At 37.6% G+C, this 46,347-nt stretch carries 39 protein-coding genes and 1 tRNA gene; 19 read left to right on the top strand and 21 right to left on the bottom strand.

Annotated features, from left to right (window positions below; translation table 11 throughout):
* Window positions 1-53: 53 nt before the first annotated feature.
* The 4 genes from A0J48_RS13500 to A0J48_RS13515 all read right to left on the bottom strand — a co-directional run bounded on the left by A0J48_RS13500 (window position 54) and on the right by A0J48_RS13515 (window position 8,637).
* Entirely contained in the window at window positions 54-3,251 is a 3,198-nt protein-coding gene (locus A0J48_RS13500; RefSeq protein WP_200323813.1) for a PAS domain S-box protein, read from the bottom strand.
* Window positions 3,252-3,273: 22 nt separating this feature from the next.
* Window positions 3,274-3,720, bottom strand: coding sequence for a response regulator (locus tag A0J48_RS13505; protein ID WP_200323815.1), 447 nt, complete (start codon window positions 3,718-3,720; stop codon window positions 3,274-3,276).
* Entirely contained in the window at window positions 3,710-6,013 is a 2,304-nt protein-coding gene (locus A0J48_RS13510) for an ATP-binding protein (RefSeq protein WP_200323817.1), read from the bottom strand. Before A0J48_RS13510 ends, A0J48_RS13505 begins: the two co-directional genes overlap by 11 nt.
* Before the next feature lie 224 nt (window positions 6,014-6,237).
* Window positions 6,238-8,637 carry a response regulator gene (locus tag A0J48_RS13515; RefSeq protein ID WP_200323819.1) on the bottom strand — a complete coding sequence of 800 codons (2,400 nt, stop codon included), beginning with the start codon at window positions 8,635-8,637 and terminating at the stop codon, window positions 6,238-6,240.
* Between the two features lie 854 nt (window positions 8,638-9,491).
* Here A0J48_RS13515 and A0J48_RS13520 point away from each other — a divergent pair.
* Entirely contained in the window at window positions 9,492-9,935 is a 444-nt protein-coding gene (locus tag A0J48_RS13520; protein WP_200323821.1) for a Tudor-knot domain-containing protein, read from the top strand.
* A 270-nt stretch (window positions 9,936-10,205) separates the two neighbouring features.
* On the opposite strand, the gene A0J48_RS13525 is transcribed toward A0J48_RS13520, so the two are convergent.
* From A0J48_RS13525 to A0J48_RS13540, 4 genes are all read right to left on the bottom strand, one after another.
* Complete coding sequence (locus A0J48_RS13525) at window positions 10,206-11,120, bottom strand: DUF4344 domain-containing metallopeptidase (protein WP_200323823.1); 915 nt, start codon at window positions 11,118-11,120, stop codon at window positions 10,206-10,208.
* A 465-nt stretch (window positions 11,121-11,585) separates the two neighbouring features.
* On the bottom strand, window positions 11,586-12,536 hold the full coding sequence (locus A0J48_RS13530; protein ID WP_200323824.1) for an AAA family ATPase: 951 nt from the start codon (window positions 12,534-12,536) through the stop codon (window positions 11,586-11,588).
* Window positions 12,537-12,570: 34 nt separating this feature from the next.
* On the bottom strand, window positions 12,571-13,656 hold the full coding sequence (locus tag A0J48_RS13535; protein ID WP_200323826.1) for a DUF4350 domain-containing protein: 1,086 nt from the start codon (window positions 13,654-13,656) through the stop codon (window positions 12,571-12,573).
* Between the two features lie 104 nt (window positions 13,657-13,760).
* The gene (locus A0J48_RS13540; protein ID WP_200323828.1) at window positions 13,761-14,369 is read right to left on the bottom strand and encodes a DUF4129 domain-containing protein; all 609 of its coding nucleotides are present in this window, start codon (window positions 14,367-14,369) and stop codon (window positions 13,761-13,763) included.
* A 254-nt stretch (window positions 14,370-14,623) separates the two neighbouring features.
* Between A0J48_RS13540 and A0J48_RS13545 the strand changes: the two genes are divergently transcribed.
* The 5 genes from A0J48_RS13545 (at window position 14,624) to mltA (ending at window position 21,486) form a co-directional block, all read left to right on the top strand.
* Complete coding sequence (locus tag A0J48_RS13545) at window positions 14,624-15,088, top strand: NADAR family protein (RefSeq protein ID WP_200323830.1); 465 nt, start codon at window positions 14,624-14,626, stop codon at window positions 15,086-15,088.
* Window positions 15,089-15,543: 455 nt separating this feature from the next.
* Window positions 15,544-18,267: a GAF domain-containing sensor histidine kinase gene (locus A0J48_RS13550; RefSeq protein WP_200323832.1), complete on the top strand. Its 2,724-nt coding sequence runs from the start codon at window positions 15,544-15,546 to the stop codon at window positions 18,265-18,267.
* 683 nt (window positions 18,268-18,950) lie between these two features.
* The gene (locus A0J48_RS13555; protein WP_200323834.1) at window positions 18,951-19,721 is read left to right on the top strand and encodes a hypothetical protein; all 771 of its coding nucleotides are present in this window, start codon (window positions 18,951-18,953) and stop codon (window positions 19,719-19,721) included.
* A 275-nt stretch (window positions 19,722-19,996) separates the two neighbouring features.
* On the top strand, window positions 19,997-20,245 hold the full coding sequence (locus A0J48_RS13560; protein WP_200323836.1) for a hypothetical protein: 249 nt from the start codon (window positions 19,997-19,999) through the stop codon (window positions 20,243-20,245).
* On the top strand, window positions 20,245-21,486 hold the full coding sequence (gene mltA / locus A0J48_RS13565; protein WP_200323872.1) for a murein transglycosylase A: 1,242 nt from the start codon (window positions 20,245-20,247) through the stop codon (window positions 21,484-21,486). Before A0J48_RS13560 ends, mltA begins: the two co-directional genes overlap by 1 nt.
* 113 nt (window positions 21,487-21,599) lie before the next feature.
* Here mltA and A0J48_RS13570 read toward each other — a convergent pair whose 3' ends face one another.
* The gene (locus tag A0J48_RS13570; protein ID WP_200323838.1) at window positions 21,600-22,475 is read right to left on the bottom strand and encodes a DUF5895 domain-containing protein; all 876 of its coding nucleotides are present in this window, start codon (window positions 22,473-22,475) and stop codon (window positions 21,600-21,602) included.
* 509 nt (window positions 22,476-22,984) lie between these two features.
* Between A0J48_RS13570 and A0J48_RS13575 the strand changes: the two genes are divergently transcribed.
* Together A0J48_RS13575 and A0J48_RS13580 are read left to right on the top strand one after the other, a co-directional pair.
* Window positions 22,985-24,343 carry an AAA family ATPase gene (locus tag A0J48_RS13575; protein ID WP_200323840.1) on the top strand — a complete coding sequence of 453 codons (1,359 nt, stop codon included), beginning with the start codon at window positions 22,985-22,987 and terminating at the stop codon, window positions 24,341-24,343.
* 2 nt (window positions 24,344-24,345) lie between these two features.
* Complete coding sequence (locus A0J48_RS13580; RefSeq protein WP_200323842.1) at window positions 24,346-24,849, top strand: hypothetical protein; 504 nt, start codon at window positions 24,346-24,348, stop codon at window positions 24,847-24,849.
* A gap of 345 nt (window positions 24,850-25,194) precedes the next feature.
* Here the strand turns inward: A0J48_RS13580 and A0J48_RS13585 are convergent, their stop codons facing one another.
* The 6 genes from A0J48_RS13585 to A0J48_RS13610 all read right to left on the bottom strand — a co-directional run bounded on the left by A0J48_RS13585 (window position 25,195) and on the right by A0J48_RS13610 (window position 30,209).
* Window positions 25,195-25,884, bottom strand: coding sequence for a PHP domain-containing protein (locus A0J48_RS13585; protein ID WP_200323844.1), 690 nt, complete (start codon window positions 25,882-25,884; stop codon window positions 25,195-25,197).
* Between the two features lie 140 nt (window positions 25,885-26,024).
* Window positions 26,025-26,216 carry a hypothetical protein gene (locus A0J48_RS13590; protein ID WP_200323846.1) on the bottom strand — a complete coding sequence of 64 codons (192 nt, stop codon included), beginning with the start codon at window positions 26,214-26,216 and terminating at the stop codon, window positions 26,025-26,027.
* 18 nt (window positions 26,217-26,234) lie between these two features.
* Window positions 26,235-27,263, bottom strand: coding sequence for a phosphoribosylformylglycinamidine cyclo-ligase (gene purM, locus A0J48_RS13595; protein ID WP_200323848.1), 1,029 nt, complete (start codon window positions 27,261-27,263; stop codon window positions 26,235-26,237).
* 143 nt (window positions 27,264-27,406) lie between these two features.
* Window positions 27,407-27,613 (bottom strand): hypothetical protein, encoded by a 207-nt coding sequence (locus A0J48_RS13600; RefSeq protein WP_200323850.1) that lies wholly within the window; start codon window positions 27,611-27,613, stop codon window positions 27,407-27,409.
* A gap of 86 nt (window positions 27,614-27,699) precedes the next feature.
* Window positions 27,700-29,187: an adenylate/guanylate cyclase domain-containing protein gene (locus A0J48_RS13605; RefSeq protein WP_200323874.1), complete on the bottom strand. Its 1,488-nt coding sequence runs from the start codon at window positions 29,185-29,187 to the stop codon at window positions 27,700-27,702.
* The gene (locus A0J48_RS13610; RefSeq protein WP_200323876.1) at window positions 29,184-30,209 is read right to left on the bottom strand and encodes a molybdopterin-dependent oxidoreductase; all 1,026 of its coding nucleotides are present in this window, start codon (window positions 30,207-30,209) and stop codon (window positions 29,184-29,186) included. Before A0J48_RS13610 ends, A0J48_RS13605 begins: the two co-directional genes overlap by 4 nt.
* A 234-nt stretch (window positions 30,210-30,443) precedes the next feature.
* On the opposite strand from A0J48_RS13610, the gene pruA reads away from it, so the two are divergent.
* The 5 genes from pruA (at window position 30,444) to A0J48_RS13635 (ending at window position 37,799) form a co-directional block, all read left to right on the top strand.
* A complete protein-coding gene (gene pruA, locus A0J48_RS13615; RefSeq protein WP_200323852.1) occupies window positions 30,444-33,428 on the top strand; it encodes an L-glutamate gamma-semialdehyde dehydrogenase in 2,985 nt (994 codons plus the stop codon).
* Between the two features lie 148 nt (window positions 33,429-33,576).
* Window positions 33,577-35,628 (top strand): sensor histidine kinase, encoded by a 2,052-nt coding sequence (locus A0J48_RS13620; protein WP_200323855.1) that lies wholly within the window; start codon window positions 33,577-33,579, stop codon window positions 35,626-35,628.
* Window positions 35,629-35,642: 14 nt separating this feature from the next.
* Window positions 35,643-36,350 (top strand): hypothetical protein, encoded by a 708-nt coding sequence (locus tag A0J48_RS13625; protein WP_200323857.1) that lies wholly within the window; start codon window positions 35,643-35,645, stop codon window positions 36,348-36,350.
* Window positions 36,334-37,335 (top strand): ComEC/Rec2 family competence protein, encoded by a 1,002-nt coding sequence (locus A0J48_RS13630; RefSeq protein ID WP_200323859.1) that lies wholly within the window; start codon window positions 36,334-36,336, stop codon window positions 37,333-37,335. Before A0J48_RS13625 ends, A0J48_RS13630 begins: the two co-directional genes overlap by 17 nt.
* On the top strand, window positions 37,302-37,799 hold the full coding sequence (locus A0J48_RS13635) for a hypothetical protein (RefSeq protein WP_200323861.1): 498 nt from the start codon (window positions 37,302-37,304) through the stop codon (window positions 37,797-37,799). The genes A0J48_RS13630 and A0J48_RS13635 overlap by 34 nt, the downstream gene beginning before the upstream one ends.
* A gap of 394 nt (window positions 37,800-38,193) precedes the next feature.
* Here the strand turns inward: A0J48_RS13635 and A0J48_RS27605 are convergent, their stop codons facing one another.
* From A0J48_RS27605 to A0J48_RS27450, 3 genes are all read right to left on the bottom strand, one after another.
* Window positions 38,194-38,568, bottom strand: coding sequence for a hypothetical protein (locus A0J48_RS27605; RefSeq protein WP_325078829.1), 375 nt, complete (start codon window positions 38,566-38,568; stop codon window positions 38,194-38,196).
* A 111-nt stretch (window positions 38,569-38,679) separates the two neighbouring features.
* Window positions 38,680-38,988: a hypothetical protein gene (locus A0J48_RS13645; protein ID WP_200323863.1), complete on the bottom strand. Its 309-nt coding sequence runs from the start codon at window positions 38,986-38,988 to the stop codon at window positions 38,680-38,682.
* Window positions 38,989-39,298: 310 nt separating this feature from the next.
* On the bottom strand, window positions 39,299-39,430 hold the full coding sequence (locus tag A0J48_RS27450) for a hypothetical protein (protein WP_267910305.1): 132 nt from the start codon (window positions 39,428-39,430) through the stop codon (window positions 39,299-39,301).
* Window positions 39,431-39,474: 44 nt separating this feature from the next.
* Between A0J48_RS27450 and A0J48_RS13650 the strand changes: the two genes are divergently transcribed.
* Window positions 39,475-40,422, top strand: a complete 948-nt coding sequence (locus A0J48_RS13650) for a cobalamin-binding protein (protein WP_200323864.1) — start codon at window positions 39,475-39,477, stop codon at window positions 40,420-40,422.
* A gap of 100 nt (window positions 40,423-40,522) precedes the next feature.
* Complete coding sequence (locus A0J48_RS13655; protein ID WP_200323865.1) at window positions 40,523-41,071, top strand: peptidoglycan-binding domain-containing protein; 549 nt, start codon at window positions 40,523-40,525, stop codon at window positions 41,069-41,071.
* A gap of 189 nt (window positions 41,072-41,260) precedes the next feature.
* Here A0J48_RS13655 and A0J48_RS13660 read toward each other — a convergent pair.
* Window positions 41,261-41,333 (bottom strand) — tRNA-His (locus A0J48_RS13660).
* A gap of 118 nt (window positions 41,334-41,451) precedes the next feature.
* Here A0J48_RS13660 and A0J48_RS13665 point away from each other — a divergent pair.
* Window positions 41,452-41,832, top strand: coding sequence for a DUF4359 domain-containing protein (locus A0J48_RS13665; RefSeq protein WP_200323866.1), 381 nt, complete (start codon window positions 41,452-41,454; stop codon window positions 41,830-41,832).
* A 42-nt stretch (window positions 41,833-41,874) separates the two neighbouring features.
* A complete protein-coding gene (locus tag A0J48_RS13670; protein WP_200323867.1) occupies window positions 41,875-43,398 on the top strand; it encodes a serine/threonine-protein kinase in 1,524 nt (507 codons plus the stop codon).
* A gap of 21 nt (window positions 43,399-43,419) precedes the next feature.
* Here the strand turns inward: A0J48_RS13670 and A0J48_RS13675 are convergent, their stop codons facing one another.
* Window positions 43,420-43,608 carry a hypothetical protein gene (locus A0J48_RS13675; protein WP_200323868.1) on the bottom strand — a complete coding sequence of 63 codons (189 nt, stop codon included), beginning with the start codon at window positions 43,606-43,608 and terminating at the stop codon, window positions 43,420-43,422.
* A 39-nt stretch (window positions 43,609-43,647) separates the two neighbouring features.
* Here A0J48_RS13675 and A0J48_RS13680 point away from each other — a divergent pair, with 39 nt between their 5' ends.
* Both A0J48_RS13680 and cobA read left to right on the top strand, forming a co-directional pair.
* Window positions 43,648-44,379, top strand: coding sequence for a sirohydrochlorin chelatase (locus A0J48_RS13680; protein ID WP_200323869.1), 732 nt, complete (start codon window positions 43,648-43,650; stop codon window positions 44,377-44,379).
* The gene (gene cobA, locus A0J48_RS13685; protein WP_200323870.1) at window positions 44,372-45,118 is read left to right on the top strand and encodes a uroporphyrinogen-III C-methyltransferase; all 747 of its coding nucleotides are present in this window, start codon (window positions 44,372-44,374) and stop codon (window positions 45,116-45,118) included. The genes A0J48_RS13680 and cobA overlap by 8 nt, the downstream gene beginning before the upstream one ends.
* 17 nt (window positions 45,119-45,135) lie before the next feature.
* On the opposite strand, the gene A0J48_RS13690 is transcribed toward cobA, so the two are convergent.
* Window positions 45,136-46,173, bottom strand: a complete 1,038-nt coding sequence (locus A0J48_RS13690) for a response regulator (RefSeq protein WP_200323877.1) — start codon at window positions 46,171-46,173, stop codon at window positions 45,136-45,138.
* Between the last annotated feature and the right edge of the window lie 174 nt (window positions 46,174-46,347).

Consider the following 46,347-nt stretch of genomic DNA (forward strand, 5'->3'; position numbering starts at 1 on the left):
AATGGACATCTGCTTTGTGAAGCATAACGTGAGCTAAAAGCCCATTTTTTCGTTCAAGTCACACTGTTCCCCGTTCCCTGTTCCCTGTTCCCTTCTTCTACAGTTAACCAGACATTTGAGCCGGGAAAGGAAAATTTAATGGCGTTGCTGAGGAGGTTGATGAGGACTTGTAACAGACGATCTGGGTCGGTAAGAATTTGTAAAGATAAGGATGTAGAATTCAAGGTGATGTTACCTTGGCTTGCCATTTCTTGCATTTGGGCAATGGCGCTATTAATCAAGTCGTTAGTGTTGCCAGGGCGTTTTTTAAGATTGATTTTGCCTGATTCCAGACGTTCTAGATCAAGAATATCGTTAACTAGGCGGACTAGACGATCTACACCTTCTGTAGCAATTTCGATAGTAGTTTCACCTTCTGGGGAGTTGGCATCTATGATTTTGTCATGGAGCAAACTGAGCGCCGCTTGCATGGAAGTGAGAGGAGTCCGCAATTCATGGCTGACGACTGAGATAAATTCAGCTTTCATTCGGTCTAGTTTATAACGCTCAGTGATGTCTTCACCAATGCTAATAGTACCGATGGGATTTCCCTCTACATCTTGCAAAATGGTGTTGCTCCAGGAAATCATCCGTTCTTCACCTAATTTGGTTAAAATCTGATTTTGATAATGAGGATGGAGATTCTTATCTATTACCTCTTGGAAACAATTTTCTATTAAAGGTTGTTGACTTTGAGGCAGGAAATTATTAAACCAATTTTTACCTAAAACTTCTTCTTTGGTGTAGTTGGTGAGTTGCAAAAAGAAAGGATTAGCATACTCAACATTACCATGAATATCTAAACCAATTACTATTAACTGCACATTATCTAGGAGTGATTTCCAGCGTCGGTCTGATTCTTGGAGAGCCGCTTCTATTTGTTTTTGCTCAGTTATATCACGAGCGATAGTAGATATATATTGTGTATGGTTGCTACCAAAAGTATGAGCAATCAGCACTTGAGAAATAGGAATTTCTTGCCCTTCATGGTTTAAAAAGGCTGTTTCTCCCACCCAAACACCATGTCGGACTGCGTAAGGAATGGCCTGATTTTGAATGATTTCTAAAGCCCATAGGGGATGGACATCAGCAATACCAATGTGACCTGCTGGTGCATTCTCAGCTAAACCTACGAGACGACGGCCAGCTTTATTAACATATTCTGTTTTTTGGTTGTCAAATCTCACTGTAGCAATAACATCAGAAGTAGCTTCTATAATAGTAATCAGCTTTTCTCGCTCCATTTCTAAACGTTTGCGTTCAGTGATTTCAATGACAATAGTTCCTAGTGCTACAGGATTTCCCGTTTCTCCAAGAATAGGAAAATAGGAGACTAGCCAATAACCTATGACTCCTGGCTGACTAGGAGCAGGACTGCTAATTTCTAAGTTACAAATCGGTTGTTTAGTATCTAGAATAGTTTGTAATAAAGGTAAAACTTTTGTGGCAATTTCTGGTATCAACTCCATCACTGATTTACCCAGATGCGCCTCAATACTATATCCGTTAATTTCTGCCAATTTCTGATTAATTTTTAAGAATCGGAACTGATTATCAACTATAGATAATCCTACATTTACTTGACTTGCAGCATGAAAAAATCCATCTAATAATTGTTCCCGATTTCTTAATTCTCGCTCTAGTTTCTCTCGCTGAAGCAGTTCTCTTTGTAGGTTATGGTTAGCCTCAGCTAGTTGTACTGTGCGTTCTGTAACTCGCTTTTCTAATTGCAAATTCAATTTTTGTAGTTCTATTTCTATTCGTTTGCGGTCAGTAATATCTTCCGAGAAAATGATAATGCCACAAATTTCATCATTGCTATTATACCAAGGACGGACTTCCCAACGTAACCATTGATGTGAACCATCTGCTCTGATAAATAAATCTTCATCACATTTCTCGACTGCACCAGCAAGACAACGTTGATGAATTTGTTGCCATTTTTGAGTAATTTCCGGGAAGATTTCGTAATGGGACTTACCAATGATGGCTTCTATGGACTCAAGTTTATAATCATCTATCCATCGCTGGCTGGCAATAATATAGTGCATATTGCGGTCAAACATGGCAATACCCGCTGGTGCATATTTAGCAAATAACTCCAGTTGTTTTTCTCGTTCCTGTAAAATCGCTTCTGCTTGAATTCGTTGTGCTAGTTCAGTTTGCAGCTTTTCTATTAATGATGCTTGTTGAACAGCAATTCCCACCTGGATGGCTAATTGGTTCATCAATTCCACATCGGAACTCGTCCAGTTTCGGGGTGCTGTACACTCATGAGCAATGAGTAATCCCCAAAGATTTTCTCCTTGGATAATGGGTACTATTAAATTTGCCCGAATCATCAAAGAAGTTAAAAATTCCCGGTGGCATTCTGTCAAACTAGAATCTGTATTGACATCATTAATTGTTCTAGTTCTTCCCTGTCTATAAGGTTCTATCCACATTTCCGGAAAGCACTCTTCTTTAATTATCCAGTGAAGAATGGAAAATGCTGAGTCAGAGACAGATTCTTTAATAACTAAGCCAGTACCATCAGCTTGAAATTGGTAGATAATTGTGCGCTCGCTCTCCAGAATATTTCTAATTTCTGTAACTGTCGTATGAAGAATATCTTCAATATTCAGACAATCCCGGATAGAAAGTGCAGTTTTGGTCATTAATTGTTGTCGCTGTTGTTGCCGTTCTCTTTGTTGAATCAGTTGAGTCTGTTGTAGGATATTGGTAATAGCTTGATTTAGATTGGCAGAGGTGACGCGGTTTTTTTCTAAATAATCCTGTGCGCCATTTTTAAACAAATCAACAGCAATATTTGTACTTTGCTGACCTGTGAGGATGATAGCAGGAATTCTATCTTCACCTGTTTGTTGTCGTAATTGCTGCAAAAACTCTAACCCATCTATATCGGGTAAAAAGTAGTCAATCAGCATTACATCTGGCATCTGCTTTTGACACCAAAGTAAAGCATCCTCAGCATTATCAAACTCAACAATCTGGTAATTACGAAGATGATTATGGGTAAGATAGCGGTGGTAAGTAACGCGATCAGCTGCTGAATCATCCAACAATAAAATAGTATATTGCCTCGTCTCTAGAGGCTCCATAGACTCAATAGTTTGCCGACTGATCTGTTTTCTTTTGAGGGTAGCTACTTCTGATCGCAATACCTCTAATTCAGCAATTAGTTGTGTTTTATTTTTATAGTAATTTTCCATGCTACCTCCCATTAGTGATAGCTTATTCAGGTAAAACAGAAAATTCAAACCAATATCGAATTAAAATATTAATTGTCTCTGTTAAAGCTGATAAACCCATTGGCTTTAAAATATAATTATTGACTCCTTGCTCATAACAAAACTGCACGTCTTTTTGATTGAAAGATGTGGTAAACACAACCACAGGAATCAATTTTAATTCTTCATTTTTTTTGAGAGTTTCTAATACTTCTCTACCATCTGTTCCCGGTAAGTTTAAATCTAAAAGAATTAAATTAGGACGAGGGGCTGTTTCCGGTTTAGCATAGTCACCTGCTTGCAACAAGAAATCTAAGGCTGTATCACCATCACTACACCGATAAATGGGCTTGTAAAAATCCAAATTTTTGAGAACTCGTATGAATGATTCAAAATCTTCATCGCTATCTTCTATAACTAATAAGTTGATATTTTTATCTTCAATTTTCATTAGCTTTGGTAAGAGTAAAATAAAATGTTGTTCCTGCTTTCAATTTTGATTCTACCCAAATTTGTCCTCCGTGTCTTTCTACAATTTTTTTAACTATGGTTAGTCCTGCACCTGTTCCCCCTCCATACTGACTTTGCCCATGCAAGCGTTTAAAAATACGAAATATAGAATCTAGATGCTTTTCTCTGATACCTATGCCATTATCTTTGACATAAAAAATGGGGAGATTATTTTGAAAACAAGGATGCTCAATTAATGACCAGTTAGGTTTACCTATTGTCCAACCAATTTCTATCTGTTTTTCTGGTTGTTCATTATATTTAATAGCGTTACTCATTAAGTTAGTATAAATTTCTTCTAATAACACCCGGTCAGCTTTGACGACTGGTAGATTTTTAGCAATTTGGAGATTAATTTGAGAATCTGATTTACTCATTTTGATCAGATCAAAAACATTATTAACTAAATCATTTAAGTTAATATCAGTCCGGTTTAATTCCGCACGAGATAACCGGGAAAAATGCAGTAAGGCATTAATTAGATTCTCCATGCGCGTTGTTAATTTCATTAAAGTATCTAATTTGTGTACTCCATCTGCATCTAATTGATGTCCATAATCTTCTAACAGAAAGTTAGCATAATTGTGAATGCCTCTTAAGGGTTCTTTCAAATCATGGGAAGCAATATAAGCAAAAGCATCTAATTCATTATTGCTGTCTTGTAGTTGTTCATTAATTAATGCTAGTTCATCGGCTTTTTTCAAAATAATCCCCACAATGACACTACGTAATTCAATCGCTGCTTCAATTTCATATTTCTGCCAGGATAGACTTTTAAGTTTGACAATTTCTTGCCATTTTTTAAAAGATTTGCGGGGTGAAAGTGTCAGATTACCATCTTCATCAATATTTTTGTGTTTATGGGGATTTCCTCCCCAATTTACAGTTTGAATAACTTCAGGACGAAACCAGATAATGAAATTGTGTTGTAATTTAGTAACAGCAACAACAATTACACCAGACGCTAATTCTTTAAACTGTTCTGCGGGTGGATAAACTTTAGGTAAAATATCTGTATAATAAAGATTATTTTGTAGATGAGGTTTAAGCCAATCTATTAACTGATGAATTTGCTGTTCTGAGGGAGTAGAACCCAACAATATCACCACATCATTAGAAATAATGGCTGCTCCACTAGCTTTAACTAAATTCAATAAATCGCTTTGATTGTTTGCTAATACATCCACAAAATCTTCTGCTTCTGAGAGTTTTTCAACAAAATTAGACAGCAAGTTTTTAAATTGTATTTTATCAGTTAAATTTTCTTGTTCTTCTTTATTACTTAATTCCAGAGACATCAATTGTCCAATTAATTCACAGAAAGTTCGGACATGATAGGAAAGATATTTATCTGTTTGATGATGACAAGCAATTAAACCCCAAAGACGATGATTTTGTAATAAAGAAATTGACATTGATGCACCTACTTGCATATTTTGTAAGTATTCAATATGCAGAGAGGAGACACTTCTTAAAATTGAAAAGCTTAAATCTGGTGCATTTTGGGTATGAGGAGAAATACTAGGAATTAAAGCCGCAGGTTGATAATTTACATTAGGAATTAAACGTAATTTATTTAAGCGGTATAGTTCTTTCGCTGGTCTGGGAATATCGCTATCAGGATAGCGTAAACCCAAATAAGAATCTAAGTCGTCACGTTTAGTTTCCGCGATAACTTCTCCTGAACCATCAGGATCAAAACGATAGACCATCACTCGGTCAAATCCAGTAATTTCTCTAATTTCTTCAGTAATTAATTGACTTAAATGGCTGACATCAGATACATTTTTAATTTTTGTAAGCAGATGACGAGTTAATTGATAAAAATGGAAAAAATCATAATTTTCATCTCCCTGTAAAGGTTCAAGTTCTAGAATTAATAAATTATCGAGTGAACGATGCACAATCCCATGAATAGGGATAGTTTCTCCTTGGGAATTTAGTATATTTAAATTGAGTGGATTGATTGCCTCAAAATCTCGTTCTAAACAATCATTGATAGCGTTGATGTCGTCGGAATTAAAAAATTGATTCAAACTGGATTTTAATAACTCCTGAGGAGAATAGCCTAGAAGTGATTCAGTATTATCGCTGACTTGAGTAATTTGCCAGTCGTCTTCATTAAAAATCAGAAATACGCCATGAGGTTGAATGGCATTAGGAATATGAATTGGTTCACGATCGCAATTAGTGAGAGTAATTGGTTGATCAAAAATGTAATTTAGAGAAATCATAATTAAATTAGGAGTTTAGGAGTATGGCTAACGCCACGCTGCGCTATCAGGAGTATGGCTTACGCCACGCTATGCCTACGGCACGCTGCGCGAACGCTATCAGGAGTATGGCTTACGCCACGCTTCGCACTTCAGGAGTTCAGGAAGAAGAAAGAAGAAAGAAGAAAGAAGAAAGAAGAAATTTTTCCCCTGCTCCCACGCTCCCAAGCTCCCTACACCCTTATTTAAAAGGTTGCAGAACAAATACAATTTCTCCCCAGTGCTTTGGCTTGGTAAAGTGCGGCATCTGCTTGTTGGTAAAGTGTTTGTAAATCTTTGCCGTCATCGGGAGCTTGAGCAATTCCCCCACTAAATGTTACCTGAAATCTAGTTCCATCGGGGACAGTGAATGAATACTGACTAAATTGCTCAAGCACTTGTGCTAATCTTCGCATTCCATCTTCTTTGCTTGTCCCATACATTCCTACCACAAATTCTTCACCACCCCAACGTCCAACTACATCTTCCTGTCTAAAAGATTGGCTGATAAGTTTGCCAAAATAGTTGAGGACGCGATCGCCCATTTCATGACCATATTTATCGTTAACAGATTTAAAGTGATCTAAATCCAGTATGGCTAAACTAAAAAGTTGTTGTTGTCGTTGTGCTAACTGTAAAAATCTTGTTAGGTCTTGTAAAGCTTGCCGACGCAGACTTACTCCCGTCAGTGCATCTATTTCTGCCATTCTCCACAGTTTGCGTTGTTCTAAGCGAGTTCGCACACGGGTTAATAATTCCGTTGGCACAATTGGTTTAATCAAGAAATCATCCGCACCAACAGCAAAACTATGTTGAATAGTGGCAATATCACTATGGGAAGATAAAAACAAAACAGGTAAACGATTCCATCGGGCATCATTGCGGACTACTTGACACAAATCAAATCCACTCCAAAAAGTGACTGTATTTTCTTTACTATTTTGATGGGAAATAACACTAAATTCAACATCCAAAATTAACAAATCAGGAATTGTTTGTTCTAGTGTCTCCCAGAATTTATGGGGCTGATTTAATAGAGTCAGCTGATATCCAGAGGGTTCTAATAGGTTACGCAAAAGATTTAGCAACCCTAGATCATCATCAACAATCAACAACTTAGCTACAGATTGATTCACCTGTTGTATGACTTGGGTGATGGTCGCTAATACTTCAGTGGGAAGTATTGGCTTCTGTAAAAAGGATTTACATCCTAACCGCGCTGCTTCTACCCGTTGAGTAAAGGAATCTTCAGCAGTCAGCATGAAAATAGGAATCTCTGGATACTGGTTACGTACTGTTGCTAGAAAATCTAACCCATTTTCTGAAGAATCAGGAAAGTTGATATCCAACAAAATCGCATCAAAGTGATGAGCTAAAAATTGCTGTGCTTGGGGGATATTAACTGCTATTTCGGTTTTAAATCCCCAATTTGTGGCTTCTATTGCTATCTGCTTGGCTAAGGACAAATCATCATCTACGATCAATAGAGACGCTGAAGGGATAATAGGCGCTAGGGCTAGTAACTGTGAATATTCTGCTTGATTTTCAAAACTGTATTGCTCTATTTGCTGTTGTAACTGTGTTACCAGTTGCCCTATTTTTTCAATTTCCGGTGGTTTTAATTCTGTTTCTTGCTGGAAAAACTGCTGAATCTGACGAGAAATTTGAGAAGCTACATCTAAACCAAAACATCCTAATGAACCAATCAGGGTATGTGCTTCTCTTTCAGCTTGATGTTTTTGTATAGGTGTGAGAGTCCCATGTTGTAAAGCAGTAATAGCTTGTTGAATAATAAAAAGGCGATCGCTATAAGACTGGCTATATTTTTGCCAAACAGTTTTTAGTTCCGGTGCAACATCATCTGCGGGGACAGGTGCAGAAGTAAGATCTTCCTTCCCATTCTGATCTAAAACTTTCTGTTGCTTGAGTCGATATCCCTGTTTATAAATAGTTTCTAATATATCTGTAACACCCGCTTGTTTAAGTTTATGACGCAAACCCTTGATATGTGCGCGTACTGCTCCCTCAGTGGGAGATTCATCTGCTGTCCACAGTCTGTCTAATAAACGACAAGGACTAAAAATTTGCTCAGGATGTCGCAAAAAAAGTTCTAGTATTTCATATTCTTTTGCAGCTAAATAAATCGGCTTTCCTTGATAGGTGACTTCACAACTATTCGGGTTTAGTAACAAATCACCCCAAGTTAACAAAGGATTTCTTTGTATCTGGTTTCGTCGTAGTAATGCCCGAATTCGAGCTAATAATTCATCTAGATCAAATGGTTTAGCTATGTAATCATCAGCACCTGCATCCAACCCCAGAACTTTATTTGTCACTTCATCCAATGAAGTCATTAAGATCACAGGGGTGTCACGATTAGGATTAAGAGTAGAAGAATTATTAGCCCGGAGTTTTTTACAGAAACTAATACCATCCAGCTTCGGTACAATTACATCTAGGAGGATCAGATCATAAGTATAAATTTCTGCTAAGTCCCATCCTGCTTGACCATCCTGGGCTAACTCAACCTGATAGCGTTGCTTGGCAAATGTCATCTGTAGCAACTGAGCTATGTTTCTATCATCTTCGACACAAAGAATTTTCACATGGGTTTATCCTTCCTTCATGTCATGGAAATAATGAACATCTGGATTTTTCACAACGTATTCAATATTAGCATTTTTTAACCAATGTAGATACCAGTTTTCCTACATAGGCAGTCAGCAAGGAGTAGCAGCTTGTCTAGCATACTGGTCAAAAGTCAGCAAATTAAAGGCGCAGTTAAACTGAAACCAAAAGGTGTTGTGATAATGACTTAAACAGTGTATTCGGACTTTTTTCCGTTATTAACGGCATTTCTTGCCAGCATCGGCGACAAAACCAATATGTATGATGTTGGCTAAAATTGCGGGTCATAGGGTAAGAACAGCAAGGACAGGTATTCATATATTTTTAAAAGGCTATTACAAAATTTTTGTGGCGAGCAATGCACAGAGAATTGAAGCAATCTCTTTGAATTTGAAGCTATGAAGAATTTATGAAATATTTGTGAATTGCAGTCAAATATTACAAAAATATAACAATTAAATACATTCCGCAAACCAGTTTAGCTTTTTGTGTATTTACAGCAGAATTCAGGAGTCAGAATTCAGGAGTCAGGAGTGAAAGCTCATTGCTGCTTGATAGCGCAGCTTGGCGTAAGCCATGTTGTGAACTTTAGTTTGTACCTCCAACTAGTAACCCATTTTCATAAAAAAAATGAAAGTTAGTTTTTTACTAATTTAGGGAACTCTATTTATAGAGTTCAACTACCCACACTGATAGTACTTTTTACTACTGGGGTAAAGTCAATAATGCAGTCAACATCTTGGTTAATCAAGTGTTGTAGTCAGTATCAACTTTATTCTATGGGCTGCGTTGAACTGTATTTTCATCCCATTGTTGCTTTTGAGTATTACTTATGGAGAAATCAATTATTCAGTTAGTTGACGAGTTATCAACTGATAATATTACCGTCAAAGTTTTAAAGGCTGTTGATTATGTAGCCCCAAGTCAATGGAACAATTTGGTAGGCTTTGACAATAGTATCCGCGCTATTACCGGAGAAACTGATGCCAAGGTAATCCAAAAAATTCGGGAGCGTGCTGTTGTTTTGTATCACGATCCTCAACAGGGCTACCAGAGTGCAATTAAACTTTATCAAACAGTTGATAAAGCAGACACAGCTATGGCAACTGCGGCTTTGGCAAACAAAGTGGGTGTAAAAGTGAAAGTTTGGGATGAGGACAATGAAGAGTGGTACTCTGCAAATATCAATAAAATTCAGGGTCAACAATACTTTGTCAAGTATATTGGTTATGACTCATCCTATGACGAATGGGTTGATTTAGATGATATTTGCTAATATGGCAGGTGACAGGTGACAGGTGACAGGTGACAGGTGACAGGGAAGAAAATTTTAGATTTTAGATTTTAGATTGAAGTTGCTCAAAACAATCCAAAATCCAAAATCCAAAATAAAGAACTCCCTGTTCCCTGTTCCCTCTCCCAAATATAAAATTTATTTTGCACGACTACTTATTTTCTGAGATATGAACGTTTTGTGTGAGTTTTGTACTGCACATAAGAATATTTCTTATATACCCCTATAATGCTTTTTAACCTACCTGCCATATCACAATAAATTTACACCTGCTCTTAAATGAGGACTTAATAAAATCCGCCAAGATTTGAGTTTTTTAATATAATCCATTTTGCAAGTAGTTTGTCTTTGTGGCGGGATACCGATTTTTTCTACTAAAACATTATATTCTTCAGGATTTTTACCATAAACCAAACAAATAATATTATAAAATCTCTGATAATTTAAAGAATGTTCATCCCAAAAAGATAAATCTTTACTCACATATTGTATTTCCCGGTTTCCGGACAATCCAAACTGAAGTGCAGACGCTAAAGCCGCATATTCTTGTCCTAATTCTGATAAAACAATTGTCGAAAATTCATCTACAGTATCTTCTTCTTTGCCAGTTACGGGTAAATCCAATTCTTCGATGAGTGTATGACCTAATTCATGAAAAAAAGTAAAAACGATTGTTCCTGCTACCTGACGATTAATTTTATTGATGAATTCTGATTGATTGATATTAGATTTTTTGGATTTATAAGAATTCCGACACACTTCTTTAAATCTCTCCATCAATTCATAGCAGATAGTAATACTCTGCTCAGAAGGTTTATCATAAGCGTTTACAGAACCACAATCACCCAAATTAATTTTGATATCATTGTGCATAATTACAATTTGGTTGAGCTTTTGTGATATTTTTTCAAATGACTTATATTTTTTAAATCTTTCTTTTCTTAGGATAGATTTTTTTCGTTGTAAAGTAGCATAAACAACTTTAAATTTACCTTTGGCTTCTACACTACTATTGATGATTATATTACTATTAATAATAGTATCAACAGAATTTAAATGATTTTGGTTAAAAGAAAGATTTATAAAAAGAAAAATTAACCCTACAGTCAGAATACTGGATACGAGGAAAATGCTTAATTTTAAACGAATTGATTGTAAGTATTTCAAAAAATTAAATATGTCAAACATACTTTGGAGTAGACGATATTTAAGAAAGCAAAGATTAGACAATGTACCAAGATTAAATATTTAATTTAGTTTATTTGGTTAAAATGACTTATTGCATAACAAAAAAAGCCAGCAAAGAATAGCTTCTGCACTGACAGTAATATCAGGTTCAAATGATGTTGAATTTACAACTTTATTCTCTTTCTTTAGGAGGATGATAATAAACTAAACTCTAGCAATATTTTTGTCAACTTTTATAGCAGGAAACAGACAGAACCCATGAGGTTGAATAAATTTTCCCCATGTAAGCTGTGAGACATTTAATGTAAGAATTCAGGAGTCAGGAGTCATAAGAAGCAGGGGTGCGGGGTGCAGGGGAGAAGAGTTATCCTCCTTGCTTCCTGCTCCCTGCTCCTTGCTCCTTGCTCCTTGTCCTCTTCACTGTCACCTGTCACTGGCTATACCTTATCTCGGAACTGGAACTTGACCAATTACCGCTGCAATTACAGAATCAATTTGTAACCCATCTAACATTGCTTCTGGTTTCAACAACAGACGATGACGTAACAGTGGTGAAGCCACTGCTTTGACATCATCAGGTGTCACAAAATCTCTACCAGCTAACCAAGCCGATGCTTGAGAAGTCTGTAACCAAGCACCAGCAGCGCGAGGAGATGCACCTAAAGCTAAATCAGGATATTGGCGTGATTTTCTCACTAATTCCAACAGATAATCAACTATTGCTTCAGAAATCTTGACTTGTTTAACTGCTTGTCTGGCCTGTAAAATATCATTTACTGTCGTTATTGGCTTTAATTTGGCAATATCTAATCGTCTAGCTGCAAAACCCGCTTGACGATTAAGTAACATTTGCTTTTCTGCGGCTTGATCTGGATAATCTACAACTAATTTAAATAAAAAGCGATCTAATTGTGCTTCTGGTAAAGGATACGTGCCTTCAAATTCTAGAGGGTTTTGTGTGGCAATTACCCAAAATAAATCTGGTAATGGTAGGCTTTCTCCATCTAGAGTAACTTGCATTTCTTCCATTGCTTCCAGCAATGCGGCTTGGGTTTTGGGGGGAGTACGATTAATTTCATCAGCCAACAGCATTTCTGTAAAGACTGGCCCTTTTTTGAGGGTGAAATCGCGGCTATTTAAATCAAAAATATTTGTCCCTGTAATATCTGAGGGTAAAACATCTGGTGTCAGTTGAAGGCGGCGAAAATCTGCTTGAATCAACTGTGCTAAAACTTTAACTAAGAGTGTTTTACCAGTTCCTGGTACTCCTTCTAAAATTATGTGTCCACCTGCTAATAATGCTATTAGCAATTGTTTTACAAGATGGGATTGTCCTACAACTATTTTATTGAGTTCTTGTCCAAGACTAATCAATACGGGATGTGCTGCATTCATATACAAAAATTTTTTAAATGTTAATTGACAATTGTCAATTTTTAATTTCCCTGAGTATACGCCATTTTCCTAACCAACTTAACAGTTCTTTTTCACTGATACGGTGTTTGGTTGCTTGTAGTTTTAATACTGCATCTAATTCGGCTGCACTCATACCTGTTTTCTCTGCCCAAGCTTTGAGTAAAACTTGATTTTCTAAGGGTCTTTGACCCAAACCCAACGCTTGTTGAAGTTGAAGTTGTTCTTGTTTACCCACCATTTCTAGTACAAAGTCGGTAGAGTCTGCTTTCTGTAATACTCCTGCTAATGCTTGGATATAAGCTTGACTGTTATCTAGAACTGGTGTTTCTAAAGTGATGGGTTTACCGAAACGACGATTTTGAGCCACAATTATGACTAAGAGGAGGACAGTGGCCTGTAGTAGTGCTGGGAATAAAGGAGTTTTCGCAAAGTAACTTAATAAATCTCCTTCTCCTTCCTGTTGTCTGACATCAGCATCTTTGTAACCGTGAATATATTCATCTACGAAGATTTTATGTTGATCTTTGGTCACTAAATCAGCTAAATAGGCTAAATTTGCTTCATCTTGATAAGCGTTAGCAGCTAAATAGGGTGTAGTTGCCCAAATAACTTTGCCTTTGCCGTATTTATTTTCCCAAACAACAGCACCAAAGCGATCGCCTAACACAACTTGTTCCGACTGCGATTTTTGATGTCTTCGGCTAGTATCAATTTTAATATCCCCAAGAGATGATTTTTGATTGGTGCTAAATTCTGCTGCTGTTGCTGGTCGTTGTACACCCAAAACTACTAATGTATTGCCTGTTTTTACCCATTCCTCTTGTTCTTGATATAACAATGATGTTTGATTTTGGCTATTAACTTGGATCAAAGTTACAGGTTGTTTTTCTGCTTTCAGTTCACTAACAGGCTTTTGCCAGCGTTGGATATTTGCTCCTTGAGCTTGCATAAAAGCATACCAAGCACCATAGCCTTCAGGTGCGCGATTATAAGTAGAACCATGATTGATTTTACTACTGGGAGCAACTATTAAACTCAGTAAAATCATCACTGCTAGAGCGATCGCACCTAGCCAAATCACACGGTTACGTTGTTTCATGAGTATGGGGTGTTCTTAATTTTGGATTTTGGATTTTAGATTTTGGATTGTTTTGAGCTACTTCAATCTAAAATCTCCAATTTTCTTCCCTATTCCCTTGCTCATTAAGAATTAAAAAGTTCTTGATAAGCTTGCCGACACTGTTGATAATTTTCTGCCAAGATATTGGCATTACCAAAGCATAATTGTTCATGGGTAGTAATTAAAGTTTCATAAGGTTGAATGGGAGTGACGGCAGAAGTTAATAATTGCAGATATTCTCCATCTGTGCGGCTCGGTTGTTGTGGTGCGATCGCTTTTTCATGTAATTGTTGTAATGTTGCTAAATATAAAAAACGGCAAGCTTCACGGTAGTTGCTCTGTTGATATAATTCCTGTGCCTTTGTTAACAAAAATTGAATGGATGTCTCACGGGTGGGAATTTGAGAATCAGCTATATGTGAGTTAGTAATTTTCATTAGCCAAGAATAGATATAAGGATTAAATTCTTGCCATAATCGCCAACCGACCCAAGCCACAAATAAACCCAGTATCAGCCAAGACAATATTTGTATCAACTCAATTACCCAAGGACTAATTGACCATTCAGGAGCTATCCTGGACAGACTTTTGATGAAGCGGTAATACTGGTAATCAAACCATTCTCCTATTTGTTGCTGCCACAAATAAGACTGCCATTCCCAACTTGTTTTTTCAAAAGCATCTGTAGACATAATTCGTAATTATTAATTTTCTCCTCTGCTCCTCTGCCCCCTGCCTCCTACTCCCTAGCCCTCAAAACAATGAGATATTTTTTTAGTTGTAAGTTCCAGTAGGCGAAGTTGAGACTCTTTGCCATATCATGGCGAAGATTCTTCATTCTAAGACCCAACTTGCTCAAACAAGATTTCTCCAGCATGAGTAGAGGTCGAATCTTCTGAAGCGTTCGGATCTAATAAAATTTTATATATAAGAGAGCAATTTTCAAATGACCATTTACTTTTACAAAGTTTGGCAGCCCTATGGCTGTTTTTCTAATTTTTCTCCCCATCCCATCGAAATCCAGGGTACTTACTGGCTAACAGTTGAGCATTATTATCAAGCACAAAAGTTTGTTGGTAGTGAGGATGCAATGATTATACCCTTAATCCATGCGGCTGCTACCCCTGAAGAAGCCGCTGCTTTAGGACGCTGTAGTACAAGACAACTGCGAGATGACTGGGAGGTAGTCAAAACTGATGTGATGCGAGCAGCTGTACTCAAAAAATTTCTCACTCATCAGGAGATTCGAGAAGTTCTCTTGGTGACAGGTGATGAAGTTTTGGTGGAAAACTCTCCGACAGATTATTTTTGGGGTTGTGGTGCGGATAAAACTGGTCAGAATCATTTGGGCAAAATTCTGATGAGTGTGAGAGAAGAAATTCGTCACTTACTTTCTTTCCAGTTGTTTTAAGTCGGCAAAGCCTGCCAAAGTACAGGCTTTTGAGGGTTAACTTTTGCTTATAAAAACTTGATATTTAATGCCTAGTCTGTCAGGCCACCTCAGTTCTTGAATTTTTTTACAACATTTTGATATTTCTATACAAAAATTAATAAATACCACGGAAAGAACGTAAAATTATTTAAGCAAATCTACGAAAGACATACTAATGTTAATTGTAGGAAAATCATGATATGAGAACATAAAACTTTATAATTAATAGCTTATTTTAATGATAAAAACTGTTGGAAGCTGAAAAAATCAGGTATTTTTACGTAAAATATTAAATAAATCTGGATATAAAATTAGTTATACTGTATGGATAAGATGAAGTTTCATAAATAAAAGATAATAAATCCATTAGGTTTAATTGAAAACTTCACGTCAGGACAAGGGGTAAAAACCGATAGATAAGGCGAAGATTTATAATGACTTTTACCGATAAGCCAAAGAGGTTGCAGCAAATAGATCAGGAAACTTTACTGCACCGAATGATCAAACAGATTCGGCGATCGCTGGATTTTCAAGAAATATTAATAAATACCGTAACGGAAGTGCGTTCCTTTTTAGGAACAGATCGAGTCAAAATATATCGTTTTCATGCAGATGGCAGCGGTGAAGTCATTGCTGAATCTATTGATCAACAAAGTCTGCCGTCATTACTAGGACTTCATTTCCCTGCTAGTGACATTCCAGCATCTGCGAAGGAGATGTTTTTATTGGCAAGGCAACGCTCTATAGTAGATGTAACTCAGGGGACAATCGGGTTATCACCACTCAAGTCAGCAAAAGATGGCAAACCCTTACTCACAGAGAATATTTATTATCGGCAACTAGACCCGTGTCATATTCAATATCTAAAGGCGATGGGGGTACAGTCTTCTTTGGTAGTGCCAATTTTAGAATATGACCCAAAAGGAGAAGCAACCCAGCCAAAACTGTGGGGATTACTGGTATCTCATCACAGTGAAGCACGAACAATATTGAAACGAGAACTCAAAGTAGTACAGCAAATTGCTGATCAAGTGGCGATCGCCATTTCTCAAAGTAACCTCCTCAGTGAAGCTAGAGCCAAACAACAACGAGAAGCCATCATTAACCAAGTTGCAACCCTTTTACATCAACTACCAACAATCCAGCTACAAAAAGCACTAGAAACAACCATTGCATCTTTTAAAGGCGTAGGTGGCAGGTTATATATTGAACAAAGTAGAGAAATATATACCTATGGAGAACAACCACAACTAGATCCAGAACTAGAAAATAGTGTCTTGGAACAGCATCCTCTCTGGCAAAACTGGATAGCTGAGTATAACCCGGGTCAAATTTTGGCAATTCCCGACCTTTATAAACAACCAAATTTAAGAGTTTTAGCCCTGGTCTTTCAGCCTACTCAAATTCGGGGAGTGATGGTAATTCCCCTGCACTATCGTGAAAATTTCATTGGTGTATTAACCATTTTTCGTGCGGAATTGGATATTGAAATCCTCTGGGCAGGAAGAACGGACAATAATAAGTATCAAGACTTACCGCGCCTTTCTTTTGAAGTTTGGAAAGAAGAAAGAAAAGGACTAGCACCTGCATGGACATCTGAAGACATATTATTAGCACAGGCTTTGTGTCATAACTTCTCAATGGCTATTCAGCAACAGCAAACACACCAAGAATTACAGATGTTGAATGCCAACCTAGAAATCAGAGTCCAGGAACAGACAGGAGAATTAGAAAAAACATTACTACTTACAAAGGCACTCAAGCAAATTACTGATCAGATTCGCAGCACCTTGGACTTGAATACCACCCTACAAACTATTGTCCGAGAAGTCCGTTCCCTGCTTAATTCCGACCGAGTGCTGATTTATAGATTAATGAATGAATCTGACGGTGAAGTGATTGTTGAGGAAAGCAATGGTAATTGGCTGTCAGTTTTGGGGCTAAAGTTATCATCAGAATGTTTTCCGGGAGAGTATGTCCAACTTTACATAGACGGCAGAGTTAGGGCAATTAACAATGTGGCCACAGATACGTTAAGTCCTTGCCATCGAGAATTGCTAGACAGTATGGCAGTGCAAGCCAACTTAATTGTACCCATCAAAATGGGAAACCAACTTTGGGGTTTATTAGTTGCCCACCAGTGTCAATCCCCCAGAATTTGGCAAGACGCAGAAATTGATTTATTACAACAGTTAGCAGACCAAGCGGCGATCGCTATTCAACAAGCCCAACTTTATGAACAAAGCTGTGCAGCAGAAGCGGAAGCCACAGCCAAAGCCGCGCAATTAGAGCATACACTTCATCAACTCCAAGAAACCCAAGCTAAATTAATTCAAACGGAAAAAATGTCCGGTTTAGGACAGTTAGTAGCCGGTATAGCCCACGAAATCAACAATCCTGTTAACTTTATCTATGGCAACCTCTGTCATGCCAGCAACTATACAGAAGATTTGCTCAAGCTTTTACAACTTTACCAGTCCCAATATCCCAACCCCAGCAGCGAAATTCGTGCCACTCTTGAAGCCATAGACTTTAATTTTGTGGTACAAGACCTACCAAAAATCATGTCATCAATGAAATTAGGATCTGATCGGATTCGGTCTATTGTCTTGTCACTACGTAATTTTTCCCGCCTGGATGAAGCTGAGAACAAGCGTGTTGATTTGCATGAAGGCATTGATAACACCTTATTGATTTTGCAACATCGACTCAAGCCACACGGTCATTTTCCCGGTATTGAAGTTATCAAAGACTATGGGGACTTACCAAAAGTAGAATGCTATGCCGGACAAATGAATCAAGTATTTATGAATGTGATTAGCAATGCTATTGATATTTTAACTGATGAGATAGAAGCTAGACCTGATTCTGACCATACCAAACCTTCACCTATTATTCGTATTTCCACCAGAGTTTCTGTATACAATTCCTATCTCCTCATCAGCATTGCCGATAATGGGCCTGGTATGAGCGAAGAAGTGAAAAAGCGAATTTTTGACCCCTTTTTTACAACTAAACCCGTAGGTAAAGGTACAGGATTAGGGTTAGCCATTAGCTACCAAATTGTTGTAGAAAAACACGGTGGATTGATGGAGTGCATATCACAACCAGGGAAAGGCACAGAGTTCTGGATAGAAATTCCTCTGAAACGAGGATAAGAAGGAGTTCAGGAACATGGCTTACGCCCAGCTTTGCTATCAGTAGGAAGAATTAGTTTTTTCATCCACGCCACACCCCACACTTCTACAAGCAAAAGGCAGTAAATTGCTGTATGTTTTCAAAACTTAAAATATTATGAGTAATTACTATCTCAATTCCCTCAACTATAAACATTTACCATTTGAAGGTTGAAGGTGTTAATGAAGATATTTCCTCAATTTTTCTTTACCATAAAAGTAAAGTTTAATTGCAAATATATCCAACTAAATTTAGAGGTGCTATCTTAATAATTGAAGCTAAAGAAAAAAGCTTCCCTGGCAGATCAAACAGCTAGAGTGAAAATGTAGTAAGAGGTTAAAACGCTGTTAAATTCCTATCTGTCTCGCAGTCGAAAAACCGCAACACCCAACGCGAACGCTTATATTCCCTCATATTATTGAGAATCAGGGGGCAATGTAACTGGTTTTCACTCCTTGTTGATCAAGGTGATGAAAGGAAGTACATCCCTGGCTAGAATCAACAAGGGGAGGGAGAAACCAGCTAGTAGATGTTGGGTGTTGTTGTTTTTGGCAATAGGTGACAGGTGACAGGTAAGAAGAAATAGGGTGATCAGCTGATAACTGAGCTAATGCGTAAGTTTGTACTACAATTGAATAGAAAAAGACAGTTTAAATAGCGATTTATGTCAATTATTGCGCTCCGAGCGTGGTATCTACAAGATTATGAGCCAATTTCAGAATTGGAAAAACGTTCTCCAGACATTCGTTTGAGTAAAAAAAGCTTGCTCAAAACTGGGTTGCGTGTAGACTTTTTAGAAGATAGCGATGAAGTTAAAGGGTCAACTTGGTTTAGACGTTATCTGGAAGGTGAAAATATTGAATTTTATATTGAGGGTAGTGGTGGTTACTGTGTAGCTAACATTGACTTGATTAGTCATGAGATTTATTTTACTAAACAGGCTTTGTTAGCGCAGTTAGAACCAACGATTTTTTTCTGCTATCAAACTGAGTATGCAGCAGCAAGTGATTTACTTAGAGAACAACTACAAGAAAGCTTGAAAACTCTCAACTTGCGCTCGCGTTTACCTCTAACATTAGTAGAATCATCCCGTCCCAGCAATGCACCTGTGCGACTTAACCGGACTGTGATGCGGAAAATTCGTAAGAGTTTATTGTTTATTGCTGACACTACAGCTATTACAAGTGTTGATCATCAAGAAACCCAGCAATTAATTCCTAGTCCCAATGTCTGCGTAGAAATTGGTTACGCGATGGAAAGTAAGAAATCTGAGCAAATTTTACTAGCACAAATGCAGCGTCCAGAATTAGAGGGGCAATATGCCTTTGATTTACATAAGCAGCAAATTTTACAATTTTCTGACGGGGCTGAATTGAATAAAATTCTCACGGGGACTATGGAAAATCAGTTAACACGATTCAAATTGTTTTTTTGATTTTTTGTGTCAAGTGGATGATATTAAAGTCTAAAATCGTAAGGATTTAGGATACAGAATACAGGATTGAGAATGAATGAGAGTTTTCGAGCGATTCTTGATAATTGAGGAGAAAACGTACTTCTGTAGCTGACTGCTACAAACAAATATTCTGACTCCTGACTCCTGACTCCTGAATTCTTACCTAAAATCCAAAATCCAAAATAGATTACTCTTTTCATGGAGGGGTATTGTGGTTAACAATGGGTTAGATGTATTAAAAATGATGTGAATTTATGCCTAGAACTCCAAACGAATATGCAGTCCACCTGCTGTTGGAAAGTGGTCATCGGGAAGAAGTGCGTTTTTCTACTTTTCCAGACTTTCAGAAATGGTACACCAGCGTGTTGACTCCAAAGTATGATTCAAATGAGTTTATTAACGTACCGATTAAGAATATTCAAGGTGAATATTTAGTGGTACGCCCGTCTAAGATTGTGGGGATTCGGGTAGAACCTGTTTTTAGTTCTAGTATTGAAAGATGATGAGAAAAACCCTTGCTTTGTTGTCCTTGAGTCTGGGAATTGCTGTTGTCAGTCCAGTTAGCTCTGTTATAGCTCAAATTATTATTCCCCGACCAGTACCAGTATCAACACCAGTACCAGTACCAGTACCCAGTACCCCGCCGGAAGTTGTAGCACCACTCCAACCCATTACCTCGGAAGCTGCTTGTAATTCCCAAAATTGCTTAGGTTGGGATGAACAACTGTGGGGTGGAAATGGCGATCGCCAAGCTTTGTTAACTTCGATTGATAACAGTTTGCGTTATTTGGGAACGAATAAAGCGATCGCTGCTTATGAAAATTATCCGATCAAGGAAATTACTTTGGATCGGGTGCGTCGGAGTTTGGTAAGATTTCGGCAACTGGTTGCTAGTTCCAAGTCAGCAGCAGAACTACAAGCCTCAGTCCATCGGGAGTTTGTCTTTTACCAGTCTGTGGGCAACGATGGCAAGGGTACTGTCAAGTTTACAGCTTATTACGAGCCTGAATATACTGCCAGCCGTGTGAGAACTTCAGTATATAAATATCCCCTGTATAGAGTCCCACCTGATTTTAAAGAATGGGCTAAACCTCATCCTAAAAGAGTTGATTTAGAAGGAAAAGACGGTTTACAAGGGCATAAGAGCAAATTGCGGGGATTAGAAATGCTGTGGTTTCGCAATCGCTTTGATCCCTACATGATTCAAATTCAAGGTTCAGCCCAAATTAAATTAACTAATGGACAAAGAACTTCTGTAGGTTTTGCGGGAGGAACAGATTACCCTTGGACTAGTATCGGTGGAGAACTAGCAAAAGATGGTAAATTGCCACTGAGCGGTTTAACCATGCCCAAGTTAATTAGTTATTTCCGTCAAAATCCCAGGGAGATGAATAATTATCTACCACGCTGGGAAAGATTTGTGTTCTTCCAAGAAACCAACGGTGCCGCAGCTACAGGCAGTATTAGCGTACCTGTAACCGCAGAACGGTCTATTGCTACAGACAAATCTCTCATGCCTCCAGGCGCATTAGCACTAATTAACAATTCATTTCCTTATCCTAACGGTCGTGGCAGACTAGAAGCTCGTAGAGTTAGCCGCTTTGTCTTAGATCAAGATACAGGCAGTGCTATTAAAGGCCCAGGAAGAGTAGATTATTTCATGGGTACTGGTAAACTAGCAGGCGATCGCGCCGGAATCACAGGCGGAAATGGGACATTGCATTATTTATTACTGAAAGAATAGGTGACAGGTGACAGGTGACAGGTGACAGGTGACAGGTGACAGAGAAGAGCAAAGGGAGCAAGAGGGAAAACTCTTCTCCTGCCTACACCCCACACCCCACACCCTACACCCTATTAATACGGTGGATAAGCAAAATCATCATCATCTGCATAGATATAGGAATTAGTAACACCAGGCATTTCCACTTTAGCAATGTCTGGTTTCATCACTTCCTTACCAAATTCTTTGTATTCTTCAAAGGTCTTACAAATTATTTCCGACTCAGGGGAATCTGAGGCGATCATGTAATCAGTTAAAGTTGAAACTGTGGGATGTTTATAATCTACAGTTGAAGCTACCAAAGCGATATTCGGTTCAATGCCTCTTTCTTCACATTCAATAATGGGGCAAAAGATGCCATGAGCATGGAATAAAGGTCCTTTGGGAGTTAGAGGTTTCTTTTGAAAACCTGCATAAGCTTTTTCTAATTCTCCAGCAAAACCGCCAGTAATTCTACCTTGTTGATATTCAGCATAGCTTTTACCGAAACTTGCTCCTGCCGCACCACTAAGAGTTAATTGTAAAGGTGAATTATGTAAAAACTTTTTATCTTCACCTACTAAAAAAATAAGATGGCGAGTGTAGATTTTAAATTTAAGTTTATTAGCTAAAAAATCATCTTTGTAATCTTTAAAAGTACCTAATCTAATTTTTGTTTCTCGGTCTTGAACAGACAAGGGACCACGACGAATAATTACTAATCTAGGAGTAGTGGTAATAAACACCTTGTCCGCTTCTCCCGAACTAAATTCATGTTCTATTTCTTGCCAGTTATCATCGGGTTGAAAACCCACAGCTTGAGCATTATCGAGTTTAATAGCTAAACCATAACTCTGTAAACCATCCGCACCATAGCGGGGATTGATCATTTGACACCAAGGGAGGACTTGAGAAGGTAGGGCGTTAAATTTTTCGTCTTCAAAGTCGAATTTAGCAGATGCTTTCGCCATTTTAGAATATCCGCGTGTTTAATTTTACAAGTTTATCTTTTGTACCATCCATCTAGGATTTCAGGCATCTTCTGAATTACATTTTAACAATTTCGTTTCAGTTATTGTTGGTTTGGGTTTCAGCGGGGGTTATTGGGTATAATTGATACATCATAGACGACAAGTGCCTGTTTTAAGGGTAATTTGTCGTGTTGTACCAGAAGAGGAGAAGAGGGAATGAACCACGAAGGACCGTTCACCGAAGGTGTTCCCGTTCGCGCAGCGTGCCGAAGGCATAGGGTAGGACACGAAGGAAGAGGAGGTTTAGTGATGAGAGCGATACCTTCGGTAAGCTATCTCCTCGAGACGCTGCGCGAACGCTAACGCACAACATCCACCTGATGCACATACAAAAATTATCCTGTACATCCTTTAATCCTGGATATCCTGACTCTGACAAATAAGTGTGGTTATTGGGTATGATTATGTTGATAACATATTCTATGATTGAGTAAGTTTTATTTTGCCTTATGCCTCAGCAGTTAATAATTCAAAATTTTGGACCAATTACAGACTTAAAGATTGAAATTCAAGACATACTCATATTTATTGGTTCACAAGCTAGTGGTAAAAGCACTGTTAGCAAAGCTATTTTCTTTTTTAAATCTTTGAGGGATGATTTAACAACCTATTTGTATCAGTGCTATAACGAAAAGCAATTTGAAGATTCAGTTAGTAATTTTGCTAAACGTGCCAAACAGAAGTTTATTAAAATGTATGGTTCGGTACTACAATTTCCTGAAATGGAATTAAATTATCAGTATGGAAACGGCATGGTAGTTACTGTTAAACCTTCTACAAATAAGCAATTTACAACTGTTGACTTTGATGATTTTTTTAAACAGAAGTTCCGTGATTTAGTAGATCAATCTAGAAATTTAAATGCTGAATTGCAGCAGATGAGTTCGAGAGTTTCATTTTCTTCTTCCCGTGAAATTAGTGCTATTAAGGCTAAAGAAGCAACTCTATTTGAGAATATTACACAAGAAGTCAACCAACTATTTAATGATGATAGAGATTTGCTATTTTTACCTGCTGGTCGTAGTCTGATTACTATTCTATCTCAACAGCGTTATAACATTGACATGGGAGATGATTTGACATCTAGTAACACTGATTTAGCATCAGATAGCCTAATTAAATTAGATTATTTAATGCAAAATTTTATTAACCGTATTGATAGCGCGAAACCTATTTTTAATCAAGCAATTGCTGATTTAATCAAGGAAAAACTTGCTACTTCTACTGATAATCAAACCCAGGAATCTATTGTTTTAGCTCAAAGCATTGTAGATGCTATTCTCAAAGGTTCTTATCGCTATCAAAATGGTACTGAAAGAATTGATTTTGGTAATGGGAAAAGCACATTAATCAACTTTGCATCATCAGGACAACAAGAGGTTGTTTGGATTTTATTATTGATTCTGCTTTTAATTCTGAATCAGCGTAAAGTATTTTTAGTTATTGAAGAACCGGAAGCGCATCTTTTTCCTGTTGCACAAAAGCAAATGATTGATTTAATTGCTTTACTAGCAAATCAATCGGCAAATCAAATAATTTTAACAACTCACAGTCCCTACATTCTTTCATCATTTAATAATTTACTATATGCCCATCAATTAGGATTGCAAAAATCGAAACAGGTGGAAGAAATAGTAAATCATAACCTTTGGATTGATCCTCATAGATTAAATGCTTTTATCGTAGAGCAAGGTACTAATCGTTCTATCATGGATTCAGAAATGGGGTTAATTGAATCAGCAGAGATCGATAGAGCTTCTGAAATTATTGTTAATACATTTAATCAACTTTTTGAAATTGAGGATTAAGTATGAGATGCAATTGTCAAGAGTTTGAAACAAAATATCCAACTTGTACGTTTTGTAATGATGGTCAGAAAATTACTGTACAAGAAAACAAACGAAAATATATCATCAATAATTTATCTGATCAACGAATTTGTAGAATTAAAATAGATGGTTGTGTAATTGATGCTCAAAATCAGCGTAAGTGTGATTATTTAATCATAGTATGCAAGACTGAAGCGGTGGCTAATGATAATAATATAGATGTTGCAGAAAAAATGTATTTTATTGAGTTAAAAGGTCAAGATTTGATCAGTGCTGTTGAACAATTAACTCAAACAATTGAATACTTTAAACCGCAAATTACTGGTACAGTTTTTGCTAGGGCTGTACTCAGTAGAGTTAGTAAATTTAATGCTCCTAAAAGTATTGAGAATGATTCTAGAGTAAAAAAATTAAAGAGTTTACTAAAAAAATATGGTGGTAATTTTGAATATAGCTCTGTGCAATTTGAAAAAGACAAGATTTAATGAGTAATAAGTAGTCGTGCAAAATAAATTTTATAGTTAGGAGAGGGAATAGGAAGTAAGGAATACAGGCATTTTGGGTTTCAACCAATATGTTAAATTAATTTGGCTTGGGTACTTATTTAACTGTTGAAATATTCAAATAAAATTGTATTCAAAATACAGCAGATTGCATATCAATCAAGTACACAATCTAACTTGAAACCTAGACAGAGAGAGTTTTACTTCTGACTCCTGACTCCTGCTGGATGGGTTAATAAACCAGTAAGATTATTCACGCATTTGTTGATAAAAATATTTATCCCCCTGGCTGTGTAAACCAGGAGTATAAACAAGGTGAATACAGATTTACAGCCGCTGGAGTATGTTTAACCCATGTGTATCAGTACCACAGGTGTTATATAACCCATACTCTTCAGATAACAGTTGTACTTCTTCTGTTTCTACAGGACTGGGTTTCCAGGGATTAGGATTGTTGTAAGCGTAGAAAGCCTCAACACCATCAATTTCATATTCCGCAGCTACAGGAATTAGATCAAAGTGCGATCGCCTGTAACGTGCTGGATGTGCTAACACCGCTACCCCCCCAGCATCATGAATAGCTGCTATCACATTAGCTGCTTGATACTCTTTCCCTGTAGTTGGTTTTTTTTGCAAGTAAGGCTTCATGCTGGAGTTTTCCAACTCAAAACCATAAGCCAAAATATGAACTTCTATATCCAACAAGTTGGCATTAATTTCTACACCAGTCCACAAATGAGGAACACTCACATCAGAATTATTCCACTTCCAGTCTTCTAACCAAGCGTGTGCTGATTGGTAGCCACCAATACTATGATGGTCAGTAATTGCCAGTCCTTTTAACCCAATAGCGATCGCTTGCTCCATTAGTATATTCGGCTGCAACCTTCCATCAGAGTGGACTGTATGGAGATGAAAGTTGTAGAACCGGGGACAACTTTGGGCATCAATACTGTGAAATACTTGTTTTAAAAGTTCTGTGGAAGCAGTAGAAGTCCGGGCAAAATTTACAACCATAACCCCCTCTGAACAACAATATGCGATTCAAAATACACCAACACGCCACACTGATAAATGAAAAATCACTAGCACTTTACACTGGTGTTGTCCGCTACTTTTTTTTAGCTACAGCAATTAATTTTTTAGATTTGTTAAGACTACGTTAGCAAATCTGAACGCTCATGGTCATGAGTATTTTTGATTACTTTTATAAAGAGAGTTTGAAATCTTGCCAAAGTTATCATAAATACTGGTAATCTACCAATAGCAAGCTCTAGAAAAATCTTGGTTTGAGTAGAGTTATGACCTCCATCAAACCTGATCAAACCATCTTCAATTTTGTCTGTCATTTTTACTTTCACAACGACCTAAGTAAAAAGACCTACTAATTCTCCAGAACCTGTCACTACTTCACCAATTGTATAAGCGGGAATATTCTGTTCCTGAAAATGCTTAATTGCTTGTTCTGCTTGATGGGCTGGCACCAACAGTACAAATCCAATTCCCATATTAAACGTATTATACATAGCTTCAGCACCAACCGATCCAGCCTTGGCTAACCACTCAAACACAGCAGGAATATCCCAACTACTAGGGTTAATTCTAATACTTTGACCATTTCCTAGACATCTAGGCAAATTTTCTGGTAAACCTCCACCAGTAATATGTGCCATACCATGAACTTCTAAACCTGCTTTTAAAGCTGCTAACACGGGTTTAACATAAATCCGTGTAGGTGTGAGGAAAGTCTCACCAATAGTTTGCCCATTTAATAATTCTGGGGTTTCATGCCAAGAAAAATCACCATCGCTGACAATTTTTCTCACCAAACTCAAACCATTACTGTGAACTCCAGCACTGGCTAAACCTATGGCCACATCTCCCAATTGTACCTGAGAACCATCTAGCATTCGGCTTTTTTCCACAATGCCCACACAAAAGCCAGCCAAGTCATATTCACCAACTTGGTAAAAACCAGGCATTTCTGCGGTTTCTCCCCCTAATAAAGCAGAACCAGCTAATTTGCATCCAGCAGCTATCCCAGCCACTACTTCAGTTAACTGTTCTTTATCTAGCTTACCTGTAGCCACATAATCTAAGAAAAATAAGGGTTCAGCACCTGATGTCAACACATCATTAACGCACATCCCTACCAAATCAATGCCAACGGTATCATGGCGGTTGAGAATTTGAGCAATTTTTAGCTTTGTACCGACACCATCTGTCCCAGAAACCAAAACTGGTTCTTGATAACCTGTAGGAAGTTGAAAACAGCCACCAAAACCACCCAGTCCCCCAATTACTTCTGGTCGAAAGGTACTGTGAACCAAATTCCGAATTTGGTCTACAAAAGCTCTACCTGCTTCAACATCAACACCTGCATCCCGATAATCCATGCCTAATTACACCGTTATCAACCAAGTCTATTATCATGACACAATTTAGGGAACAGGGAACAGGGAACAGGGAACAGGGAACAGGGAAGGCAGGGGAGGAAAGGGTTATTTAATTTTGACTTTTGACTTGATCTTGCCCAATGCTAAAACACTTTATCCTCTATACCGCGCCACCATTCACCTAAATTCATTAAATCCTGATGGATATCTGCTAATTCTTGCTCATAAACTTCTGCGGATATTGTGTCTCGGCGTTCTTGTAGTTTTTTTAGTCGTAGTTGTACTAATAGCCAAGGTTTAGAAATACTATCCGTAGCTTCTAAGTATTGTGCTAGTTCCTTACTATCCATAATTTTCTTTAACTCCTGTACCTCTAATTATCAACTATCAACTATCAACTATCAACTATCAACTATCAACTATCAACTATCAACTATCAACTATCAATTATCAATTCATAAATAGCTATTGGTTCATCTTTACCTTTTACTTTAACTGATTTATCTACTAATCTCAGAGAAAATAATTCAGGATGGGATAAGCTTTTGACAACAGATTCGGTGACTAAAATTTCACATTCATATTGTTTTGTCAGTCCTTCAATGCGAGAAGCAACATTGACTGCATCACCAATAACTGTGGAATCAATGCGTGAGGTAAAGCCTACTGTACCCATAACAACTGTACCACGATGAATGCCAATACCAACAGAAATCATTGGTAATTCTTTTTTAGTTGGGCTATCCTCTTGCTTTTGGTATCGTTCATAATTAAATTTATCTAACGCCTGTTGCATTAAAATTGCTGCGCGTAAGGCTGAGTCTGTGGCTTCGTCATCAAATAATGCCATAATCGCATCACCAATATATTTATCAATAAATCCCCCTGCTTCATCTATGGCTTTTCCCATGCAAGCTAAATAGTCATTTAAAAATAAAAAAATTTCCATTGGTGCCATTGCTTCTGACATGGAAGTATAACCACGAATATCACAAAATAAAATTGTCATTTTTCGTGTAGAAGCCATACCAACTTCAATATTTTCTATGCCTTGAGGAGCAATGACAGAAACAAATTTATCTGGAACAAATCTCTCAAAAGAATCTAAAGTTTTTTGCAATTTACTAAAGGATATTTGCAATGCTGCTGACATTTCATTGACTGAAGTTGCTAATGCGCCAATTTCATCTTTACGATTATTAATATCTGCACGATGCTGCAAATCTCCACCGGCAATTTGAGCTACACTTACCTGTAAACGCTGCACAGGATCACTCAATCTTCTTGCTAAAATATACGCACATATCCAGCCAACATTCAACCCTACAAAACCGACTATCAAAGCCTGATTAACAGCATTAGCAACAGCATTATTTACTCTTTTTAAAGATATCCCCATTCGCAATTTGCCAAGTTTTCTGCCAGATAGTGTGCGGATATCTGAGGCTACTTCTAGTATATCTTCTCCACGCTTGGCTCGCAACTTGTTAGCATAGTAAATATCACGGAGAATAAATGTTTCTTGAATCAGAGTTTGCTGCTGAGATTTGATTGCATTATCTGTCACATCTAGTGGTACAACATCAGGGATATAATTGTTTTGAAATTCACTTGGTGAAGCAGCAACAATTTGATTATTTTTCTGAGAGTCAGATATCAAAACATAGACAATTTCTTTGTTTTCTCGTAGCAGTAAATCTATATTTAAACGAATTTGACTCCAGTTCTCCTCGGAAAATTCATTAGAATAAGTATAGCTTAATACTTTAGAGATACTTGTAGCATCTTTCAGCTTTTCTTCCTTATAGAGTTTGCTTTCACTTGTTGCCCAAACTGCAACTGTAGCGCCAATCAAAGCGACAATTAAGAGAGTGGTAGAAGCCATGATTTGGGTACGGATGGAGCGAAATGCAAAGAACTTCATGGCTGTATGGTTAACTCTTCTACAAATGTCACCCATTTGAGTTGCTGAGTTTTTGCTTGACACTTATCACTGAAAGCTAGAGTCACTGGGCCACCCATTCTAGCCGAAATTTGTTGTTTGCCGTTACCCCATCTAGTCACTAAGAGAATATCACAGTCTTGTATTACTTTGGCTGGTAAACTGGTTACTTCTGAAGCTTTGTGATAAACTATTGGCTTGCCACGCACAAACACAGATCCTTTGGTTGTTAATGGAACTCCGGCTAAGGACAAAACATCTCGCACTCTTACACCGTGTACTTTAACTTCTCCACTAGGCCACCAAACTCGATAACCCACATTCTGTGTGAGAGTGACTTGAGGTAGTTGATCAAGATCATTTAAACTAAATTTGCGCTTTCCGACTCGCACTTGTGCTTCTTCTGTACCTACAATAATATGTGTGACATAAAATGCCCACATTCCTTCATTGTAATCTTTTCTGAGTTGTGGATGCTGAGTATAGGGAAAAACTAAATATATAGGACCTCCTTGATCACGTTCAATTGGTTTACCATCCTTGGCAACTGCTAAAATAATTGGGTAATTCACTAAATCTTGGATTTTAACCGTGACTTGATAAGCGTCATAGCAGACGAAGGTTATTTCTGTGACTCCTGGTTGAGTACCAACCTTTTTTAAGAGTGTATTTACAGAGATGCCAGTAAACTTAAATACTTTTTCTGGAGTAATAATGTTATTAGCATCAATGGTATTAATATCTTCTGTGGCAAAATCTCTTATTTGTTGCCAATTTAAGGTTACAGGTTGATCATTTGCTGTCTCACCTTGGATAACTAAACTCCATTCACGTTCTTGATTGTTTTTGCTTTGTTCTGCCAATATTTGATTGTTGCGATCGCTCGCCTGTTTACGTAATACTTCCAATTGTTCATTTGTCGGTCTTTTTGTACAACCTCCCAAGCAGACTATAGCTATCCCCAATACTAAAGCTAGTTTTTTCGAGACATTCAGTACAACCACGTTCAAAACTAATAGGAAAGTTTACACAATGGCGCTAACTAAGTTAAAAATAGCACCATATTACAGTTTTACACAATGATTTGATATTACTCCAAAATGGAGTGTAGGGTGTAGGGTGTGGGGTGTAGGGGAGAAGGATTTGCAGTTTTTCCCCATCATCAAAAATATGCAAGTTAAATGTCCCACAGCTTAACCAATGGCTAATAACTAATGACTAATCACTAAATGACATTTATGGTATTACAAGTACAAAACAGCACTTACGAATCTAAGACACAAGAAATAGCTAAAGAAGTTCTTGCTGCTACTCAAGAAAATCGCTCCTTTTTAGCTTCTTTGCGTGACCAAATGCGCTGGGATGATAAATTGCTCGCTTGGGCGATGAGTAATCCAGGTTTACGAGTACAATTATTCCGGTTTATTGATACTTTACCTGCTTTACATAGTAAATCAGAAATTGCGTCCCATTTGCAAGAATATTTGGGTGATGAGTCGGTAGAATTACCCGCAGCTTTGAAGGGAATGTTAAATTTTGCCAACCCTGACTCTATGCCAGGACAAGTAGCGGCAACAACTGTGGAAACTGCGGTGCAAACTTTAGCACATAAATATATTTCTGGAGAAAATATTTCCCAAGTCATCAAAACTGTGGAAAGACTGCGTAAAGACAAAATGTCTTTCACAATAGACTTGCTTGGAGAAGCGGTAATTACAGAAACAGAAGCACAGTCTTATTTAGAAAGATACTTGGAATTGATGCAGCAATTAGTGGAAGCATCAAAAAAATGGTCGCATATCCCCGCTATTGATGAAGCTGATGGGGAAAGTATCCCTAAAGTGCAAGTTTCTGTGAAATTAACGGCGTTTTATTCCCAATTTGACCCTTTAGACGCTCAAGGTAGTGAGCAGAAAGTCAGCGATCGCATTAGAATTTTATTACGTCGTGCAAAAGAATTAGGTGCAGCAGTCCATTTTGATATGGAACAGTACGCCTATAAGGATATCACTTTCAATATTCTCAAAAAGCTTTTACTAGAAGAGGAATTTCGTCAACGCACAGATATTGGAATGACAATACAAGCATATCTGCGTGACAGTGAACAAGATGCAAAAGATATCATTGCTTGGTTGAAACAACGTGGTTATCCCTTAACTATTCGCTTAGTTAAAGGTGCATACTGGGATCAAGAAACCATCAAAGCAGAACAAAAGCATTGGCCGCAACCAGTTTATAACGATAAAGCCGCTACAGATGCCAATTTTGAAACAATTACCCAGTTATTGCTGGAAAATCACCAATATGTCTATTCTGCCATTGGTAGTCATAATGTGCGATCGCAATCTCGTGCTATAGCAATTGCAGAAAGTGTCAATGTTCCCCGTCGTCGGTTTGAAATGCAAGTTCTTTACGGCATGGGTGATAAAATTGCTAAAGCTTTGGTTGACAAGGGTTATCGGGTGCGGGTTTATTGTCCCTATGGTGACTTGTTACCGGGAATGGCTTATTTAATTCGCAGATTATTGGAAAATACAGCGAATAGTTCGTTTTTACGGCAAAATTTGGAAAATCGCCCGGTTGATGAGTTGTTAGCACCTCCAATTATAGATTTTTCTCACGCAGAGACGCAGAGTCACAGAGAGGAAAAAGAGGGTTTTGTTGGTGTTGCGGATACTGATTATGCTGAGGAGGAGAAAAGAGGAGTTTCTCACCAAGCTTTCCAAAATGTGCGTCAGCAGTTAGGTAAATCTTATTTACCTTTGATTAATGGTGAGTTTGTAAATACAGCAACGTTTATTGATTCTCTTAATCCTGCTAATTTTAGTCAGGTGGTTGGGAAAGTTGGACTTATTAGCGTTGAACAAGCTGAGGAAGCAATGCAAGCTGCTAAAGCTGCTTTTCCTGGTTGGAAGAAAACCCCAGTTAAACAACGTGCTGATATTTTGCGGAAAGCTGGGGAGTTGATGGAGGAAAGACGCGCTGAACTTTCTGCGTGGATAGTTTTGGAGGTGGGGAAACCTGTTAAGGAAGCTGATGCAGAGGTTTCGGAAGCAATAGATTTTTGTCTTTATTACGCTGAGGAGATGGAACGTCTTGATAAGGGTGTAATTTATGACGTGGCTGGAGAAACTAATCGTTATATTTACCAGCCAAAAGGAATTGCGGTTGTGATTTCTCCTTGGAATTTTCCTTTAGCTATTGCTTGCGGTATGACTGTTGCTGCTTTGGTTTCTGGGAATTGCACTTTACTCAAACCTGCGGAAACTTCTTCTGTAATTACTTCTAAGTTAACGGAAATTTTGATAGAAGCGGGAATACCGAAAGGTGTTTTTCAATACGTCCCCGGTAAGGGTTCTCAAGTCGGTGCTTATTTGGTGAATCATCCTGATACTCATGTAATTGCTTTTACTGGTTCTCAGGAAGTAGGATGTAGAATTTACGCAGAAGCGGCAATTTTAAAACCTGGTCAAAAGCATCTCAAAAAAGTAATTGCGGAGATGGGAGGTAAAAACGCGATTATTGTTGATGAAAGTGCTGATTTAGACCAAGCTGTTGTGGGAGTTGTGCAGTCTGCTTTTGGTTACAGTGGTCAAAAATGTTCTGCTTGTTCACGGGTAATTGTTCTGCAACCTATTTATGATGCTTTTGTAGAAAGGTTGGTGGAAGCTACGAAGTCTTTAAATATTGGGGAAGCGGAGTTACCGAGTACCCAAGTTGGACCAGTGATTGATGGAAATGCACGCGATCGCATTTTGGAATATATTGAGATTGGGAAAAAAGAAGCAACCCTAGCTTTGGAGTTATCTGCACCCAGTCAAGGTTATTTTATCGGCCCTGTGATTTTTTCTGACGTTCCGGCCAATGGCATCATCGCACAACAGGAAATATTTGGCCCTGTTTTATCGGTGATTCGTGCTAAGGATTTTAGTCAAGCTTTGGAAATTGCTAACTCCACAAATTACGCTTTAACTGGTGGACTTTATTCTCGTACCCCTTCTCACATTGAAAAAGCACAAGCAGAATTTGAAGTCGGTAATTTGTATATTAACCGGAATATAACCGGGGCAATTGTCGCCCGTCAACCATTTGGCGGTTTTAAACTTTCTGGTGTGGGTTCAAAAGCCGGCGGACCAGATTATTTATTGCAGTTCCTAGAACCAAGGAGTATTACAGAGAATATTCAACGTCAAGGTTTTGCACCAATAGAAGGTGCAGAGTAATTATATCAAAATCAGATCCCTCTAAATCCCCCTTAAAAAGGGGGACTTTTTCTTATCCTGTAAATCATTAAATCCTAGAAATCCTGATTTAGACAAAATTGATATAATAAATCATCAAGATTAGGACAGAGGTAATAATAGCTAAACAATGATCCATTTTAAATTTTCACCTAAAATTTTACAAAGGCTAGGAGAAGAACTTGTTCCTAATCCCGATCAAGGAATAATTGAATTAGTTAAAAATTCCTATGATGCTGATGCTACTGAATGCAAAATAGAACTAATTAATATTAGCAATACAGGCGGTTCAATAATTATTTCAGATAATGGTATTGGTATGGATAAAGATACCATTGATGAAGGATGGTTAGTATTAGGCCGTTCAAAAAAAGCAAATCGTCAAGTTACACCATTAGGTCGTTTACCTGCGGGTAATAAAGGATTAGGTAGATTAGCTGCTCTGCAAATGGGTTCTCAAGTAACGTTGATAACTAGACCTCAAAATCAGCCAGGTGTTGAATATTGTCTCACAATTAATTGGGATGATTTTCAGGAAGTTGATGTAGTAGAAGATGTTCCTTTTGATATTAAACAAACAATTACCGATAAACAACATGGAACTGAGATTATAGTTAGCAACTTACAAACTATATTCACTAAGGAAGATATTCAAAGATTAGCGAAAGAACTTTTATTATTAGCAGATCCATTTGCTAGTAAATCTGGGTTTAATATTCAACTTATTGCACCAGAATTTTATAAAATTGAGAAACAAGTAAATAATACTTACTGTAATGAAGCTGAAGATCATTTAAAAGCTAAAATCAATGAATTTGGTATAGCCGAAGCAACTGTATTAGACTGGCAAGGAAACAGAATTTTTCATGCAGAACATAGTGAACTTTCTCAAGAACCTTACAAAACTCCATCAACAGAATTTGAATTATGGGTATTTTTATTAAATCCTCAAAGTTTTTCAGCTAGAAATGCTTCCGTTTCTACCAAACAAGTGCGAGAATGGCTTGCTCACGCTGGAAATGTTCGTCTATATCACCGAGGACTGCGTGTAAAACCCTATGGAGATCAAGATGATGATTGGTTGAGATTAAATTATGCCAGATCAAGAAATCCAGAAGTACGTCCCTCAGCAAAAACAGTAATTGGTAGAGTTATAGTTAATGATCCTCATGATATATTACTTCAGAAAACTGATAGACTTGGTTTTATTGAAAATGAGGCTTTTTTAGAATTAAAACGTTTTGCCATTGATGTATTAGAATGGATGGCTAAGGAAAGATTAAAAATTTCTGAAAATCAACGTGAAAAAATCAAGCAACAAGTTCCTCGTGATATTACAGAAGCTAAAGCAAGAATTGAAGAAGTGATTGAAACAGAAGTGCCTCAAGAATCTCGTCCTAAAGTCCGAGTAGCTATTGAACAATATGAAACTGTAACAGAACGACAAACACAAGTCTTGCGTGAAGACCTTCAGCTTTACCGCAGTCTCGCTACAGCAGGAACAACAGCAGCAGTTTTTGCCCATGAATCTGGTAAGCCAGTAGATTCAATTCAAAAAATAGCTAGAAGAATAGAAAATAAAGGTCGAGAAGTTTTGGGAGAAAAATATGATCAATATTTAGGAAAACCAGTAGCAATGCTTTATGATGTGGCTAAATCTTTACTACGCTTTTCTAAATTTCCAATCCATCTACTAAAAAGAGAAAAAAGACGTACAGGAGTTGTAGATGTTCATCATGTTATTGAAGATACTCTAACACTATTTCAAAGTTTTTTTGATGATGGACAAATTGAAGTGATACAAGAAAAAGCTGATGATAAACCCTGCATTTATGGAAGTAGTGCTTTACTGGAAGCAATTATTACCAATCTTTTAACAAATTCTATTAATGCTTTTAATGTTGAAGGAGGACGTATAGTAGGGCGTAAAGTAATTATCCGTACTGAAGTTGTAGGAAATAATTTAAAAATTAGAGTTTTAGATAATGCTTTGGGCATTAATAACATCAAATTAGATGATATTTGGCTACCCGGTAAAACAACTAGAGAAGGTGGTACAGGTTTAGGTCTAACAATTGTACGCGATTCTGTAACTGATTTGGGAGGAAGCGTAAACGCAATTCCTAAAGGTGAATTAGGCGGAGCAGAATTTATTGTAGAATTAACACTGAGTGGAGAGTAAGAGAGATTAATTATATGGCCATAACACAAGTTAAAAATGAAAAAATAATAGCTATAGTTGATGATCAGAAAGATTTAGCAGAAACAACTGCATGGGATTTAGAAGAAGCTGGCTATCAACCATTGATATTAGAGGATAAACAATTTGACAATGTTAATGAATTAGTATCACTGATTAGAGAACAAGCTCAAGGTGCTGTGTGTGATCATCGCTTGAGTAATTATGGATTTGCTAATTTTTATGGTTCAGAATTAGTTGCAGCTTTATATGATCAAAAAATCCCATCAGTTTTGATTACTAAATATACAGAGATGGATACATCCTTTTCCATTAGAAAATGGAGACATAAAATTCCTGTATTACTAAGTCGAGAAGAAGCAGATGCTTCGACTATTTCTAAGGGAATAGAAATTTGTAAATCAGAACTGTGTGGTAAAATCCCTAGTACCAGAAAATCTCGAAGAACAATAGTTAGGATTACTAATATTGATGAAGAAGCCCATGAATCAGTTGTAGATGCCTTTGTTCCTAGTTGGAATCCTCATAGGGCTGTTCGTTTTCCAGCTTCTCTGATTCCAGAAAATCTTAGAGATTTATTAAAACCAAATAGAACTATCCGTTTATTTGCTCATGTAAACACCAGTGCAGAAAAATCGGACGACCTATATTTTGAAAAATTTGAATTAGCACCTGAACCAGATGAAGATGATGGACTCGCCTGAATTAATTATTTTAGATGTTGGACATGGCAATTGTGCATTAATTAAAGATGCCAATAATGTCATAGTTATTGACTGTCCACCCGGAGGTATTTTATCAGAAACTCTTGAGCATCTATCTGTTCAAGAAATTTTACATATTCTCATTTCCCATTCTGATGCAGATCATATCGGAGGTATGATTGATCTATTAGCAGATGAAAATATCAAAATTCACAATGTTCACCTTAACCCTGATGCTATTAAAAAAAGTGAACTTTGGTTAGATGTACGTTCTGCTTTAAAAGATGCACAAAAACGGGGAACTAAAGTTTCATCAGAATTAACAACAGCAAAAACAGGTAGTTTAAATATTGGTTGTGTTAATATTGAAGTTATTGCACCAACACCAGAATTAATTTTAGGTGGTGCTGGAGGAACAGATTTCCGAGGAAAAAAACTAACATCTAATTCTGTATCTGCCGTTATTGGTGTGGTTCATAATGAACATAGAATAGCTATATTAGCAGGAGACATTGATCAAGTAGGATTTGAGAATCTAATTCAAGACTCAATTTCTTTGAATGCTGACATACTTGTGTATCCCCATCATGGTGGCAAACCTGGAAGTGCAGATGCTAAAACTTTTGCCCAAGAATTTTGTAGTTTTTTCAAACCACAGCTAATCGTATTCTCCATAGATCGAAATCGTTTTAGTAATCCTCGTCCAGAAATAATAGAGGGATTACGTTCTGTTTTACCAGATGCTCATATTCTATGTACTCAGTTATCTACACAATGCGCTGCTAGTCTTCCCACTTCACAACCTATACATTTGAGTAACATTCCCGCTAAAGGTTTAGTTAGTAATAGTTGTTGTGGTGGAAGTACTATAATTAAATTAGATGGTAGTAGTACAATTTATGATCAAATAGATTTACATAAGGAATTTGTTGAGCAAGTAAGTAGCCCAATATGTCGGAAATACTCAATTCTCAACCAAATTTAAATCAAATTATTCGACCAATTATTGGCGAAACTTGCCATCAAGTGAGATTTAGTTATGGGGATGAATTACGATTACATTTTGGTGAAATGAAACCTTATAATCATCCTAAATTAAAACATTTACGTAAAGGAAGCTGGCAACTTAGCACTAGGGCAACACCTTGGTTTTTAATGCATAATAATATGTTTTTATTTCTTCCATTATTACCAAAATTAACTACAGATCATGCTCAAGTCGCGTTACAATGTTTTTTAGAAAACAAAAAACTAACTAATTTTGTCATTGATCCTAATAATTTTCAACTAACTTTATCCTTTGAAGATAGTTACGAACTGGTATTAGAACCAGATTTAGAAGATGATTCTGGTCTTGCTTATTGGGAACTATTAATGCCAAATGAGCAGATTTTAATAGTCGGACCCGGACAGTTTTGGGAATGTAAATCAATCCATGAAACTGCTTAATCAGGAGAGGTAGACTCAATTAAATTGGGTGTATATCAACATCATATCCCCGACTCATAACCATATTTTGTCATTAATACATCAACTTATGACAGAAGTTGGGGGTATTTAAATCCTGTAAATCCTTAAATCCTGGATATCCTGATTCAGACAATCATTCTACTTCCAAAATTCCCACTAATATATGACCAATTTCTTCAATATCATCTGGTATTGTAAACAGCGTGATATCTTGCGTAATTTGTTTTTGATCACGTTCTAATTTACCAAAACGCCAAATTTCTCCAGTGGTGACAGCACCATAAAAAATATCTTTATTTTCTTCAATTTCTGATAAAGCTATTAACTCTACTGCGAGTTGGGTAAAACCTCTGCTTAAATCATCGTTTTTTGCTTATATTACTAATAAACTTTGGTGAGAACGTAACAAATAATCGAGATTTCCTTTTAACCAATTATTGACATTAACCGCATATTCAATTTTTAACTGACATCGACAATGGGTAATCACTTCTAATAATAAAGGTGAAACTAAGGTTTCTCGTCTTGCAGTTTCATTGTTTAAACTTACCAATGGTAAAAAAGAAATAATTTTATTTTTGATGGCGGTAATATTTTCTAACCGGTTAGATGTATGTGGTAAAATTAGAGATTTTTTAGTAAATTTATAACCCAGTTCTGCTATTATTTCTTCTGAATCATAAGGTAGTTCAAAGTAAGATCGAAAAGTGTAAGATTCTCCTTCTTGAAGAATTTTTTGTTTAGTCATAATACACTCTAATTGAGATAAATTAGACTTGACGAATCCCCGCATTCTAATTATATCTCTTGATTCATACTATCAACTGATAAAGGATGTCGGGGATCTAAATCTAATTAATTACCTGTTTTTTGGACACTGAGGTAAGCTTTTGAGAGCGTAATAGCAATCAAAATAATTTAAAGCATCACTACTAGATTTAAAGCTACCCCTTGTCACATAACTGTCTTTTTGTGGATCTTCGTCTTTATCCCAAATCTTTAAATAGTATTTCTGACCATCATCACTAGACCATAACTCATAACGATACTCACCACCAAAACCATCACTTCTCAAGTAGTCGGCTAGTGCTGTATTGGGTACAGAAATAAGAGTAAATACGGTTAATACTGGTAGTGCAGCCGCTTTCAATATTTGAGTTGTTTTCATGAATACACAGAAAATCGCTTGAATCCCAAGCATACCGTAATTGCGTATCCGTGTCTAGATATAAATAAGCAACTTTATTTCAGGTTTGTAAAAACTTTATTTTGTACATTTGTGTCTTAGCGTAAAGCAAAAATTCTCACATCCTCAAGATAGATATCTTTTCACTGAAACTATGTAACAATGAGAATATAAGCATCTGTCAACAAAAGTATAGCAGGTGACAGGTGACAGTTCTAAAAGCCTTTGGGTGTCTGAGTTTTAGTTCATGTTCTTAACGGCATTGTCTACGGCTATAGAAAATTTGTTCTATCTATAATTGCTGTAACTCCTGATAGCGTAGCGTGGCGTAAGCCATACTCCTGAACTCCTGATAGCGAAGCGTGGCGCAAGCCATACTCCTGAACTCCTGTAACTCCTGATAGCGAAGCGTGGCGCAAGCCATACTCCTGTAACTCCTGTAACTCCTATCCCCAGGAGGTGGAAATTATGATAGATAAAAATATAAGAATTGTCTCTTTAATTCCTAGTGCCACAGAAATAGTTGCTACTCTGGGTTTGCAAGATGCTATTGTGGGGCGATCGCATGAATGTGACTATCCTCCAGAAATAGCCCATCTTCCTGTTTGTACCCAAGCACGTTTAAATAATGAAGCTCCTAGCAACACAATTCATGATGAAGTAAATAAGATATTGCAATCTGCTTTAAGTATTTACAAAATCAAAATTGATGTTCTTGAAAAATTACAACCTACTCACATTCTGACTCAAGACCAGTGTGATGTTTGTGCAGTCAGCTTACCACAAGTAGAAAAAGCTGTTAGCGAACTAACCCACACCAAACCCCAAATTATTTCCTTACAACCTAATACACTGCGGGATGTATGGGGTAATATTGAGCGAGTCGGTCAAACCTTTGGTGTTGATTCAGTAAAAATACTAGAAAATCTCGAAGCTCGCGTAAAAATTTGTAATCGTAAAATTCAAGGACTTTCGATTACAGAAATGCCTACAGTCGCTTGTATTGAGTGGACTGACCCTTTAATGACAGCTGCAAATTGGATTCCTGAACTCATCAACTTGGCAGGTGGACAAACTTTGTTTAGCTGTAGCGGCAAACCTTCTGCCCGTTTAAACTGGGAAACATTGATTGCCAGTAATCCCGATGTCATCATTTTGATGCCCTGTGGCTTTGACTTACAACGAACCCAGCAAGAAGCAAAATTGTTAACTCAGCGTCCAGAGTGGGAAAAATTACACGCTGTTAAAGCTGGGAGAGTGTTCATCACTGATGGCAATGCTTACTTTAACCGTCCTGGACCACGCCTAGTAGATTCTGTAGAAATATTAGCAGAAATCTTGCACCCAGACATTTTTGAATATGGTTATAAAGGTACTGGGTGGCAAACTTTCTACAACTCAAATTCATCTCATTAAGTCAGGGAATAAAATTACAAATTACCAATTCCTAGCCCCCAGTCTTTGTTTGTCTACTCCTGGTTTATCCTTATAGGTGCAAGATATGAGATGAACTACAATGACTGAACTTGGCCTGCTAATGACGGGCGTGTTAAGCACCACACAACCAACTTTGCCCCATTTGCCGGAGCATCGACCATTTCCGAGAGAAAATGGCGTGCAGAAGTCAACAAATAGTCAGTTATCTCAATTAAATTTTACTTCTCAAATTACACCACCCGAATTCATAAAAACAGATGGCAGGGAGCAACCTAATATGTCAGCCCTGACAATTAAGCGGGAAAAAATATTAGCGCAAGTTAAACAAAAGTACCTGTCTCAAGCATCTTCTAAACTAGCTGATGCTCAAAATATTCCTCCAAAACAGCGGGTATTAGCCCGATACCCAGCATCTAGTCAACAATCTATGCCAACTCTACGTTTTGGTAGTGCAGGTATATCTGTCAGAATTATGCAGAAGTTATTGGTGTCTAAAGGCTATGGTGTTCGAGTCGATGGCATATTTGGACCTCTGACAGAAGCAGCTATCAAAGCTTTTCAAAATCAGCGCAATTTATTTGTAGATGGTGTAGTTGGTCAAAGAACTTGGTGGGAGTTGTCAATTTAACTTCTCCTGACCACAGTATAGGCAAGGTAATGATAATTACTTTCTTGTTTTCTGTGGTTTAAGTTCCATCTTTCTTCTAGGAATTTTCTAAGGCTTAATGTGCGTTAAAAATAAAAACACTTAAGGAAGCTGATACAGTCCATCAACTTCCATAAGCAAGCATTTTCTAGCTAATTTCACAAATCACAGGGCGAACGATGGGACTCGAACCCACGGATGGTGGTACCACAAACCACTGCCTTAACCACTTGGCTACGCTCGCCATCCACTACTTGAATATAGCACGACCCAAAAAAATGATCAAGATTTTTTTTGCCCGAAATTGACCTAATATGTTTGTAGTCTTGAAATTGTAAAGACTTGATCACCCGCTAAAGTATATGAAAGCCTGGACTATTATTGCATCTGTAGGAGTAGCAGGAACTGCTGTCTTAGGAGTGACAATGGCCAAGACCAATCCTCCACAGGCTGAATACGAAGAATTTGCCGTACAAAAATTGACGACTTACTTAAAAACAGATTTTTGCAAGAAAACACCGAATTTCTTGCAAAATATCATAGGATTTGATTGTGAGAAATTGGTTGACTCAACTAGTCCACAAATACGAGACATTGTTGTTAGTACGACAAAAAGACAGAATTATATTGTTTTTAGTGTTTACACTACTGATTTAAAAATTGATAATTTAATACCCGGCTATAAATTTGCAACAATAGGCGCTTTTAACAACTTTTATACTTATAAAGCTGAACAGCAATAAATAATGGGTGATTGGGAAAAAATGACTAATGACTACTAACCAATGAGTTGTTGTACTGCTTGTATCTACCTGTATAATCCGAATGATGCTCGATTCTGCATCAAATGTGGTAAGCCACTATTATTGAAAGAACGCTATTTTCCGCTGTATCCCATTGGTAGCGGTGGTTTTGGCAGAACTTTTTTGGCTATAGATGAACACATACCGTCTAAACCCAAATGTGTAATTAAACAATTTTATTTTCCAGATGCCAATCAGGCAAATTTTGCCAAGGCTGTGGAATTGTTTCGTCAGGAAGCAGCGCGGTTAGATGAGTTACGACATCCCCAAATTCCCCAATTATTGGCACACTTTGAACAAGACAATCAGTTGTATTTGGTCCAGGAATTAATTGTCGGACAAAATTTAGCGCAGGAATTGCAAGCGCAAGGTGTGTTTAGTGAAGTGCATATTTGGCAATTACTCACAGATTTATTACCTGTGCTGCAATTTATCCATTCTCGACAAGTGATTCACCGGGATATCAAGCCAGCAAATATTATGCGAAGATATACCTGTAACCTGGGGAATGAAACTGCATATCCTCCACCAATCTCCAATGCGGCACTATCACATAAAGGTTCTACCATGACTATTGGTGGACTGGAAGCTTTTTCTTTTCAACCAAAACAAGGTAAAACTTCACCTGCTTATCCAATAAAAACCACAAATCTCAGCCGTAACTCTGCACCAGGGGAGCTAGTCTTAATTGATTTTGGCGTTGCCAAACAAATTACGGCTACCGCTTTGGCACATACAGGTACAACAGTGGGGAGTGCGGAATATATAGCTCCTGAACAAATGCGGGGTAAAGCTTTACCAGCGAGTGATCTTTATAGTCTGGGTGTAACTTGCATTTACCTATTAACTGGTGTTTCTCCCTTTGAGTTGTTTGATGTCACGAGCGATCGCTGGGTATGGCAAAATTATCTACTTCCTGAAAATCCTGTTTCTGAGCGTTTGTCTGCAATTCTGAATCAACTCCTGCAAAATGCCCTCTCTCAACGCTACAAATCTGCTACCGAAGTTTTAGCAGCACTCAACACAAAAGCAAAACCAATTCAACAACTACCAGTTAATGCCCTGTATTCAGCCGCAGGAGTTGATTACAAACGGTTAAACGAATTACTCAAGGCTAAAAAATGGCAACAAGCAGATCAAGAAACTTGGGTGGTGATGCGTCAGGCTTTATCTAAACCTGTGGGCAAATATCTATTTAATAGTGACTTAGAAAAATTGCCTTGTGAAGATTTACAGATGATTGATCAGTTGTGGACAAAATACAGTCAAGGGCGTTTTGGTTTTAGCGTCCAAGTACAAATATATGAAAGCTGTGGTAGAGATTATGGTCAGTTTTGCGCTACTGTTGGCTGGGATCTCACCAAATCTAGTTCTTCCACCCAGAATCTATTTTTTATTTGGTCATCAGTACCCAAAGGAAATTTACCTTCACATCCTTGGGTGGGAGGTACTAAACCCTGGGAACACATGAATACTTTGGGCGCTGTGCTTTTGAAAATGCGGTAGCCTGATTACGAGTAGATTATTCTAGATATCAACGTTGATATTTTCTATCTGTTTAGCGGCTTTATCCCACAACTTGGCAGTTTCTTCATCTTGCCAATGAGTTCTGAGATTTTCTGCTTTTTTGTGACATATCCGCTCTAACAACTCTAAAATTGCACCTAGTGTTACTTTATCGACCAACTCTTCTAAAGCATTCATTAATTCTTTCATAAAAATACCTCAACCTTTAATTAATCACATTCTCAGCCCATGTCATCTGCCTATCTTTTAGTATCTCACGGTAGTCGTGATCCGCGTCCAGAGATTGCCATGCACCAACTGGCAAAACTGGTCAGTCGGAAATTGCCAAATAAACAAAATTTAGTAGGTATAGCTACTTTGGAGGTAAATGTCCAACCATTACATGAGCAAATTCAAAATTTTGCCCAAACGTCCTTGGCTTTTGGGTGCAAATGCCTAAAAATCGTCCCTTTGTTTCTGCTACCGGGAGTTCATGTGATGACAGATATTCCCGCAGAAGTAGAATTAGCAAAAACAGCACTAGGTCAAGATATGATTATTGACCTCAAGCCATATTTAGGTAGTCATGGGAATTTAGAAAAATTGCTGACTCCAGCAGTAGCTAATATAAAAGCAGAAGTATCAATTCTCTTAGCTCATGGTAGTCGTCGTTCTGGTTCTCAACAGCCAGTAGAAACTATAGCCAAGAAATTGGCAGCAGTAACAGCTTATTGGTCTGTACCACCCAGTTTAGAATCAAGGGTGAAAGAGTTAGTTGTGGCAGGTTATCAGCAAATTGCAATTTTGCCATATTTTTTATTCACTGGTGGCATAACCGATGCGATCGCAGAATCTGTAGAAAAGCTAAAATTACAATTTCCTGGGGTGACGTTGCAATTAGCACCACCTTTAGGAGCAACTACAGAACTAGCTGATATAATTTGGGATTTAGCAACAGAAGGGGAAAAAGTTTTTGGGTAAGGTTTATTTAATCGGTGCTGGCCCTGGTGATCCTGGACTCATGACTCTCAAGGGGAAAGGTTTGCTGGAATGTGCAGATGTCGTTATCTATGATGCCTTGGTGAGTCCAGCCATTTTGGATATGATTAATCCCCAAGCAGAAAAAATCAATGCTGGTAAGCGCATGGGGAGACATTCGCTCTTACAGGAAGAAACTACCCATCTTTTGATAGAAAAAGCCCAAGATCATGCTGTAGTGGTGCGGCTAAAAGGAGGAGATCCTTTTATTTTTGGGCGTGGTGGTGAAGAAATGGCAGAATTGCTGGAAGCCGGAATTGCTGTAGAAGTTGTGCCGGGGATCACAGCCGGAATTGCTGCGGCAGCTTATGCTGGAATTCCTTTAACCCATCGTCTGTATAGTTCATCGGTGACATTTGTAACGGGTCACGAAGCGGCGGGTAAGTATAGACCGACAGTAAAGTGGCAGGCGATCGCCCAAGGTTCAGAAACAATAGTGATTTATATGGGTATCCACAATCTACCTTATATTGTGGAGCAGTTAAGTTTAGCTGGGTTGAGTCCAGAGACTCCAATTGGTTTGGTGAGGTGGGGAACCCGGCCAGAACAAGAAGAATTAATTGGTAAGTTAGGAACAATCGTCGAACAAGTAGAAGAGACAGGATTTAGTGCGCCAGCAATCGCAGTGATTGGCTCTGTAGTGAAAATGCACAGTCTTCTGTCTGGGTGTCGTCCGTTATAGTCTTCATCCAGAAGAATTTAAACCATGTGCTGAAAAATCGTTTTCAGTAAATCACCTTGATTCAACGGCTTAGTCAAACAACCAGAAGCTCTAACTAGTTTGGCTTTAGCTCTATCTATCAAACTCGCTTTTTCTGTCACCATAATTACTGGTGTATTTTTAAAAGACGCTTGTTTACGTAATAAAGAACAAACTTCATATCCATCTAAATTAGGCATCGTCACATCCAGCAAAATCATATCTGGTTTGACGTGAAAAATTTCCATTAAAGCTTTTAAAGAATCTGTAACACCAATTACAGAAAATATTTGTTCATCTAAATATCCCCTAATGGTATTTAACACCAGCGGACTATCATCAACACAGAAAATTGTGTAATTCTTTTTGTCTTTGGGTTTTGAGTAAATCCGTTTGTAGTGGTCTCTGTATTGGTCTCCATTTGGTAGTTTATTGCCGATAGGGGGTAGTTGTACTTCAATCTTGGTGCGTGTTCTTGGTTCGTTGTATTGCCAAAACTGTTCTGGCGAAATTCGCACACCAGCTTCACACTTTTCTACCAACAAACGCAAGTTCAAATGACAAAACTTCGGTAAATCGTCTAGGAAACTCTCAGGGATAAATTCATAGCTTCCTTCTTCTATCTTCAAAAATGAATCGAGAAACTCTAAAGACAATTGCTCAATCAGCATTGCTGCTTGTAAGGGACTGAGATATTTCTCATTCACTAACCAGCAAATAGCTAAATAATCTGGATTGGGGATAGTTTGATTTTCTACACCCCGTTCAAATATGGTCTGCAATTGCTCATTAATCTCTCTGGGAAGTGTAGAATTGTGTTGACCTAACCGCTGTAAGTTTCTATATAGCGGCTCAAACATCTGCTCTGAATAGCAAGCATAAATTAGCTTTCCCTCTTGTACATATATTGACCAAGCCCCTGAAGTGCTAAATACTTGTAAACAACCAGTAACAGACTTACTGGTGATTTTTTTCAAGAGGGATAGGGGCTGTAACTTTTGAAAAAATCGGTATCTACTAATAGGAAGCGTTTTCATTACCACGGTTCTAAATTCAAATAAAATTTGGCATTGAAATTTGTGAATCACCCGTAGGGGATTCACACCGGTCTTTTTGGACTTACTGCCAAATAAAGATAACGGTTTATATTGGGGTGAGTATAGCAAGTCTCGAATCTAAACACACAATACCCAACACCCCACACCCCACTC

The sequence above is a fragment of the Sphaerospermopsis aphanizomenoides BCCUSP55 genome (genome assembly GCF_001586785.1).
Lineage (GTDB): Bacteria > Cyanobacteriota > Cyanobacteriia > Cyanobacteriales > Nostocaceae > Sphaerospermopsis_A > Sphaerospermopsis_A aphanizomenoides_A.

Bases quoted from the DNA above. Each gene is read 5' to 3' on its own strand.
- A0J48_RS13500 (WP_200323813.1), bottom strand. From the start codon at position 3,251: ATGGAAAATTACTATAAAAATAAAACACAACTAATTGCTGAATTAGAG.
- A0J48_RS13505 (WP_200323815.1), bottom strand. From the start codon at position 3,720: ATGAAAATTGAAGATAAAAATATCAACTTATTAGTTATAGAAGATAGC.
- A0J48_RS13510 (WP_200323817.1), bottom strand. From the start codon at position 6,013: ATGATTTCTCTAAATTACATTTTTGATCAACCAATTACTCTCACTAAT.
- A0J48_RS13520 (WP_200323821.1), top strand. From the start codon at position 9,492: ATGGAGAAATCAATTATTCAGTTAGTTGACGAGTTATCAACTGATAAT.
- A0J48_RS13530 (WP_200323824.1), bottom strand. From the start codon at position 12,536: ATGAATGCAGCACATCCCGTATTGATTAGTCTTGGACAAGAACTCAAT.
- A0J48_RS13535 (WP_200323826.1), bottom strand. From the start codon at position 13,656: ATGAAACAACGTAACCGTGTGATTTGGCTAGGTGCGATCGCTCTAGCA.
- A0J48_RS13540 (WP_200323828.1), bottom strand. From the start codon at position 14,369: ATGTCTACAGATGCTTTTGAAAAAACAAGTTGGGAATGGCAGTCTTAT.
- A0J48_RS13545 (WP_200323830.1), top strand. From the start codon at position 14,624: ATGACCATTTACTTTTACAAAGTTTGGCAGCCCTATGGCTGTTTTTCT.
- A0J48_RS13550 (WP_200323832.1), top strand. From the start codon at position 15,544: ATGACTTTTACCGATAAGCCAAAGAGGTTGCAGCAAATAGATCAGGAA.
- A0J48_RS13555 (WP_200323834.1), top strand. From the start codon at position 18,951: ATGTCAATTATTGCGCTCCGAGCGTGGTATCTACAAGATTATGAGCCA.
- A0J48_RS13560 (WP_200323836.1), top strand. From the start codon at position 19,997: ATGCCTAGAACTCCAAACGAATATGCAGTCCACCTGCTGTTGGAAAGT.
- mltA (WP_200323872.1), top strand. From the start codon at position 20,245: ATGAGAAAAACCCTTGCTTTGTTGTCCTTGAGTCTGGGAATTGCTGTT.
- A0J48_RS13570 (WP_200323838.1), bottom strand. From the start codon at position 22,475: ATGGCGAAAGCATCTGCTAAATTCGACTTTGAAGACGAAAAATTTAAC.
- A0J48_RS13575 (WP_200323840.1), top strand. From the start codon at position 22,985: ATGCCTCAGCAGTTAATAATTCAAAATTTTGGACCAATTACAGACTTA.
- A0J48_RS13580 (WP_200323842.1), top strand. From the start codon at position 24,346: ATGAGATGCAATTGTCAAGAGTTTGAAACAAAATATCCAACTTGTACG.
- A0J48_RS13585 (WP_200323844.1), bottom strand. From the start codon at position 25,884: ATGGTTGTAAATTTTGCCCGGACTTCTACTGCTTCCACAGAACTTTTA.
- A0J48_RS13590 (WP_200323846.1), bottom strand. From the start codon at position 26,216: ATGACAGACAAAATTGAAGATGGTTTGATCAGGTTTGATGGAGGTCAT.
- purM (WP_200323848.1), bottom strand. From the start codon at position 27,263: ATGGATTATCGGGATGCAGGTGTTGATGTTGAAGCAGGTAGAGCTTTT.
- A0J48_RS13600 (WP_200323850.1), bottom strand. From the start codon at position 27,613: ATGGATAGTAAGGAACTAGCACAATACTTAGAAGCTACGGATAGTATT.
- A0J48_RS13605 (WP_200323874.1), bottom strand. From the start codon at position 29,187: ATGAAGTTCTTTGCATTTCGCTCCATCCGTACCCAAATCATGGCTTCT.
- pruA (WP_200323852.1), top strand. From the start codon at position 30,444: ATGGTATTACAAGTACAAAACAGCACTTACGAATCTAAGACACAAGAA.
- A0J48_RS13620 (WP_200323855.1), top strand. From the start codon at position 33,577: ATGATCCATTTTAAATTTTCACCTAAAATTTTACAAAGGCTAGGAGAA.
- A0J48_RS13625 (WP_200323857.1), top strand. From the start codon at position 35,643: ATGGCCATAACACAAGTTAAAAATGAAAAAATAATAGCTATAGTTGAT.
- A0J48_RS13630 (WP_200323859.1), top strand. From the start codon at position 36,334: ATGATGGACTCGCCTGAATTAATTATTTTAGATGTTGGACATGGCAAT.
- A0J48_RS13635 (WP_200323861.1), top strand. From the start codon at position 37,302: ATGTCGGAAATACTCAATTCTCAACCAAATTTAAATCAAATTATTCGA.
- A0J48_RS27605 (WP_325078829.1), bottom strand. From the start codon at position 38,568: ATGACTAAACAAAAAATTCTTCAAGAAGGAGAATCTTACACTTTTCGA.
- A0J48_RS13645 (WP_200323863.1), bottom strand. From the start codon at position 38,988: ATGAAAACAACTCAAATATTGAAAGCGGCTGCACTACCAGTATTAACC.
- A0J48_RS27450 (WP_267910305.1), bottom strand. From the start codon at position 39,430: ATGGCTTGCGCCACGCTTCGCTATCAGGAGTTACAGGAGTTCAGGAGT.
- A0J48_RS13650 (WP_200323864.1), top strand. From the start codon at position 39,475: ATGATAGATAAAAATATAAGAATTGTCTCTTTAATTCCTAGTGCCACA.
- A0J48_RS13655 (WP_200323865.1), top strand. From the start codon at position 40,523: ATGACTGAACTTGGCCTGCTAATGACGGGCGTGTTAAGCACCACACAA.
- A0J48_RS13665 (WP_200323866.1), top strand. From the start codon at position 41,452: ATGAAAGCCTGGACTATTATTGCATCTGTAGGAGTAGCAGGAACTGCT.
- A0J48_RS13670 (WP_200323867.1), top strand. From the start codon at position 41,875: ATGAGTTGTTGTACTGCTTGTATCTACCTGTATAATCCGAATGATGCT.
- A0J48_RS13675 (WP_200323868.1), bottom strand. From the start codon at position 43,608: ATGAAAGAATTAATGAATGCTTTAGAAGAGTTGGTCGATAAAGTAACA.
- A0J48_RS13680 (WP_200323869.1), top strand. From the start codon at position 43,648: ATGTCATCTGCCTATCTTTTAGTATCTCACGGTAGTCGTGATCCGCGT.
- A0J48_RS13690 (WP_200323877.1), bottom strand. From the start codon at position 46,173: ATGAAAACGCTTCCTATTAGTAGATACCGATTTTTTCAAAAGTTACAG.